At 63.8% G+C, this 57,671-nt stretch carries 48 protein-coding genes (1 of these 48 running past the window's edge); 15 read left to right on the top strand and 33 right to left on the bottom strand.

The window, feature by feature from the left end; genetic code table 11:
• The 13 genes from ASN89_RS25750 to ASN89_RS25690 form a co-directional block, all read right to left on the bottom strand.
• Positions 1 to 591 carry the 5' portion of a type VI secretion system Vgr family protein gene (locus ASN89_RS25750; protein WP_235502083.1) on the bottom strand. Its footprint begins 2,103 nt before the window's first position, so 591 of the gene's 2,694 nt are visible here — the first part of the coding sequence; its start codon is at positions 589 to 591; its stop codon lies off the left edge, out of view.
• A gap of 225 nt (positions 592 to 816) precedes the next feature.
• Positions 817 to 2,964, bottom strand: coding sequence for a S46 family peptidase (locus ASN89_RS25745; protein ID WP_414842527.1), 2,148 nt, complete (start codon positions 2,962 to 2,964; stop codon positions 817 to 819).
• An 87-nt stretch (positions 2,965 to 3,051) separates the two neighbouring features.
• The gene (locus ASN89_RS25740) at positions 3,052 to 5,181 is read right to left on the bottom strand and encodes a PAS domain S-box protein (RefSeq protein WP_235502082.1); all 2,130 of its coding nucleotides are present in this window, start codon (positions 5,179 to 5,181) and stop codon (positions 3,052 to 3,054) included.
• Entirely contained in the window at positions 5,178 to 7,784 is a 2,607-nt protein-coding gene (locus ASN89_RS25735; protein ID WP_058051236.1) for a chemotaxis protein CheB, read from the bottom strand. Before ASN89_RS25735 ends, ASN89_RS25740 begins: the two co-directional genes overlap by 4 nt.
• 130 nt (positions 7,785 to 7,914) lie before the next feature.
• The gene (locus ASN89_RS25730) at positions 7,915 to 9,345 is read right to left on the bottom strand and encodes an efflux transporter outer membrane subunit (protein ID WP_058051235.1); all 1,431 of its coding nucleotides are present in this window, start codon (positions 9,343 to 9,345) and stop codon (positions 7,915 to 7,917) included.
• Entirely contained in the window at positions 9,342 to 12,590 is a 3,249-nt protein-coding gene (locus tag ASN89_RS25725; protein ID WP_058051234.1) for an efflux RND transporter permease subunit, read from the bottom strand. The genes ASN89_RS25730 and ASN89_RS25725 overlap by 4 nt, the downstream gene beginning before the upstream one ends.
• Positions 12,587 to 15,706: an efflux RND transporter permease subunit gene (locus ASN89_RS25720; protein WP_058051233.1), complete on the bottom strand. Its 3,120-nt coding sequence runs from the start codon at positions 15,704 to 15,706 to the stop codon at positions 12,587 to 12,589. Before ASN89_RS25720 ends, ASN89_RS25725 begins: the two co-directional genes overlap by 4 nt.
• Positions 15,703 to 17,064 (bottom strand): efflux RND transporter periplasmic adaptor subunit, encoded by a 1,362-nt coding sequence (locus tag ASN89_RS25715; RefSeq protein ID WP_058051232.1) that lies wholly within the window; start codon positions 17,062 to 17,064, stop codon positions 15,703 to 15,705. The genes ASN89_RS25720 and ASN89_RS25715 overlap by 4 nt, the downstream gene beginning before the upstream one ends.
• A gap of 403 nt (positions 17,065 to 17,467) precedes the next feature.
• Positions 17,468 to 18,019, bottom strand: a complete 552-nt coding sequence (locus ASN89_RS25710; protein ID WP_235502081.1) for a GNAT family N-acetyltransferase — start codon at positions 18,017 to 18,019, stop codon at positions 17,468 to 17,470.
• A gap of 63 nt (positions 18,020 to 18,082) precedes the next feature.
• Positions 18,083 to 19,957, bottom strand: a complete 1,875-nt coding sequence (gene sppA, locus ASN89_RS25705) for a signal peptide peptidase SppA (RefSeq protein ID WP_058051231.1) — start codon at positions 19,955 to 19,957, stop codon at positions 18,083 to 18,085.
• A 63-nt stretch (positions 19,958 to 20,020) separates the two neighbouring features.
• Positions 20,021 to 21,499: a sodium:solute symporter gene (locus tag ASN89_RS25700; protein ID WP_058051230.1), complete on the bottom strand. Its 1,479-nt coding sequence runs from the start codon at positions 21,497 to 21,499 to the stop codon at positions 20,021 to 20,023.
• A gap of 68 nt (positions 21,500 to 21,567) precedes the next feature.
• Positions 21,568 to 22,785, bottom strand: a complete 1,218-nt coding sequence (locus ASN89_RS25695) for a YeeE/YedE family protein (RefSeq protein ID WP_058051229.1) — start codon at positions 22,783 to 22,785, stop codon at positions 21,568 to 21,570.
• A gap of 84 nt (positions 22,786 to 22,869) precedes the next feature.
• Positions 22,870 to 24,081, bottom strand: a complete 1,212-nt coding sequence (locus ASN89_RS25690) for an MFS transporter (protein WP_058051228.1) — start codon at positions 24,079 to 24,081, stop codon at positions 22,870 to 22,872.
• 144 nt (positions 24,082 to 24,225) lie between these two features.
• Between ASN89_RS25690 and ASN89_RS25685 the strand changes: the two genes are divergently transcribed.
• A complete protein-coding gene (locus ASN89_RS25685; protein WP_046683889.1) occupies positions 24,226 to 24,456 on the top strand; it encodes a DUF3820 family protein in 231 nt (76 codons plus the stop codon).
• Here ASN89_RS25685 and ASN89_RS25680 read toward each other — a convergent pair.
• Entirely contained in the window at positions 24,451 to 25,368 is a 918-nt protein-coding gene (locus ASN89_RS25680; RefSeq protein WP_058051227.1) for a LysR family transcriptional regulator, read from the bottom strand. The genes ASN89_RS25685 and ASN89_RS25680 overlap by 6 nt on opposite strands.
• A 140-nt stretch (positions 25,369 to 25,508) precedes the next feature.
• Between ASN89_RS25680 and ASN89_RS25675 the strand changes: the two genes are divergently transcribed.
• Positions 25,509 to 26,876, top strand: a complete 1,368-nt coding sequence (locus ASN89_RS25675; protein WP_058051226.1) for an MFS transporter — start codon at positions 25,509 to 25,511, stop codon at positions 26,874 to 26,876.
• Between the two features lie 18 nt (positions 26,877 to 26,894).
• On the opposite strand, the gene ASN89_RS25670 is transcribed toward ASN89_RS25675, so the two are convergent.
• Complete coding sequence (locus ASN89_RS25670) at positions 26,895 to 27,278, bottom strand: glutaredoxin domain-containing protein (RefSeq protein WP_046683886.1); 384 nt, start codon at positions 27,276 to 27,278, stop codon at positions 26,895 to 26,897.
• Positions 27,279 to 27,413: 135 nt separating this feature from the next.
• Here ASN89_RS25670 and ASN89_RS25665 point away from each other — a divergent pair, with 135 nt between their 5' ends.
• Positions 27,414 to 27,923: a hypothetical protein gene (locus tag ASN89_RS25665; protein ID WP_058051225.1), complete on the top strand. Its 510-nt coding sequence runs from the start codon at positions 27,414 to 27,416 to the stop codon at positions 27,921 to 27,923.
• On the opposite strand, the gene ASN89_RS25660 is transcribed toward ASN89_RS25665, so the two are convergent.
• The gene (locus tag ASN89_RS25660; protein ID WP_058051224.1) at positions 27,920 to 28,597 is read right to left on the bottom strand and encodes a GNAT family N-acetyltransferase; all 678 of its coding nucleotides are present in this window, start codon (positions 28,595 to 28,597) and stop codon (positions 27,920 to 27,922) included. The genes ASN89_RS25665 and ASN89_RS25660 overlap by 4 nt on opposite strands.
• A 32-nt stretch (positions 28,598 to 28,629) precedes the next feature.
• Complete coding sequence (locus tag ASN89_RS25655) at positions 28,630 to 29,142, bottom strand: Lrp/AsnC family transcriptional regulator (protein ID WP_058051322.1); 513 nt, start codon at positions 29,140 to 29,142, stop codon at positions 28,630 to 28,632.
• A gap of 77 nt (positions 29,143 to 29,219) precedes the next feature.
• On the opposite strand from ASN89_RS25655, the gene ASN89_RS25650 reads away from it, so the two are divergent.
• The gene (locus tag ASN89_RS25650; RefSeq protein WP_046683885.1) at positions 29,220 to 30,116 is read left to right on the top strand and encodes an EamA family transporter; all 897 of its coding nucleotides are present in this window, start codon (positions 29,220 to 29,222) and stop codon (positions 30,114 to 30,116) included.
• Positions 30,117 to 30,128: 12 nt separating this feature from the next.
• Here the strand turns inward: ASN89_RS25650 and ASN89_RS25645 are convergent, their stop codons facing one another.
• Positions 30,129 to 31,256 carry an MFS transporter gene (locus ASN89_RS25645; RefSeq protein ID WP_058051321.1) on the bottom strand — a complete coding sequence of 376 codons (1,128 nt, stop codon included), beginning with the start codon at positions 31,254 to 31,256 and terminating at the stop codon, positions 30,129 to 30,131.
• Between the two features lie 188 nt (positions 31,257 to 31,444).
• Between ASN89_RS25645 and ASN89_RS25640 the strand changes: the two genes are divergently transcribed.
• Positions 31,445 to 32,338, top strand: a complete 894-nt coding sequence (locus ASN89_RS25640) for a LysR family transcriptional regulator (protein WP_058051223.1) — start codon at positions 31,445 to 31,447, stop codon at positions 32,336 to 32,338.
• Here ASN89_RS25640 and ASN89_RS25635 read toward each other — a convergent pair.
• On the bottom strand, positions 32,303 to 33,535 hold the full coding sequence (locus ASN89_RS25635) for an MFS transporter (RefSeq protein ID WP_058051222.1): 1,233 nt from the start codon (positions 33,533 to 33,535) through the stop codon (positions 32,303 to 32,305). The genes ASN89_RS25640 and ASN89_RS25635 overlap by 36 nt on opposite strands.
• Before the next feature lie 97 nt (positions 33,536 to 33,632).
• On the opposite strand from ASN89_RS25635, the gene ASN89_RS25630 reads away from it, so the two are divergent.
• Entirely contained in the window at positions 33,633 to 34,541 is a 909-nt protein-coding gene (locus tag ASN89_RS25630; protein ID WP_058051221.1) for a LysR family transcriptional regulator, read from the top strand.
• A 55-nt stretch (positions 34,542 to 34,596) separates the two neighbouring features.
• Entirely contained in the window at positions 34,597 to 35,130 is a 534-nt protein-coding gene (locus ASN89_RS25625; RefSeq protein WP_058051220.1) for a DUF4256 domain-containing protein, read from the top strand.
• Positions 35,131 to 35,141: 11 nt separating this feature from the next.
• On the opposite strand, the gene ASN89_RS25620 is transcribed toward ASN89_RS25625, so the two are convergent.
• The gene (locus tag ASN89_RS25620; protein ID WP_058051219.1) at positions 35,142 to 37,298 is read right to left on the bottom strand and encodes a putative bifunctional diguanylate cyclase/phosphodiesterase; all 2,157 of its coding nucleotides are present in this window, start codon (positions 37,296 to 37,298) and stop codon (positions 35,142 to 35,144) included.
• 165 nt (positions 37,299 to 37,463) lie between these two features.
• A complete protein-coding gene (locus tag ASN89_RS25615) occupies positions 37,464 to 38,390 on the bottom strand; it encodes a LysR family transcriptional regulator (RefSeq protein ID WP_046683873.1) in 927 nt (308 codons plus the stop codon).
• 167 nt (positions 38,391 to 38,557) lie between these two features.
• Between ASN89_RS25615 and ASN89_RS25610 the strand changes: the two genes are divergently transcribed.
• The 6 genes from ASN89_RS25610 (at position 38,558) to ASN89_RS25585 (ending at position 45,414) form a co-directional block, all read left to right on the top strand.
• A complete protein-coding gene (locus ASN89_RS25610; RefSeq protein ID WP_058051218.1) occupies positions 38,558 to 39,259 on the top strand; it encodes a pirin family protein in 702 nt (233 codons plus the stop codon).
• A 27-nt stretch (positions 39,260 to 39,286) separates the two neighbouring features.
• Positions 39,287 to 39,673 (top strand): DoxX family protein, encoded by a 387-nt coding sequence (locus tag ASN89_RS25605; RefSeq protein ID WP_046683871.1) that lies wholly within the window; start codon positions 39,287 to 39,289, stop codon positions 39,671 to 39,673.
• Between the two features lie 156 nt (positions 39,674 to 39,829).
• On the top strand, positions 39,830 to 42,073 hold the full coding sequence (locus tag ASN89_RS25600) for a PhoX family protein (RefSeq protein ID WP_058051217.1): 2,244 nt from the start codon (positions 39,830 to 39,832) through the stop codon (positions 42,071 to 42,073).
• Between the two features lie 220 nt (positions 42,074 to 42,293).
• Positions 42,294 to 42,947, top strand: a complete 654-nt coding sequence (gene ribA, locus ASN89_RS25595; protein WP_034749940.1) for a GTP cyclohydrolase II — start codon at positions 42,294 to 42,296, stop codon at positions 42,945 to 42,947.
• Positions 42,948 to 43,021: 74 nt separating this feature from the next.
• Entirely contained in the window at positions 43,022 to 44,437 is a 1,416-nt protein-coding gene (locus ASN89_RS25590; protein ID WP_046683869.1) for a S1 family peptidase, read from the top strand.
• Positions 44,434 to 45,414, top strand: coding sequence for an FHA domain-containing protein (locus ASN89_RS25585; RefSeq protein ID WP_046683868.1), 981 nt, complete (start codon positions 44,434 to 44,436; stop codon positions 45,412 to 45,414). The genes ASN89_RS25590 and ASN89_RS25585 overlap by 4 nt, the downstream gene beginning before the upstream one ends.
• A 73-nt stretch (positions 45,415 to 45,487) precedes the next feature.
• On the opposite strand, the gene ASN89_RS25580 is transcribed toward ASN89_RS25585, so the two are convergent.
• On the bottom strand, positions 45,488 to 46,144 hold the full coding sequence (locus tag ASN89_RS25580; RefSeq protein WP_046684568.1) for a CCXG family PEP-CTERM protein: 657 nt from the start codon (positions 46,142 to 46,144) through the stop codon (positions 45,488 to 45,490).
• Between the two features lie 513 nt (positions 46,145 to 46,657).
• On the opposite strand from ASN89_RS25580, the gene ASN89_RS25575 reads away from it, so the two are divergent.
• Entirely contained in the window at positions 46,658 to 46,996 is a 339-nt protein-coding gene (locus ASN89_RS25575; RefSeq protein WP_046683867.1) for an MmcQ/YjbR family DNA-binding protein, read from the top strand.
• Here ASN89_RS25575 and ASN89_RS25570 read toward each other — a convergent pair whose 3' ends face one another.
• Entirely contained in the window at positions 46,997 to 47,617 is a 621-nt protein-coding gene (locus ASN89_RS25570) for a TetR/AcrR family transcriptional regulator (RefSeq protein WP_046684567.1), read from the bottom strand.
• A gap of 90 nt (positions 47,618 to 47,707) precedes the next feature.
• On the opposite strand from ASN89_RS25570, the gene ASN89_RS25565 reads away from it, so the two are divergent.
• Positions 47,708 to 48,922 (top strand): MFS transporter, encoded by a 1,215-nt coding sequence (locus ASN89_RS25565; RefSeq protein WP_058051216.1) that lies wholly within the window; start codon positions 47,708 to 47,710, stop codon positions 48,920 to 48,922.
• Between the two features lie 3 nt (positions 48,923 to 48,925).
• Here the strand turns inward: ASN89_RS25565 and ASN89_RS25560 are convergent, their stop codons facing one another.
• The 10 genes from ASN89_RS25560 to ASN89_RS25515 all read right to left on the bottom strand — a co-directional run.
• Positions 48,926 to 49,228, bottom strand: a complete 303-nt coding sequence (locus ASN89_RS25560; protein WP_046683866.1) for a hypothetical protein — start codon at positions 49,226 to 49,228, stop codon at positions 48,926 to 48,928.
• A gap of 57 nt (positions 49,229 to 49,285) precedes the next feature.
• Positions 49,286 to 50,461, bottom strand: coding sequence for a PQQ-dependent sugar dehydrogenase (locus ASN89_RS25555; protein ID WP_058051215.1), 1,176 nt, complete (start codon positions 50,459 to 50,461; stop codon positions 49,286 to 49,288).
• Between the two features lie 115 nt (positions 50,462 to 50,576).
• Complete coding sequence (locus ASN89_RS25550; protein WP_152988696.1) at positions 50,577 to 52,616, bottom strand: YncE family protein; 2,040 nt, start codon at positions 52,614 to 52,616, stop codon at positions 50,577 to 50,579.
• Positions 52,617 to 52,775: 159 nt separating this feature from the next.
• Positions 52,776 to 53,279, bottom strand: a complete 504-nt coding sequence (ispF, locus tag ASN89_RS25545) for a 2-C-methyl-D-erythritol 2,4-cyclodiphosphate synthase (protein ID WP_058051213.1) — start codon at positions 53,277 to 53,279, stop codon at positions 52,776 to 52,778.
• A 20-nt stretch (positions 53,280 to 53,299) separates the two neighbouring features.
• Entirely contained in the window at positions 53,300 to 54,001 is a 702-nt protein-coding gene (gene ispD, locus ASN89_RS25540; RefSeq protein ID WP_058051212.1) for a 2-C-methyl-D-erythritol 4-phosphate cytidylyltransferase, read from the bottom strand.
• A gap of 12 nt (positions 54,002 to 54,013) precedes the next feature.
• A complete protein-coding gene (locus tag ASN89_RS25535) occupies positions 54,014 to 54,709 on the bottom strand; it encodes a membrane protein (RefSeq protein WP_046684566.1) in 696 nt (231 codons plus the stop codon).
• An 8-nt stretch (positions 54,710 to 54,717) separates the two neighbouring features.
• Positions 54,718 to 55,275, bottom strand: coding sequence for an NUDIX domain-containing protein (locus ASN89_RS25530; RefSeq protein WP_046683861.1), 558 nt, complete (start codon positions 55,273 to 55,275; stop codon positions 54,718 to 54,720).
• A gap of 57 nt (positions 55,276 to 55,332) precedes the next feature.
• Positions 55,333 to 55,656: a DUF2818 family protein gene (locus ASN89_RS25525; protein WP_058051211.1), complete on the bottom strand. Its 324-nt coding sequence runs from the start codon at positions 55,654 to 55,656 to the stop codon at positions 55,333 to 55,335.
• A gap of 3 nt (positions 55,657 to 55,659) precedes the next feature.
• Complete coding sequence (gene nuoN, locus ASN89_RS25520; protein WP_046683859.1) at positions 55,660 to 57,162, bottom strand: NADH-quinone oxidoreductase subunit NuoN; 1,503 nt, start codon at positions 57,160 to 57,162, stop codon at positions 55,660 to 55,662.
• A gap of 16 nt (positions 57,163 to 57,178) precedes the next feature.
• A partial coding sequence (locus ASN89_RS25515) for a proton-conducting transporter membrane subunit (RefSeq protein ID WP_268766407.1) occupies positions 57,179 to 57,671 on the bottom strand: 493 nt, incomplete at its 5' end.

Here is a 57,671-nt window from a genome sequence, read left to right as displayed (position 1 = left end):
CTCGTCGGCTTCGCTGGCATCGTGGTCGCCTGGGTCGATGCTGTCGCTCAGCCAGGTATTGTCGCCCAAACAGAGCGTATGACCGTCGGCGCGATGTTCATACCAGTAATGAAGTCCCTGGTCTTCCCAGCGCCGGTGCAGATGGTTGTAATCGGTTTCATTATGCTGGTTGGCGCAGCTTAATATCGCTTTTTCCTCATGCAGCCGGTTTTGCCAGTCGCGCTGCACATAATGATCGAAAGTCGTTTCGCTGATGTCGATGACCGTGCGTTCGTGGAACGAAACATTGTCCATGCGCAGCCTGGACAACGCCAGCCAGGGTTGCAGCACCATCTGGTAAAACGCGAAACCGCCATCGCTGCGCAACAAGCGAAATTCGCCGACATAACCATTAAAATAGCGCAAGCTGCCGTCATCGCGCACCATCGAAATCGTGACCATCCGGCCCATCATCGCTGCCAGGGGAACGTGGAGATTGTCGGACAGCAGTTCGGCCTCGAACCGGAAGTCGCGTGACATTTCCTCGTGTGCCCGCAAGCTGTTGACCAGCAGCGCGGTATCAGGCGGACCATCGTTGCGCGGAAAATCCATGCGCAGCAAACGACTGTCCTGGACTCGCCAGCTCGCTCCGAAAAGGCGCGCCAGATCGGCTGCCAGCTCGCCATCATCCATCGTACCCCCTTCAAACTTGTTTCCCTGGCTTATGCTAACCATGGTGAACGCTGGCATATTGATGGGACTCAAACTAGTTGCCCATACGCAAAAAAGCCGCATCAGCCCTGCGGCGGATGCGGCTTTTATTTCAACCAAGAAAGATTATTTCTTGGCAGCCTTCGGATACTTGATGGTCATTTCCTGCAGCAGGTTATCCGCATGGTCCACTTCCTTCATCACCCACAGCATGTAGCGGATGTCGAGGTGGATGGCGCGCGTGATGGCCGTGTCGAAGTACCAGTCCTTGGTGATCGATTCATACGTCGAATCGAAGTTCAAGCCGATCAGTTCGCCGCGCTTGTTCATCACGGCCGAGCCTGAATTGCCGCCCGTGGTGTCGGCGCTGGTGAGGAAGTTGACGGGAACCGTGCCCAGTACCGGGTCGCGGAACTGGCCATAGCGTTTTTGCTTGACGGCGTCGATCAGTCCTTGCGGCGCTTCGAACGGGGCCTTGCCAGTGACTTTCTCGACGATGCCTTCCACGGTCGTGAACGGACCCTTGGTCAAGCCATCGCGCGGCGAGTATGACGAGACGGTGCCATAGGTCACGCGCAAGGTCGAGTTGGCGTCAGGGTAGACAGGCTTGCCTTGCGACTTCTTCCATGCGATCACGGCTTGCATGTATTGCGGAATCACGCGTTCCAGGTTGCCGTCGATTTCCTTGCGGCGCTCTTCCAGCGCCACGTCCACCGGATGCAGCTTGACAGCCAGTTGCATGAAGGCGTCGTCGGACTGGGTAACGGCAGCCTGGTCCTTTTCCAGCCAGGCCAGACGCTTGGCCGTGTCAGCCAGTTGCGTCTGCTGGTACAGGGCGGCCACGGCGCCTGGCGCCGGCAGCAGCGCGTCCAGGCCTTGCGGATGGCTCTTCGCCGCCAGTTGCGCGTAACGCTTCAGGCCGGCTTCAAAACGCGCCTGGTCGACCTTGTTGACGTACGACTGTTCCAGTCGGGCCAGACGGGCCTTGATGAAGGCCAGGTCGCGCTGCTGGAAGCCCGATTCGCGCTCGGCGTCCGCTTTCTGGCGCTCCAGCGACAAACGGTAGATGGTGCGCGCGCTTTTCAGCAAATCGCTGTTGGTGGCCACGCTCCAGGCGAACTCTTCTTCGCTCAAGGCCATGTCGCTGGCAATCGCCGCGTCCAGTTCGGCCAGCAGGGTCGGCGATACGTTCGGCTGCTTGGCGTACCAGGCGCGGAACTCGGCATCCTGCACGTCTTTGATGGCGGCGATATCCTTGCGGGCGAAACCGTCGAGCAAGCCCTGGGTTTTCTTCAGCACGTTGTTGATGCTTTTCACCACGCTGGCATAGCGCACGGCGGCTGCCGCGTCGCCATTCGTCGCGTCGGCCATCACGGCCAGGTCGGCTTGCAGTTCGGATACTTTCAGCGGGAAAGCCGTATCGCGCGCAAAACGGATTTCCGCCGGCAGCTTGTAGCGGCTGGTGCGGCCGGGGTAGCCCGCCAGCAAGATGCCGTCACCGGCTTTCAAGCCTTCGGCCGAGACCACCAGGAAATCCTTCGATTTGTACGGCACGTTGTCGGGCGACGGATCGGCCGGACGGCCATCCTTGCCCACGTAGGCGCGCAGGAACGAGTAGTCGCCCGTATGGCGCGGCCATTCGTAGTTGTCGATGTCGCCTCCGAAGTTGCCGATCTTGTCCGATGGCGCGTAGACCAGGCGCACGTCGCGTATCATCATCTGGCGGATGCGGTAGTACTCGAGGCCGCGGTGGAAGGCGGGCACGGAGCAGCGGTACATCTTGTCCGTTTCGCATTCGGCGATCAGGTCCTTGACGCGCTTTTCCACGGCTTCGTGGCGCGCGCGGCCGCTCATGTCGGCCGTCAAGCCTTTCAGCACGCGGTCGCTGACATTCTCCACCTTGTCCGTCACATACACGAGGCTGTTCGGACCGCCCGGCAGCTCGCTAGCACGCGTCTTGGCCAGGAAGCCGTTGGTGATGTAATTGTGTTCCGGCGTGGAATTGCGCTGCACGGCGCCATACGCGCAATGGTGATTCGTCACCACCAGGCCGGCGTCGGAAACGAAAGCGGCCGAGCAGCCACCGAGCGACACGATGGCGCTCATCGGGTGCTTGCTCAGGTCGGCCAGTTTTTCTGCAGGAATTTCGATGCCGACCCGTTTCAGTTCGGCTTTCAGCTGTGGCAATTGGTGTGGTTGCCACTGCCCTTCGTCGGCGTGTGCGCCGGCGAACGCGCCCAACAAGGCGACTGGTAAAACGATTGTTTTGAACAAGATATGCCCCTCCATAAATAGCAGGCGAAAGTATAGCCTGTCCAGGGGGCATGAGTCGGCAAAAATTAGCCCATTGCAATTTCCGTATCAGGCGGCCGGGCGCCCCACTCCCTGCAAGGGAATCTGCAGGGCCAGGCGGCAGCCGGTGCCCGACGCCGGCAAGCCCACCTCGAAGTGGCCACCCAGCGCCGTCACCCGCTCGGCGATGCCGATCAGGCCAAAACACTGTTTCTTGCGCTGCTGCTGCGGCGTGATGCCGATGCCGTTGTCGCTGATGGCCACGTACACGGCGCAGGCATCCGAACTGAGTTCGATCTCGACCTGGCTGGCCTGGGCGTGCCGCATGACGTTGCTGAGCGCTTCCTGCACGATGCGGAACAGCACGATCTCGGCCTGGCTACCGATGGCGGCAAACAGCGCCTCGTCGCGGATCAGCAGGCGGCAAGCGACGCCGCTGCGCTTGCGGAAGTCGCCCACCTGCCATTCGATGGCGGCCTGCAAGCCCAGGTCCAGCGCCATCGGGCGCAGCTCGTTGATGATGCCGCGCACGCTCTTGATGGTCGTGTCGACATTGCTGAGCACGGCGCCGACCCGGCGGTGCAGGCGCGGATGGGAACCCTCGGTGCGGGCGCTGAGCATGGAGATATCGATGCGCAGCGCCAGCAGGTTTTGTCCCAGTTCATCGTGGATATCGCGCGAAATGCGCTTGCGTTCGTCTTCCTTGGCCGTTTCCAGGTGCAAGGCCAACTGGCGCAGCTGCGCGTACGACTGGCGCAGGGCGCCATCCATCAACTTGCGTTCGGTGATGTCCGTGTGCGCCACCACGACGCGCAGCGGCCCTTCGCCGAGAAAACGGCTGACCCTGGCCTGCGACCAGCGGGGGCCTGAGCGCGTGGCAAATTCATACTCGAGCGCAAACGCATCGGCGCGGCCGGCAATCACGGAGCGGATGCCGGCGGCCAGCTCACGCCCGGCGCTGCGCTGCCAGCGCGCGTCCGTCTCGCAAAACTCCAGGTAATGCAGCGGTTTTCCCATCTGCCCCACAAAATCCACGCACGCCTGGTTGGCATGCAAGACGCTGCCCGTCTGGTCCAGCACCAGCACCCGGTCCGTCAGCGAATCGATGGTGGCGTGAAAGAAACGCTCGGCATCGCGCAAGGCTTCCTGCGCCAGTTCGCGCTGCTGCACTTCCTGCTGCAGATGCTGGTTGGCGTGCAGCAATTCGGCCGTGCGGTCGATGACCCGCTGGTCCAGCTCGCGGTGCAGTTCGCGCAAGTCCGCTTCGGCCAGCTTGCGCTCGGTGATATCGGAAAACACGCCGACAAAATGGCTGATGCTGCCGTCCGCCGTGCGCATGGGCGTGATCGACAGAGATTCGACGAAGCGCTCGCCATTCTTGCGCCGGTTCACCAGTTCGCCATACCAGCTGCCATCCTGGTGCAGGCTGCGCCACATGGTTTCATAGAAATGCGGCAAATGCGTGCCGCCGCCGAGGAAGGACGGATCGCGCCCGATGGCTTCCTCGGCCTGGTAGCCGGTGATGGTGGTGAAGGCGGGGTTAACGGAAATGATGCGGTTGCCGCTGTCCGTCACCAGCACGCCTTCACGGATACTATCGAGGATGACGAAGGCGCGCCGCAAGGCCGATTCGCGCGCGTGCTCGTCGCCCAGGTCCGTCACCAGCATGCGCGCCGTGGCGCTGGCCGCGTCGAAATTGGCCTCGATGCGCACCATGCCGCCCATGCCGCCCGCTTCGCCTTCGAACAGTTGCGCTTCGAGCACCTGGCGCGTGCCGCTGGCAAAGACGGCGTCGAGGAAGCGGCGGAAGCCGACCTGCGCCTGGGGCGCGACGAATTGCTCGAAACGTCGTCCCAGCAGCTGGTTCCTGTCGCGCTGCAACAAGCCGCAGGCTGCCACGTTGACGCGCGTGATCACGCCTTCGCGCGCCAGCGAAAAGTAGCTGACGGGCGCCTGTTCATACAGCTGCGCGTAACGGTCGCGGCTGCTTTCATATTCATTCTTCAGCTGCTCCAGCTCGGCCAGGGCCGCGCTCTGCATTTCCAGCTCGATCTGGCTGACCTGCAGCTCATGCAGCTGGCGCATCACGTCTTCATTCGACTGCGGCGGCGCTGCGGGCTGGCGCTGCTGCGCCGCCAATTGCTCGGCCTGCTCTCGCAACCTGGCCGGCGCGCTGCCGTCGTCGAATGGTTCGCTCATGACGCGCTCTCTCCTGCTTTCCCGTCTGCCGCGGCGCCGGACTGGATCTGGCGCAGCTGGGCCTCCAGTACCTTGGACTCGGTAATGTTAATAAAGGTCACCACCACGCCATCGATGACATTTTCCACCGTGCGGTAAGGCATGATGCGCACGTTGTACCAGCGCCCGTTCTTGGTCTGCACCTGCCGTTCGCAAAACACGAGGCTGCGGATCACTTCCAGCGCATCCGCCTCCAGATTCGGGTAGGCGAGATCGTTGACGATGTCGCTGAGCGGGCGGCGCAAGTCCGTCTGGATCAGCTTATAGATTTGCGTGGCCGGCGCCGTGAAGCGGCGGATGCGCAGCTCGCTGTCGAGGAAAATGGTGGCGATATCGGTGCTGTTGAGCAGGTTCTTCATGTCGCTGTTGACCAGCGACAAATCGTCGACCTTCGATTGCAGCTCCGCATTGACCGTGTACAGTTCTTCGTTGAGCGACTGCATTTCTTCCTTCGAGGTGGTCAGCTCCTCGTTCGCCGATTGCAGTTCTTCATTGGTCGACTGCAATTCCTCGTTGGCCGACTTGAGTTCTTCGCGCGAGGTCTGCATTTCATCGCGCACGGCCTGGATTTCATTGCGTGCCTGGATCAGCTGCTGCTCCAGTTCCAGCACCTTGGGATTCGGCGAGCGGCCCCGGCGCGCGGTAGCCGCCAGCGGCACGCTGGCAAACGTGACGAAGACCATGCCGCGCAACGCTTCGGGCTGAAGCAAGGCTTCCGCCGTCAAATCCACGCCCTGCGCCTGCCCAACGTGATCCTTGAACACCAGGCCCTTCAGGCGTACCAGGCTGTCGCTTTGCAGCGCCTGCTTGATCAGGCCCGCCAGCTCGTAGCGCAAGCCTTCGCGCGCCATGGCGTGGATATTCCAGTTGGCCTTGCCTGCCGCCGGCTCCAGGAAGGCGCCCGTGCGGCCATTGATGTACAGGATGTCCCCATCCTGGTTCAGCAGCACGGCCGCAGGCGAATATTTCTGGAGCAATAATTGCTCGACATGGGATTGGATTTTTCCGGGCATGCTGACTTCTCTCGTGTCGCTGGAGGTAGGAGGAGTGGCCGACGATACCTTCGTGGGAAAGTACGTCAGCAAGCGCTGGCGCGCCAGGTTGTCGAGCCGGCGGTACATCCGGCTCGACGTCGTCAATGGCGCGAACAGCTCGGAAAAATGTCCGGGCGTGTCGGCGCTGCCCAACAGCAATATCCCGTCGCGGTTCAAGGCATAATGAAACAGGGGGATCAAACGCTGCTGCAACTTGGCATTGAGGTAAATCAACAGGTTGCGGCAGCACAGGATATCGAGCTTGGTAAACGGCGGATCGGAAATGATGTTTTGCTGGGCAAAGATGATCATGTTGCGGATCTCTTTCCTGACCAGGTAATCGCTCTTGTCCTGCAAGAAAAACCGTTCCAGGCGCTCGGCCGACACATCGCTGCTGATCGTTGGCGGAAAACGGCCCTGGCGCGCGCGGTCGATGGCGTCGGCCGACAGGTCGGTGGCAAAGATCTGCAGGCTGTACTTCGCCCGTGGGTTGCTGCTGGCGACCACTTCATGGAACACCATGGCCAGCGAATACGCTTCCTCTCCCGTGGAACAGGCAGGAATCCAGGCCTTGAAGGCACGCCCTTCCGGGTGGGTTGCCAGCATTTGCGGCAAGACCACCATCTTCAGGTATTCCCACACTTTCGGGTCGCGGAAAAAATTCGTCACGCCGATCAGCAACTCCTTGAACAGCAAGTCGATTTCCGCGGGATTGTTGCGCAGATAGGAAATGTACTCTTCCATCGACGTCATCTGGTACAAGCTCATGCGGCGCTCGATGCGGCGCAGCACCGTGTTGATCTTGTAGTCGGAAAAGCTGTTGCCCGTATGTTCGGTCAGCAAGGCGACAATTTCCTGCAAGGAATTGCGTCCGCTCGCCTGCTTGCCCGGCAACTCCAGGAAGCTGCTGCGAAACAGGTAACTGACGATCTTTTCCGGCATCTTGTCGGGAAAATCGACGAGGTCCACCGCGTCGGCGGCGATGGCGCTTTGCGGCATCATGTCGAACTTGGCCGTATCGGGATGCTGGGCCAGGGTCAGGCCGCCCGCCTGCTTGATGGCCTGCAAGCCGCGTGTGCCATCGCTGCCCATGCCCGACAGGATCACGCCCACGGCCAGTTCACCCAGCTCGGCCGCCAGGCTTTCAAAGAAAGCATTGATGGGCAAGCGATGTCCGCGCAGTTGCAGCGGCTCGCTGAGCACGAAATGACCCTTCGACAGGCCCAGGTCGGCGTTAGACGGAATCACATAGATATGGTTGGGCTGCAAAACCGCCTGTTGCGTGATTTCCGTGACGGGAATGCTGGTGGCCCGCTGCAGCAGTTCCGGCAACAAGGCTTTTTGCGTGGGATCCAGATGCTGGATCACCACATAGGCGATACCGCTCTCCTGCGGCACATGGGTCAGAAAAGCGACAATAGGGTCGAGTCCGCCAGCGGAAGCGCCGATGGCCACCACGGGAAAACCGATGGTGGGCGCTTCAGCAGGCTGGCTGGCCGGACTGGTTTTGCTGCGTTTGCGGGTTATCATCGTCTGCAAGAAACCGGCCTAGGCAAACCTTACCATGGCCAGCAATTGATAATCTTGCATTCTAGCACTCAAGACACGCGTGAAAACGCGAACTTGGCGCGGTTTTTTTCACCCCGCGTCAGCCTGCCTTTTACTGCGCCGGCGGCACGTGCCAGCCGCCGCCCAGCGACTGGATCAGGGCCACGGCCGTCGTCTGGCGGTCCGCCTGCGCCTGCACCAGCGAACGGCGCGCCGACAGGGCCGTCACCTGCGCCGTCACCACGTCCGTGTAGCCGACCTGGCCCGCGTTATAGCGGTTCAGCATCTGCTGCTCGACCTGGTCGGCGGCAGACGACGCCTGCTGGCGCAAGGCCAGCTGTTCGGCCAGCGCGCGCGTGGCCGACAGCTGGTCTTCCACGGCGCCGAAGGCACTCAATACCGTCTGGCGGTAGCGCGCAACGGCCGCTTCATGGCCCGCCTTGGCCGCATCCACGCTGGCCGTGGTGGCGCCCGCGTTGAACAGCGTCTGCGCGGCCGACACGCCCAAGGACCACAGGCTCGACGATGCATTGAACAAATCGCCCACCTTGCTGGCGCCGGAGCCGTAGGAACCCGTCAGGTTCAGGCTCGGATAGTAGGCCGAGCGGGCGATGCCGATCTGCTCATTGGCCACGGCCACCCTACGCTCGGCGGCGGCGATATCGGGACGGCGCTGCAGCAGGGTTGACGGCACGCCCAGCGGCACCTCGGGCACGATCAGGGTCCACGGCGCCACAGCCAGGCTGAAGTCGGACGGCGCGCGGCCCAAAAGTATCGCGATCGCATGTTCGAGCTGCGCGCGTGAACGCGTCTGGCCCGACAGGTCGATCTGCGCATTGGCCAGCTGCGTCTGCGCCTGCAGCAGGTCGGACTTGGCGGCGATGCCGGAATTGAAGCGGTTGCCGGTGATGTCGAGCACGCGCTTGTAGCCATCGATGGTGGCGTTCAGCAGCGCGATCTGCGCATCGCTCTGCCGCAGCGAAAAATAATTGGTGGCCAGTTCGCCCTGCGCCGACAGGCGCGCCGCGGCCAGGTCGGCCGCGCTGGCGGCGGCGCTGGCGTCGGCGCCCGTCACGCCGGCGCGCAGCTTGCCCCACACGTCCGGTTCCCACGACGCGCCGATGGCGGCCTTGAAGTTGTTGTTCGTCTGCTGCTCGCCCCCGCCGCCCGAACGGGCGCCGCTGCCCGTCAGGTTCACGCTGGGGAACAGCGAGGCGCGCTGTTCGCGCACCAGCGCGCGCGCCTGCTCGTAGGAAGCGATGGCGGCCGCCACGTTCTGGTTCGAGATGTCGATGCCTTCGGCCAGCTGGTTCAGCTGCGCGTCGCCGAACAGGGTCCACCACGGTCCCCGCTCCAGGGTGTCGGCCGGCGCGGCAGGCTGCCAGCCGGCCGCCTCCTTGAACGTCTGCGGCGCGGCGGCCGTCGGCGTTTCATACGCGGGGCTGACGGCGCAGCCGGCCAGCAGCAGGAAAGCGGTGGCCGCGCCCAGCGCCAGCAGGTGGCGCGCGGGGACGGTCGATACGATAGGTTTTACTTGCTTCATGATTGTGTGCTCGGGTTATCTGGCCCAGGAATGCGGCTCAATTGCTGCTCGTCGGCGCTGCGCGTGCGCAGCTTGTCGAGCAGGATGTAGACCACCGGGGTGGTCAGCAATGTGAGTAACTGGCTGGCAATCAGGCCGCCGATGATGGCGACCCCCAAGGGCTGGCGTAGCTCCGACCCCTCGCCGAAACCGATCGCCAGCGGCAAGGCGCCAAGCGCCGCCGCCAGGGTGGTCATCAGAATGGGGCGGAAACGCAGCAGACAAGCCTCGCGCACCGCCTCCACTGCACTCAAGCCGCGCGAACGCTCGGCCTCCAGCGCGAAGTCGATGATCAATATAGCATTTTTCTTGACGATACCGATCAACAGGAACACGCCGATCAGGGCGATGATGGAAAATTCCATGCGGAACAGCAGCAAGGCCAGCACGGCGCCCACCCCCGCCGACGGCAAGGTCGACAGCACGGTGACGGGGTGGATCAGGCTTTCGTACAGGATGCCCAGCACGATGTAGATCACCACGATGGCCGCCAGGATCAGCAGCGGCTGCTCCTTGTTGCTGTCCTGCGCGCTCTTCGCCGAACCCTGGAAGCTGCCGCGCACGTTGACGGGCATGCCGATTTCCGACTCCGCCTGGGCCACGGCCGCCTGGCCGTCGCTGAGCGGATAGCCGTCGGCCAGGTTGAACGACACGGTGGTGGCCAGTTCGCCGCCCTGGTGATTGATGGAAGTGGCCGTCGAGCTTTCGGCAAAGCTGCTGAACGAAGACAGCGGCACCATGTGCGCAAGGGTCGTGGACAGGGCCGAGCCGCTGGACGGGTCGCGCGCGGCCGTCGTGTTGGACGGCGCCGCGCTGGTGGTGGTACTGGTGGTGGCCGTGGCTGTCGTGCCGGTGGCGGCGACAGCCGCCGCATTCGACGCCGGCACGTACACGGAGCGCAGCGCTTCCGGGCTTTGCGCATAGCGCGGCGCCACTTCCATGATCACGTGGTACTGGTTCAGTTCATCGTAGATGGTCGCCACCTGACGCTGGCCGAAGCTGTTGTACAGCGCATTGTCGATATCCTTGACTTGCACGCCCAGCTGGGTGGCGCGGTCCTTGTCGATGCTGACAAAGGTTTCCACGCCGTTTTCCGCCTGGTCCGTGTCCACGTCGATCAGGGCCGGCTGCAGCTTCATCTGGTCGGCCAGTTTCGCCGCCCATTTCTTCAGGTCCGCCTGGTTGTCGCTGATCAGGGTGTACTGGTACGTGGAATTGCTGGAGCGCCCGCCCATGCGCAAATCCTGCACGGGATTGAGGAACAGCGAAATGCCCGTCACCTTGGCCAGCTGCGGGCGCAAGCGGGCGATCACGGCCTGCCCCTTGTCCGTGCGCTGCGACGCGGGTTTCAGGTCGATGAACATGAAACCGCCCCCCGCTCGTCCGCCGCCCGTGAATCCCACGACGGTGGCGACGGCCGGATCGTCCTTGATGATGTCGACCAGCTGGCGCAGCTTACTTTGCATGGCCTGGAACGAGATGCTCTGGTCGGCCCGCATGCCGCCATTGATCTGGCCCGTATCCTGCTGCGGGAAAAATCCCTTGGGCGCGGCCGCGAACAGGTACACGTTCAAGCCGACGACAAACACGAGGATGGTCATCACGAGCGCGGCGCTGGACAAGGCCCAGTCCAGGCAATGTTCGTAGACTGTCAGCATGCGCTCGAAACCGCGTTCGAACCAGCGCGCGACTCTGCCTGGCGGCTTGTGCTGCTGACCGCTTTTCAGCAGCCAGGCGCACATCATCGGCGTGGTCGTGAGCGAAATGACCAGCGAAATCATCACGGCGGCCGACAAGGTCACGGCGAACTCGCGGAACAGCCGCCCCACCTGTCCGCCCATGAACAGCAGCGGGATGAAGACGGCCACCAGCGACAGGCTGATCGACAGCACCGTAAAGCCCACTTCGCGCGCGCCCAGCAGGGCCGCCTTGAAGCGGTCCATGCCCGCCTCGATGTGGCGCTGCGTGTTTTCCAGCACCACGATGGCGTCGTCGACGACAAAGCCCGTGGCCACCGTCAGCGCCATCAGCGACAGGTTGTTCAGGGAAAAACCCAGCATATACATTACGCCGAAGGTGCCCAGCAGCGAGACGATGGTGGCGACAGCGGGGATGATGGTGGCGCGCACGCTGCGCAAAAAGGCGCTGACCACCAGCACGACGAGCACGATGGACAGGATCAAGGTGAACTCGATTTCATGCAGCGAGGAGCGGATGGAATTGGTGCTGTCGGACGCCACCTGCAGCTTGATGTCGCCCGGCAGCTGCGCCTGCAGTTGCGGCAGCAGCGCGCGTACGCCGTCCACCGTGGCGATGACGTTGGCGCCCGGCTGGCGCGTGATCAGCACGATGACGGCCGGGTCGCCGTTGAACAGGCCCAGGGTATTGTTGTTCTCCACGCCGTCGACCACTTCGGCCACGTCGTCGAGGCGGATGGCGGCGCCGTCGCGCCAGGCCACGACCAGGCTGCGGTAGTCGGCCGCGCTGCGCCCGCCCGACGCCGTCGCCGCGCCCGAATAGATCTGCAGGCTGCGCTCGTCGCCGGAAATGGCGCCCTTGGGCCGGTTGGCGTTGCTGGCCTGGATGGCCGCGCGCACGTCTTCCATCGACACGCTGTAGTGATTGAGCTGGTACGGCAGCAGTTCCACGCGCACGGCCGGCAGCGAGCCGCCGCCCAGTTCCACGTCGCCCACGCCTTTGACTTGCGCCACTTTCTGCTGCACCAGGTTCGACACGGCGTCGTAGATCTGCCCCGGCGTGCGCGTCTTCGACGTCAGCGCCAGGATGATCACGGGCGCGTCCGACGGATTGGCCTTGCGGTAAGTGGGGTTGCTGCGCAGGGTGGCAGGCAAGTCCACGCGTGCGGCGGCGATCGCGGCCTGCACTTCGCGCGCTGCCGAATCGATCTTGCGGTTCAAGTCGAACTGCAGGTTGATGCGCGCCGAGCCCGTGCCCGACGACGACGTCATCTCGTTCACGCCCGAGATGACGCCCAGGCGCCGTTCCAGCGGCGTGGCCACCGACGTGGCCATGGTCGCGGGGCTGGCGCCGGGCAGGCTGGCGCTGACGGAAATGGTCGGATAATCGACTTGCGGCAGCGGCGAGACGGGCAGCACGAAGAAGGCGCCGATGCCCGCCAGCGCGATGCCGATGGTCAGCAGCACGGTGGCGATGGGACGCTTGACGAACGGTTCGGACAGGTTCACGCGGCGCTCCCCGCGTTATCGGCCGGCTTGTCCAGGTTCACCCCGGGTGTCTTGCGCGCGAAGCGCTGGCCCAGGCGGTCGAAGCCCAGGTAGATGACGGGCGTGGTAAACAGGGTCAGCACCTGGCTGACGATCAGGCCACCGAAGATGGCCAGGCCCAGCGGACGGCGCAATTCGGCGCCCTCGCCCCAGCCCAGCATCAGCGGCACGGCCGCGAACAGGGCCGCCAGGGTCGTCATCAGGATGGGACGGAAGCGCAGCAGCGCCGCCTGGTGGATGGCTTCCTGCGGGCTCTTGCCTTCGTCACGTTCGGCTTCGATGGCGAAGTCGATCATCATGATGGCGTTCTTCTTGACGATGCCGATCAGGAGGATGATGCCGATGATGCCGATCACGCCCAGGTCCTGCCCGGAGATCATCAGCGCCAGCAAGGCGCCCACGCCGGCCGACGGCAGGGTCGACAAAATCGTCAGCGGGTGGATGTAGCTTTCATACAGCACGCCGAGCACAATATACACGCAGACGACGGCGGCCAGAATGAGCCACAGCTGATTCGACAGCGAGTTTTCATACGCGCCTGCCGCGCCCAGGAAGGTCAGGGTCACCGATGGCGGCAAGGCGATGTCTTTCGCGGCCTGGCGGATGGCGTCGACGGCGCTGCCCAGCGCCACGCCCTGCGTCGTGTCGAAGCCGAGGGTGGTGGCCGGATATTGCGCCACGTGCGTGATTTGCAGCGGCGCCTGTTTTTCGCTGACGCTGGCAAAGGCGGATAGCGGCGTCGACTTGCCGGAACCCGTGCGCACCTGCAGGTCCGACAGGTCGGACGGCGTGGTGACGATGCCCGGTTGCGCTTCGAGAATCACGCGGTACTGGTTGGTTTCCGTGAAAATCGTCGAAATGATGCGCTGGCCGAAAGCGTTGTACAGCGCGTCGTCGACGGTGGCCGTGGTGACGGACATGCGCGCGGCGCTGTCGCGGTCGATCGCCACGGTGACGGCGGCGCCCGTGGCCCCCGCATCCGTGACGACGTTGCGCAGCTGCGATTTCTCGCGCATGCGGGCGGCCAGCTTGCCGGCCCATTCGGTGACGGTGGCCGTGTCGGCCCCTTCGAGCGAGACGCGGTACTGCGTCGGGCCCGATTCCGCATCGATGGTCAGATCCTGCGTCGGCTGCAGATACAGGGTCACGCCGGCCACCTTGGCCACGCGGTCGCGCAGGCGCTCCATGATCTCGTCCTGGCTGGCGCTGCGCGGACGCTTCAGGTTGATCAGCATGCTGCCCGTGTGCAGCATGGTATTGTTGGCCGCGTCGACGCCGACGAGGGAACTCAGGGTGTCGACAGCGGGGTCTTCCAGCAGCGCGCTGGCGGCGGCCTGCTGCAAGGTGGCCATGCGTTCGTACGACACGGCTTGCGACGTTTCGATGCGCGCCTGCAGCTGCCCCGTGTCCTGCGTGGGGAACAGGCCTTTCGGGATGGTGATATACAGGATGACGGTCAACACGAGGGTGGCCAGGGCCACCAGCAGGGTCAGTCCCTGGCGTTTCAGCACCCACACGAGCGCATGGTCGTACTGCACGATCACACGGTCGAGGAAAGCCTGGATGCGCTGGCCCGTGGCGCTGATCTTTTCATCGGCGTGGCTTTTCAGCCAGCGCGCCGACATCATCGGCACCAGGGTCAGCGAGACCACGGCGGAAATCAGGATCGTGATGGCCAGGGTCATGGCAAACTCGCGGAACAGCCGGCCCACGACGTCGCCCATGAACAGCAGGGGAATCAGCACGGCGATCAATGACACCGTCAGCGAGATGATGGTAAAGCCGATCTGCGACGCGCCCTTCAGTGCGGCGGCCATCGGCGTTTCGCCCTCTTCGATGTAGCGGGCGATATTCTCGATCATGACGATGGCGTCGTCGACGACAAAGCCCGTGGCGATCGTCAGCGCCATCAACGACAGGTTGTTCAGGCTGTAGCCGAGCAGATACATGACGCCGCAGGCGCCGATCAGCGAGATCGGCACGGACAGGCTGGCGATCACCGTGGCGCGCATGCTGTGCAAAAAGGCGAAGATCACCAGCACCACCAGCAGCACGGACAACAGCAGTTCCATTTCCACGTGTTCGACCGAAGCGCGGATGCCTGTCGTGCGGTCGCTCAGCACATCAAGCTTCATGGCCGCCGGCAGGCTGGCCTGCAGGTCCGGCAGCAGGGCCTTGATGGCGTCGACCGTCTTGATGACGTTGGCGCCGGGCTGGCGCTGCACGTTCAAAATGATGGCCGGCTGCTTGCCCGACCATGCGCCCAGGCGCGTGTTTTCCGCGCTGTCGACGACGTTGGCCACATCGGACAGGCGCACGGGCGCGCCGTTTTTATAAGTGATGATCAGGCGCTTGTAGTCTTCCGCCGTGACCAGTTGATCGTTGGCGTTGATGGTGAATGAACGCGTGGGGCCGTCGAAACTGCCCTTGGCGCTGTTGACGTTGGCCGCCGCGATGGCTGTGCGCAGGCTGTCGAGGCCCAGGCCGTACGACGCCAGCAATTTCGTGTCGCCCTGGATGCGCACGGCGGGACGCTGGCCGCCCGACAGCGACACGAGGCCCACGCCGTTGACCTGGCTGATCTTGAGCGCCAGACGCGTGTTGACGATGTTCTGCACCTGCGTCAGCGGCATCGTGTCCGACGTGATGGCCAGGGTCAGCACGGGTGCGTCGGCCGGGTTGATCTTCGCGTACACGGGCGGCGCCGGCAAGTCCGTCGGCAGCAGGGAGCCGCCCGCATTGATGGCCGCCTGCACTTCCTGCTCGGCCACGTCCAGGGTCTGGCCCAGCGTGAATTGCAGGGTGATGATGGACACGCCGGCCGCGCTGGTGGAACTCATGCGCTGCAAACCCGACATCTGCCCGAACTGGCGCTCCAGCGGCGCCGTGACGGTCTGCCCCATGACTTCCGGGCTGGCGCCCGGGTACAAGGTCTGCACCTGGATGGTGGGGAAGTCCACCTGCGGCAAGGCGGCCAGCGGCAGGAACTTGAAGCCGACCAGCCCCGCCAGCACGATGGCCAGCATCAGCAGCGCCGTGGCGACGGGGCGCTTGATGAATGGCGTCGATGGACTCATTGCGCTGCGCCCTTCGCTGGCGCGGATGCCGATGCGGCAGCCGATGCGGCCGGTGCGCTGGCCGCGCCTTCAGCGTGCTGGCGGCGGTGGCGGCGTTCGCCGTTGCCTGCCCCCGCGCCACCGGCACCGCCCATGGCCGGCTTGTCGCCCGCCAAGGTGACTTTCGCGCCTTCCTTCAGGCGGTCGGCGCCTTCCGTGATGACTTGCTCGCCCGCTTCCAGGCCGGCGCGGATTTCCACCATGTCGGTGGTAGCCTGGCCCCGCGTGACCATGCGCACGGTGACGGTTTTATCCGCTTTCAGCACATACACGAAATCGCCGTTATTGCTGTGACGCAGGGCCGTGACGGGCACCAGCACGGCGCCCGTGATATTGCCCAGCTCCAGGCGCACGTTGACGAACTGGCTGGGGAACAGCACCATCTTGTCATTCGTGTAGCGGGCCTTGGCGCGCACGGTGCCCGTCTGCACGTCGACCTGGTTGTCCAGCGCCGTCAAGCTGCCCTTGTCCAGGGTATGCGTGCGCGTGCGGTCCAGCGCCAGCGCCGCCAGCGCCGTACCGCCGTTCAGGCGTTCCTGGATGGTCTGCACCTTATCCTGCGGCACTGAGAATTCGACGTCGATGGGCGAGAGCTGCGTCACCACCACCACGCCGCCCGTATCGCTGGTGCTCACCAGGTTGCCGATGTCGACCACTTTCAGGCCCGCGCGGCCGCTGATCGGCGACACCACCTTGGTGTAGCCGAGGTTCAGCCTGGCCGTGCCTTCGGATGCGCGATCCGTCATCACCGTGCCTTCCAGCTGCTTGACCAAGGCGGCCTGCGTGTCGACGTCCTGGCGCGCGATGGAATCCTGGCCCAGCAAAGTCTGATAGCGTTTCAGCGTCAGGCGCGCGTTTTCCAGTTGCGCTTCGTCGCGCTGGCGCTGGCCCGTGGCCTGCATCAGCGCCATCTCGAACTGGGCCGGGTCGATCTGCGCCACCACCTGGCCCGCCTTGACCATGCCGCCTTCCTTGAATTTCAACTCCTTCAAGATGCCCGACACTTGCGGGCGCACCGTCACGGTGGACGCGGCCGTCACCGTGCCCAGCGCATCGAGCACCACGGGCAGGTCGGACTTGACGGCCGTGGCCACGCCCACGGTGGTCGAAGGGCCGCCGCGACGCCCGCCGGGGCCACTTGGCCCGCCCGCGCCGCCAGGGCCACCCATGCCGGGGCCGCCCTGGGCGCTGGTGCCGGAGTGGGTCAAATACCAGGCACCGCCCCCCAGCGCAGCCATCACGGCCAGCGCGATGACCGTGCCGACGATTTTCGAACGGCGGCTGCGCCGCGGGGTATTGGGTGTTGTCTGCGAATCCATCGCTTATCCTTGTATAGGCCGCTGGCACGGCGAGTCTGTGGCGCCGGCCGAGGTGGAACACACTCAGGCCGGACGACCGTTTTTCGGGGTTGTTTCGGTACAAAGCCGGGGGAGTCAAGAGCTGAAAGTCAGCTGAAAAAACATCGCTCCCTAGCGTGAAACGACTCTAGCATAGTCATGTAACTGTTTCATTTCTGCTTGAAACAATTCCACACAGCCAGGCAGGCATGGGAGGATCAGGCGGACCGGCAGGCAGGCCGCCACTGCGGGGGAATGGTGGAAAAATCAGGCTTGCGGGGCGTCGCGCCACCGCGAGCAGGTGGCGCGGGCGACTCGCATGCAGATACAAACTCGCTACAAATCTCCCGCCAGCCAGCTTGACCTGGGGCCAGGCCGGCCGTTACTACAGGGTCATGCCGAGGATGACGTCCTGGTAGTCGGTGCGGCCCACGCGGAAAGTGCGCCGGCCCAGCTGCGCAAAGCCGCAGCGCGTGTAAAACGCCAGCGCATCGTGGTTTTCCGCATATACGCCCAGCAGCACGCGCCCTGCCCCGCTGGCGCGCGCCTGCTCCAGGGCCGCCTGCATCAAGCGCTGGCCCACGCGCTGGCCCTGGAAGCGGTGCAGCAGGTAGATGCGCTTGATTTCCAGGTCATTCGGGCGCGGGTCCGCCACCGGCAAGCCGGCGGGGCTGAGCACCAGGTAGCCGACGGGCGCGCCGCCAGGCGTGGCTTCGGCCAGCCACAGCCGCATGGCCGGCAGCGCCAGCCAGTCGCGGTACAGCTGCGCGTCGTGCTGGCGCTGGCAATGGGCGATGACGTCGGCGCCATCGAGGATGCCGGCGAACGCTTCAAGAAAAGTCGCCTGCCCCACCAGCGCCAGCGCGTGTTCGTCGCCCTTGGCGCATGGGCGGATGGTGATTGTGTTGTCGGTGTCTGCATTCATATCGCTTGGCATATTGGGCTCCTCAAGGAAAACAAGCCGGGCGAAGCCGGCTTGAGAGTCATATCACTACTGCGATTACTTGCCGCCTAACGGCACTTCGCACAGGCAGTGTGTGAGGGCCATGAACGGTTTATGTTCGCGCGTGATGCCGGACAGCCAGGAGAGGTCCTGCGCCATGCCCAGCGCCGCGTCGGCCGGCAAGCCAGTCGTGGCCAGGCCCAGCTTCACGTGCTCGCCCAGGCCCAGCGAAGCCATGGCCTTGGAGCCGAACATGCCGAGCAGACGGTCCACATTCGACGTTTCCTGTTCCAGGTAGGTGACGCGGTAGTCGGTGCCCAGCTTGGCGCGCTTGGCGGCCGAGGCCAGCGCATCACCATAGCTGCCGATGCGATCGACCAGGTTGCGCTCTTTTGCCTGCAAGCCCGTCCAGACGCGGCCCTGCGCCACTTCATTGATCTTTTCCGGCGTCGTCTTGCGCGCCTTGGCGGCCAGGCTCAGGAAGTCGCCATACACGTGGTTGATCGAACCCTGGATCACTTCGGCGAAGCGGGGGTCGAGCGGACGCAATGGGTTGCCCGCGTCGGCCAGCCAGGTGGTCGGCGAGCCCGCCGTGTGGATGCCCAGCTTTTCCACCACCTTGTCGGCCGTCGGCAGAATCGCGAACACGCCGATGGAACCGGTGATGGTGGCCGCGTCGGCGATCACTTCATCGGACGAGGTGCTGATCCAGTAGCCGCCCGAAGCGGCCACATTGCCCATCGAGACGACCACGGGCTTGCCGGCGGCGCGCGTCAGTTCCAGTTCGCGGCGTATCAGTTCCGAGCCGAAGGCGCTGCCGCCCGGCGAATCGACGCGCAGCACGACGGCCTTGATCGATTTGTCTTCGCGTGCCTGGCGGATCAGTCGCGAGGTGGACAAGCCGCCGATGGCGCCCGGTGGCGCGATGCCGTCGCCGATTTCACCGGAGGCGATGATCACGCCGACGGCGTCGCCGACGTGCACGGGGCGCAGGCGCGCCAGGTAATCGGTGTAGTTCACCTGGCGGAAATTCGTGCCTTCCGTGTTTTTCGCGCCGCGCGCCATCATGAACTGGCGCAGTTCATCGCGCGTTTTCAGGCCGTCTACCAATTTGGCGTCCAGCGACAGCTTGCCCAAGTCGCCGCCGGCCGCCGTCATCAGGGCGGGCAGCGCATCGATCGATTGCATGATGGCGCCGGCCGGCAGCTTGCGCGATTTTTCCACGTCCGTCGTGTAGGTGGTCCACAGGCCATTGTTCAGGTAGCGGTCCGCTTCGGCCGCCGCTTCGGACGGGCCGTTGGCGATGAAAGGCTCGGCCGCGCTTTTATACGTGCCCACTTTCAGCAGGTTCACCGTCACGCCCACCTTGTCGAGCGCGTCGCGGTAGTAATTGCGGTAGCGGCCAAAGCCTTCCAGCATGACGCCGCCCATCGGGTGCAGGAATACCTCGTCGGCCTTGGCCGCCACCAGGTACTGGCGCTGGTTGTAGCTCGAACCCCAGGCCGTCACTTTCTTGCCCGTGGCGCGGAAGCGTTCCACGCCGGCCGCCACTTCGCGCAGCGAAGCGAGGCCGCCGCCCTGCAATTCGTCGAGCAGGATCACCATGGAGCCGATGTCCTTGTCCTTGGACGCCGTGTCGAGCACCGCCAGCACGTCGCGCAGCTGCACGCTTTTCTTGACTTCGCCGCTGACATTGGCCAGCACGGCTTCGCGCACACCGCCCGGGGTTTCCTCGACCAGCGGGCCTTGCAAGTCCAGCACCAGGGTGGTCTTTTCCGCCAGGGGCTTGGCGCCGCCGCCGAAGATGGCGATCAGGATGGCGATGACGATCAGCAGGAAAATCAGGTTGATGACCGCGCGGCGGGTGGCGTCCAGCGCGCGCCAGAATGCGCCAAAACCGCGGCGCAGCGGCGGGAAGGGGTTGAGTGACATTGATGCTCCGTGAGGTTGTGTACCTAAAGGAAATCAATATAACTGAAAACGGGCTGAATCGTCTTATTTTGACAAGTGTGTCGCGCCTTTGATGACCTGCCCTGCCGGCGTCGAAATGAGGAACAGGCCGGCCAGCACCAAGGCGCCGTTCAGGATCAGCAATTCCAGCCCGATGCGGTAATGTGCGAACAGCAGCGCCTGCTCCTGCTCGATCAGCGCGCACAGCAGCGGCCCCGCCACGGCCACCAGCGGCACCCAGCGGTCGCGCACGCCGCGCCGGCTCAGCAAGCCGAAGGCGAACAGGCCCAGCAGCGGACCATAGGTATAACTGGCCAGCTTCAGGATCACGCCTATCATGCTGGGGTCGTCCAGCCACTTGAAGGCCATGATCAGGACCAGGAACAGCGCGGCAAACCCCAGGTGCACGCGGCGGCGCCAGCGCATCTGCGCGGCCGGGCTCAGGTCCGTCCTGCGCTGCAGGCCGAGGATATCGATGCAGAAGGTGGACGTGAGCGCCGTCAGCGCTCCATCCACGCTGGGAAACAGGGCGGAAATGAGCGCAATGAAGAAGATCAGCTGCACCACGGCCGGGAAATGTCCGAGCACGACGGCGGGAAACAGTTTGTCGCCCGTGGCCGTCACGCCGGCCAGCGGCGCATACAGGTGCAGCAAGCCACCGAGGAACAGGAACAGCAGCAGCACGCCCGTCAGCACGACGGTCAGGCTGAGCATGTTCTTTTGCGAGTCGCGCAAGGTCCGCACGGAGATATTCTTTTGCATCATTTCCTGGTCCATGCCCGTCATGGCGATCGTGATGAACATGCCGGCCACGATGTGCTTCCAGACATAGGCGGGGCTGTCCGGGTCGACATTAAAAATGCGCGTGAGGCCTTGCGCGCGCATGCGTTCGAGGCTGTCGACGAGGGACAGGTCCATTGCGCGCAATAAAAACACGCTGCAGATGACGAGACCGGCCAGCATGCATGCCGTTTGCAGGGTATCGGTCCAGACGATGGTTTTCACGCCGCCCTCATACGTGTAGAGCAGGATCAGCAGCAGCACGGCGCAGGCCGTCAGCCAGAACGGCACGCCCAGGCTGTCGAGAATCGTGGCTTGCAGGATATTGACCACCAAATACAGCCGCGCCGTGGCGCCCAGCAGCCGCGACACGATGAAAAACGCCGCCCCGCTCTGGTAGGAGCGCCGTCCCAGGCGCAATTCCAGGTAGCGGTAAATGGAGGTCAGCTGCAGCCGGTAGTACAGCGGCAGCAAGATGAAGGTGATGGCCAGGTAGCCGAGCACATAGCCGATCATCAGCTGGATGTAGCCGAAACCGTTGCTCCCCACGGCGCCGGGCACGCTGATGAAGGTCACGCCCGTGAGCGTCGTGCCCACCATGCCGAAGGCCACCAGCATCCAGTTGCTGTCCTTGTTGCCAATGAAAAAACTGTCGTTGGTGGCGTGGCGCGAGGTGCGCCATGCCACCCCCAGCAGAATCAGGAAATACGCGAGGACGACGGTAAACAGGATGAGGGGGGACATGGGCGATACGCTGGCGGCAAGGTGAACAGGGGCAGAAATATACAGCAAAGCCCCTGCTTACGCCGGCATCAGCAGCCAGTCGGTTTGACTTTCTCCACTTCCAGGCCGAACCACGGACGCAAGCGCGTGCCGATGACGTTGCCCAAAAAAGCGCAGACCAGCCACAGCCAGCCGTGCAGGCTGCCCGAGATGATGCCGCTGAAGTACGCGCCGATATTGCAGCCGTAGGCCAGGCGCGCGCCGTAGCCGAGCAGCAAGCCGCCGACGATGGCGGCGATCACCGAACGGCGCGGGATGCGCCACACGGGCGCATAGCGGCCGGCCAGCGCCGCCGCCAGCATGGCTCCGAGCACGATGCCGATGTCCATCACGGACGTCTTGTCTTGCGTCAGCGGCGCGGCCAGCGCGGCCGCATTGGCCTTGGTGGACCAGTAGGCCCAGCTGGCCGTGTCGATGCCGACCACGGACGCCGCTTTCGCGCCCCACAAGGCAAACGCGGACGTCACGCCCCACGGACGACCCGACAGCGCCAGGGTGGCGAAGTTCAGCACGACGAGGGCGACGGCGCCCGCCACCAGCGGCCACGGGCCGTGCAGCCAGGGCGAGGCCTGTGCCGGGCGCAATGACGTGGCGACAAGCTTGCCATGGCGGCGCTTTTCAACGAAGACCGTGATGCCGGCGATCAGCGCGAAGACGATCCAGTTCAGCGCCAGCGCGGGCACCAGGCCCAGGGTCGTCACGAGGGAAATGGGCTGGAGTTGCGGCAGCGCCGTCCAGAACGGCATGTGCGCCGTGCCGATCACCGAGCCGATAATAAAAGCGGCCAGGGTGATGAGCATGCGCGTGCTGCCCCCGCCCACCGTGTACAGGGTGCCGGACGCGCAACCGCCGCCCAGCTGCATGCCGATGCCGAAGATGAAGGCGCCAAAGATGACCGAGGTGCCAGCGGGAGACACGAGGCCCGCCACAGGCGTGCCAAACAGGGTGCCGGCCGACAGCGCGGGGAAGAACAGCGCCACGCCGACGGCCAGCATCAGCATTTGCGCGCGCAAGCCGTCGCCGCGGCCATCGGCAATGAAGACGCGCCAGGCGGACGTAAAACCGAAGGCCGCGTGATACAGGGTGATGCCGAGCAAGGCGCCCACCACGTACAGCGCGGACAGCGTGGCGCCAACGGTTTGCGCCAAATACCACGCGCCGAGCACGATGAGCAACAGGGCGACGCCCAGCGGCTTCGGATTGATGGCGGCGCGCAGGCGCAGCGGTGACGTTGCTGTATCGGACATGGGGAGTATGGGCGAGAAAAAGGTAAGCACATTGTAAACCCTACTCTCGCCCGTGCCAGAAACTTGCTTGCAGATCAAGCCAGCTTAGTGCCCCACCGCATGGATCGACTTTTCACCGCCGGCACGCACAGGTATGGGACTCAAACGGTCCATCCGGCCGCTCAACGCTGTCAAGCCGAAGGCACCGAGCACGACCAGCGCACCGATCCAGCCCGTGTGCACGAGACCCAGGTGTTCCACGATCAGGCCGCCGCCCCAGGCGCCGCCAGCAATGCCCAGATTAAAAGCGGCGATGTTCAGGCCCGACGCCACGTCGACGGCGCGGGGCGTGAAGTGCTCCGCCTGCTGCACCACATACACTTGCAAACCGGCCACGTTACCGAAGGCCACGGCGCCCCACAGCAGCACGGTGATGACGACGAGCACGGGATACGGCGCCGTGAAGGTCAACAGCAGCAAAACAAAGGCCAGCAGCAGGAAGATCAGTTTCAAGGCGCTGACGGGGCCCTTCTTGTCGGCCAGCTTGCCGCCCCAGATATTGCCGAACGCCACGGATACGCCATACACGAGCATCACCACGCCCACGGCGCCGGCGCTGAAGCCCGACACTTGCTGCAAAATCGGCGCCAGATAGGTAAAAGCGATGAAGGAGCCGCCGTAGCCGACGGCCGTCATCGCATACACGAGCAACAGGCGCGGCTGGGCCAGTACCTGCACTTGCTGCAGCAGGGACGCCGGTTTGCTGTGGGCGATGGTCGATGGCACGTACAGCAGGCTGCCGATGAACGCCACCAAGCCCAGCGCCGAGACGGCAAGGAAGGTTTCGCGCCAGCCGAAATGCTGGCCGATGAAGGTGCCCAGCGGCACGCCCGTCACCAGGGCCACGGTCAAACCCGTAAACATGATGGCAATGGCGCTGGCCGCCTTGTCTTTTGGCACCAATGACGTGGCGATGGTCGAGCCGATCGAGAAGAACACGCCATGCGCCAGCCCCGTCAGGATGCGGGCGACGACGAGGGTTTCATAGCCCGGCGACTTCCACGCCAGCAAGTTACCCAGGGTGAACAAGACCATCAGCGACAGCAGCAGGGTCTTGCGGGGGATCTTGCCCGTCAGGGCCGTCAGCACGGGTGCGCCGACGGCGACACCCAGCGCATACAGGCTGACCAGCAGGCCGGCCGACGGCAGGTTCACGCCCAGGTCGGCGGCGATGGTGGGCAACAGCCCGACGATGACAAACTCGGTGGTTCCGATGGCAAATGCGCTGAGGGTCAGCGCGAGCAAGGCAATGGGCATGGCAAACTCCGATCAATGATGTTGGCATGCAGTATCGGGGTTTTCTTTATTCCGAAAAATACTTCATCAGGCAGAAGATACTTGCGCACAGCTCAACAATTCGATGCTCTGCTACACTGGCAGCATCAACACGAGGTCACCACCATGAATTCAGAAAAACTGGCGCTGCTGCTCACGCGCGAAATGCCATACGGGAAATATCAGGGACGCTTGCTGGCCGACTTGCCGGGCCACTACCTCGGCTGGTTCGCGCGCGAAGGCTTTCCCTCGGGCGAACTGGGCAGTTTAATCGCGCTGATGTACGAGCTCGACCACAACGATCTGCGCAGCTTGCTCGACCCGCTGCGCACGCATCAAAACGGGCCGCGTTCATAAGGCCGCGCTAAAACGCTCCACCACGAAATCGACGAAGCTGCGCAGCTTGGACGACATGCGCCGGTCGCGCAGATAGATGAGATGCAAGGGCCGGCTGGGCGGCGTGTAGCCGTGCAGCAAGCGTACCAGATGGCCATCGGCGATATCCTGTGACAGCATAATCTCGGGCAACATGACGATCCCCATGCCGGCCAGCGCCGCCCGCCGCAAGCCTTGCGCGCTGTCGACCCGCATCCTCCCGGCAATCGGCACGCTGATGTCGCCCTCCGGCCCCGTCATGCGCCAGGATGGCTGTGCCGAACGCCACTCGGAGCGCGAGGAATAGGCATAGGCCAGGCAATTGTGCTGCGCCAGATCCTCGGGCCGCCGCAGCTCACCGTGCTGCGCCAGATACGCCGGTGCGGCGCACAGCATCAATTGATACGGCGCCAGCGGGCGGGCCACCAGGTCGGCCCCGTGCTGGTCGCCAAGGTTGCCAAGGCGGATAGCCGCCTCGAAGCCATCCTCGGCTAGGTCCACCACGGTGTCGGTAATGACCACGTCGATATCCACCTTGGGATAGCGCGCCGTATAGTCGGCAAGCGCGGGGATCAGCCGTTCCGTGCCGAATGTCGCGGAGGCGGTCACGCGCAGCCGCCCCTTGGGGCTGCTTTGCGTTTCCAGCGCCAGCGCCTCGGCATCGCCGACGAGGCCGAGGATCTCCATGCAGCGTTCGTAATACGCCTTGCCGAATTCCGTCAGGTGCTGGCGCCGCGTGGTGCGGTTGATGAGGCGCGTGCCCAGATGCTCCTCCAGCGCCTGCAAATGATTGCCCACCATCGTGGGCGACAGGTCGCATTGCGCCGCCGCAGCTGTCAAGCTGCCCGTATCGACGACACGGATGAAGATGGTCATCGCCTTGAAGATATCCATTACCAATATTTTCTAGGTAGTCAAACAATAAAAAACCAGTTTATCTAATTTTTCAAGGCAATACAATGAGAGCGGAACCAGTCGGCGTTTTTCGCGACGACTCCTTTCAACCAGAACACCCTCTTCGGGACTTCCTTCTCATGCCTACCCTGACACTGCGGCACGCCGTATCGCCACGCCTGACCCTGTTCGCCACCAGCCTGGGCTTCGTGCTCGTCATCCTCGACGTTACGGTCGTCAACGTGGCGCTGGAACGCATCCAGGCATCGCTGGGCACCGACGTGACCGGATTGCAATGGATCATCAACGCCTACACCCTGGTCTTTGCCAGCCTGCTGCTGACGGCCGGCGCCATCGGCGACCGTTACGGCGCCAGACGCATCTTCGTCATGGGCTTTGCCCTGTTTACCGTGGCATCGCTGGCCTGCGGCATGGCACACACCATCGGCGCCCTGATTGCCGGCCGTGTCGCCCAGGGCGTGGGGGCGGCGCTGTGCGTGCCGGCCTCGCTGGCCTTGCTGAGCGCCAGCTTCCCGGAAGCGGCCGCGCGTGCGCGCGCCGTGAGCATCTGGGCGGGCGTGGGCGGACTTGCGCTGGCGGCCGGGCCCGTGGTGGGCGGCATCATGGTCGACCGTTTCGACTGGCCCAGCATTTTCCTGCTCAACCTGCCACTGGGGCTCGTGGGCATCTGCCTGACCCTGGCCTACGCGCCATCGGGCTCAAAGTCATCCGGACGGGGCCTGGACCTGGGCGGACAAGTGCTGGCGATTCTCGCGCTGGGCGGACTCACTCTCGGTTTTATCGAAAGCGGCGCACTGGGCTGGACGCACCCGCTGGTGCTGTCCGGTTTTGCCTGCTTCGTCGTGGCGGGGGGCCTGTTCATCCTGGTCGAAGCGCGGGGCGCCGACCCGATGCTGCCGCTTGCCTTGTTCCGCTCGCCAGTGATGAGCGCTTCCTGTGCCGTCGGACTGCTCACCAACTTCGCCTACTACGGCCTGATGTTCGTGCTCAGCCTGTTTTTCCAGACGACCAAGGGGTATACGCCATTGATGACTGGGCTGGCTTTCCTGCCGATGACGGCGCTGGTCACGCTTGCCAATCTGCTGTCTGGCCGGCTGACGGCGCGCTACGGCCCCCGGCTGCCCATGGTGATGGGGCAAGCGCTGGCCGCCTGCGGCTATCTGGCGCTGGCCGGCATTGGCGCGTCCACGCCGTATGGCGTCATCGTCGGCCCGCTGCTGGCGGCCGGGGTCGGTGTCGCGCTGACGGTTCCCGCCATGACGACGGCCGTACTCGCCACTGCCGACAAGCAACGCACGGGGATCGCCTCTGGCGCGCTGAACGCCGCGCGCCAGACGGGCGGGGTGATCGGCGTCGGAGTATTCGGCTCACTGGTCGCTGGCGGCGCGACACACCTGCTGGCCGGCATGCATGTCGCGCTGCTACTGGCCGGTATCGCACTCGGCATCGGCGCCCTCATCAGTTTTGGCCAGATCAAGGCACGCTAGCTGCCTGCCCTGCCACGCTTAAAACTCGCGCACCTTCTTTGCCAGCATGGCGCTGAACTCGCCATTTTCCACGAGCTTGTGCAGCTCGCTGGCGCCGCCGATGAGCACGCCGTTGACAAAGACCATGGGAAACGTCGGCCAGCCCGTCCACATTTTCAGCGCATTGCGGCGGTGCCACTGGCTCAAATAGCTGCCGTATTGCAGGTACTGGTAAGGCGTGCCCAGCACATCGAGTATCTTGCGCGCCTTGCGCGGAAACGGATTGAGCGCCATGCCGACGACGACTACCTGGTGCGCGGCGATGGCCGCCTGCACCTCGCGCACGATGTCCTTGTGCTTGCTGCCGATCAGGGGGCGGGCGGCGGGATGAATCTGGGCTTGGTCAAGGATGGCGCGGGTCATGAAAGTCCTGGGGTCAGTGGCACGTGGCGTGCGGATCACGCATTGTGCCACGCACACAAGCCAGCGTGGGCTACACTGCGCCCCACCTCCCCTTCTCGTCAAATTCGCGTCAAATATATGCAAGCAATCCACCCCATGCCTGAATGCCGCACCCGCCGCCTGCTGGGCGCTCTTCTGCTCGCGACCTGCTGTGCCAGCGCCGCTGCCGATCCCGGACTTGAAAGCGACCTGATCCACGCGCTGTACCTGAAAAAAGGCACGACGGAACGAGCCGGCACTTCCGGCAAGGCGATCCAGGCTTACGTACGCGAAGGCTATATCGGCAAACGCCCCGACCAGCGCTTCGACTACACCGATTACTACCTGCTGAAGAAGCCGGCCAGCTTCATGGGGCATGAACTGGTGCTCATCGAAGAGGAATACATCACGCAATACATAGGCTGCTGCGTCAGCCCCGGCGCCGGCGTGACGGTGAAGGTAAGCGGCAGCACGCAGAAGCTGCAAGCGTTCGCCAGCGCCCAGCGCTGCACCCTGACCGACCCCGTCGATGTGCAACATGCCCTGAGCGAGGTTGCCATCAAGGCCCGGCTGCCCAAGGGCCATTACGCGTCATTGAGCTGCCGCGAACGCGATGCGCAGCCCTAGCTGCCCGATAGGGAGCACGGTATGCCAGCCTGAACGATCGTTGCCGTCGAATAGGGGGATGCGATATGCCAGCCCAGGCTCGCATACAATTTCGCCCCATCGTCCGTTGCCACCAGCACCCGGCGCGCGCTGGCCGATCGTTGCCTGGCCGCCAGCGCGGCCATCAGCGCTCGCCCCAGACCCCGGCGCCGGTGGCCGGCCTCGGTGACGATGCGGTCAAAGACAAAGACACCGGCATATTCCACGGCATGGCCGCTGGCGGCAGTGCCCCCATCTTCGGCCAGAATATGCGCCGTCGTGATTTCCTGTGATGTTGCCACGTCCAGGCGGTAGCCGGCAGGCAGGTCCGGCGCCTGCAGACTGCCTTCATGGGTCATGAAAAAACCGCCGGGACAAAGTTGCCACTGCGGCGGCAACAGTCCCAGTAATTGCTCCCCGTCGCCACACATCTTGATGAAGATATGCGGACCGTGGATCGAAGCTGCCAGCGCGCTGATGCCTGGAACAGGTCCCGCAAAAACGTGACGCCGGATTTCGCCCGGCAAGTCCGTATCGACGCGCCACCCGCCATGATCGGGCACGGGCAGCGCCAGGCCGCGCGCAATGGAACGCGCCGCCAGCCAGGCGGCAAGCAGGCCGGGATCGGCCAGATGCGACTTTCCTTGTTCTTCCAATCTTCATGCTCCTACATTCGCCCCTGTCCCGCTTATGCCAGGGTAAAATCTTCCGCCTGCCCCAGCGGCACGTGCAAGCCCATCTTCAGGCAAGTCAATGCCACCGACGTGCGGTAGCGGCGGATATTGTCGTCGCCGCCGAACAGGCGCTCCGTCAGCGCCTCGTATTCTGCCATGCTGCTGGCGGTAATGATCAGCAGGTAATCGGCCTCGCCAGTAATTCCGTAGCACTGCTGGATGGCAGGCTCGGCCATGATGCGCGCGCGCATGCCGGCCGTGCGCTGCGGGTGTTCGTCGTGCAGATGCACTTCCACCGTCAGGATCAGGGGTCGGCCCACGCGGCTCGCGTCGAGCACGGCCACTTCATGACGGATCACGCCGCTCTCGCGCAGGCGGCGGATGCGCCGCTGCACGGCCGGTGCAGACAAGTGCACGGCCTGGGCGATTTCGCGCTGCGAGGTGGTGTTATCGCGCTGCAGGATGTCGAGGATGGCCAGGTCGAAAGTATCGAGGGCGAGGGAAGGCGTGAGCGAAAGTTGCGTCATGAAGGTCAAAATGCAGTGCAAAACTCGGAGCAGACACAATAAACTTTCGCTATTCCGATATCAAGCCTTTTATCTCCATGCCATTACGCCGCTATTCCTCGTTGATTCCCTTGCTGGCCATCCTCGGCTCCGTCACCTGCCTGGGACTGGGCACCTCATGGGCCAAGCACAGCCTGTTTCCGCTCGTGGGCGCACAGGGCACGACGGCCGTGCGCGTGGGCTTTTCCGCCTTGCTACTGTTGCTGTTCTGGCGCCCCTGGCGCTGGCAGCTGAGCCGCGCCGACCTGCGCACCGTGGCCCTGTACGGTGGGGCGCTGGGCTTGACCAACCTGTGCTTCTACATGGCCTTGCGCACCATACCGTTCGGCATCGCCGTGGCGATCGAGTTTTCCGGCCCGCTGGCCGTGGCCCTGCTGGCTTCGCGCCGCCCGCTCGACTTCGTCTGGGTGGCCCTGGCCGTGGCGGGGCTGGCGCTGCTGCTGCCGCTCGGCCACGACGTCAGCAAGCTCGATCCCACGGGCGTGCTGTTCGCCCTGGGCGCCGCCGTCTGCTGGGCTTCGTACATCGTCTTCGGCAAGCGCGCCAGCCATCTGCATGCGGGACACTCCGTATCGCTGGGCCTGGCCATGGCCGCGCTGGTGGTCGTGCCCGTCGGCGTGCTGCACAGCGGCGCCGCCCTGCTCTCGCCCGTCGTGCTGGGCGTGGGCCTGGGCGTGGCCCTCATTTCCAGCGCCATCCCGATTTCGCTGGAAATGGTGGCCCTGAAACGGCTGACGCCGCAAGCGTTCGGCATCATGAGCAGCATGGAACCGGCCGTGGCCGCCATGCTCGCGTACATCCTGCTCGACGAGCGCCTGGGCGCCGGGCAATGGCTGGCGATTGCCATGATCATGGCCGCGTCGATGGGCAGTTCGTACATGGCGCAGCGCCAGAGACGCGCTGCGCCGGTGCTCAGGCCCGAATATAAGTCGTGAAGCGAAGATAGATCATGACGATGCCCCCTGCAGCCTGGCCGTGCGCCAGGCCAGCAGCGCGGCCAGCACGAGCAGCGCGGCGCTGGCCGTGAAGGTGGCGCGAAAGCCGTGGCCATCGAGCAGGATGCCGCCCACGGTGGAACCAAAGCCTATGCACAGCTGGACGACGGCCACCATCAGGCCGCCGCCGGCTTCGGCATCATCAGGCAAGGCCTGCGCCAGCCACGACCACCAGCCCGTGGGCGCGGCCGTCGCCAGCAATCCCCACAAGCCCAGCAGCACGAAGACGGACGCCAGTTCGTCACCGAACGCCAGCAGGGCCAGCGCGATGACGGCCATCAGCAAGGGAATGGCGACCAGCGTGCGGTACAGGCCACGCTGCAGCACTACGCCGATCAGCGCCGTGCCGATGAAGCCGGCCACGCCGATCGTCAGCAACAACATCGACAAGGTGGACACGCCGACGTGCGTGACGTTTTCCAGGAACGGCCGCACATAGGTAAACAGCACGAACTGCCCCATGAAAAACGCGCCGACGGCCAACATGCCCAGCGCTACCTGGCGGCGTTCGAGCAGGCGCAGGAGCTGGCCGAAGCGGGCCGACCGCGGCGCCGCCGGCATCGATGGCAGGCTGCGCCACTGCCAGGCCAGCGCCAGCAGCGCGACGGGCGCCAGGCACAGGAAGGCGCCGCGCCAGCCGATGCTGGCGCCCAGATAGCTGCCCAGCGGCGCGGCCACCACGGTCGCCAGCGCGTTGCCGCCGTTGAAGATGGCCAGCGCCCTGGGCACGCTGTGGCTGGGTACGAGGCGCATCGCCACGGCGACCGACATCGACCAGAATCCCCCTACCACGACGCCGATCAGCGCGCGTCCCGCCATATACATCGCGTAGCTGGTGGCCAGCCCCACCACCAGCGCGGACACGCACATCAGGCCCGTCAACAGCAGCAGCAAGGTCTTGCGGTTCATCGATGCCGCCAGGGTAGCGATGGACAGGCTGGCCAGCACGGCAAAGGCGCCCGAGATGGCGATGCCATAGCCGGCCAGGCCTTCGCTGACGCGCAAGTCCGCCGCCATGGGCGTGAGCAGGCTGACGGGCATGAATTCGGAAGCGATCAGGGTGAACACGCACAGGGTCATGGCAAAGATGCCGCCCCAGAACGCGGGCTGTTCGCCAGCCTGCCGCACCTGCACCTGCACCTGCATCGGCATGCCTGTTTCTAGCGTCATATTGATGCTCCATTCAAAGTCAGGGCACCATCTTGACGCAGACAAGCTCTTTTGATTAGCGGGTACAATCTTGATGTAGTTATGAAAAAAATTCAGTAATGAGCCAAAACAAAGTCAACGATCTGCAAGCCTTCCTCGCCGTGGCGCGGGAACGCAGCTTTACCAGGGCGGCCGCCAGGCTGGGCATCACCGCGTCCGCGCTCAGCCATACCATCCGCACCCTGGAAGAACGGCTGGGCGTGCGCCTGCTGGCGCGCACCACGCGTAACGTGGCGCCCACCGACGCGGGCGAAAAGCTCATGCTGGCCATCGCGCCCCTGTTCGAGCAGATCGCCGCCGAGGTCGAGGCGCTGGGCGCGCTGCGCGACAAGCCCAGGGGCACCATCCGCGTCACCTGCACGGACGACCATATCGAACTGCTGCTGCGCCCCATGCTGGCCGGCTTCCTGCGCGACTATCCCGACATCAGCCTGGAACTGGTGGTCGACTACGGTTTCACGAACGTCGTCGAGCAGCGTTTCGACGCGGGCATCCGCCTGGGCGAAGCGATCAGCAAGGACATGATCGCCGTGCGCATCGGTCCCGACTGGCGCCTGGCCGTGGTGGGCTCGCCCGCGTATTTCGCGCGCCACGGGGCGCCCGCCACGCCGCATGCGCTGACCGAATATGCTTGCGTGAATATCCGCCACCGGCCCGCTGGCGCCATCTACGCCTGGGAATTCGAAAAGGATGGCCATGCTTTTGCCGTCAAGGCCGAGGGCCAGCTGGTGTTCAACAGCATCATGCACGTGCTCAATGCGGCGCTCGACGGCATCGGCCTGGCCTATGTGCCCGAGCCGCTGCTGGCGCCCTATCTGGCCGATGGCCGCCTGGTCGAAATCCTCGCCGACTGGTGTCCCACCTTCCAGGGCTACCACCTGTACTATCCGAACCGACGCCAGGCCACGCCCGCGTTTTCAGCCTTCGTGGAGGCGCTGCGCTACCGCGCCTGATTTCGCCACGCTCTTGCGCGCCAGCCAGGCCAGCGGCAGCAAGGCGAGCAATGCCCCCGCCACGCCGGCCCATGGCGACAAGGCCATCATGTGGCGCGAGACCATCAGCGCACCGAGCATGGAACCGAAGGAAATGCCCAGGTTAAACGCGGAAATGTTCAGGCCCGAAGCGAAATCGACGGCTTGCGGCGTGTAGCGCTCGGCCGTGGCCAGCATGCCTGCCTGCAGGGCGGGCGACAGGCCGAAGGCGAATACGCCCCAGATGAACAGCATCACCGTCATCATCCATGGCGAAGCGATGCTGAGCGCCACGCCCGCTTGCGTGACAGCCAGCAACAGCAGCATCACACGCAAGGCCTTTTGCCAGCCCAGGTGGCTGGTCAGGTAGCCGCCCGCCAGGTTGCCGGCAAAGGTGGCGACGCCGAACACGATCAGCAAGGCACTGGCCATGGTGGCGGAAAAACCCGTCACGTCCGTCAGGATGGGCGTAATGAACGTGAACGCGGCAAAGCTGCTGCCAAAGCCGAACGTCGTCACGGCCATCATGGTGATAATGGGTCCGCTGCCCAGGGCCGCCAGCTGCGTCATGGCCTTGCCGCCCTTGCCTTGCGCTAAACCGGCCGGCAGCCAGCGCGCCATCGCGGCCAGGCCCAGCGCAGCCAGCACGACGACGGCAAAAAAGGGCAAGCGCCAGCCCATCAAATTGCCAAGGAAGCTGCCGAACGGCACGCCGATCACCATGGCCAGGGTCAAGCCCGCAAACATGACGGAAATCGCCCTGCCCGCCTGCGCCTTGTCCACCAGGCTGGCCGCCACGGTGGCGCCGATGGCAAAGAAGGTGCCGTGCGCCACGGCCGTGATGACCCGTCCCAGCAGCAACAACTCAAACGTGTGAGAAAAGGCGGCCAGCAGGTTGCCGGCCAGGAACACGCTCATCAGCCCCAGCAGGGCCGCCTTGCGCGGCAGGCGCGACATCAGCAGCACCAGCAGCGGCGTGCCGATGGCCAGCGCCAGCGCATACAGGCTGACCAGCGAGCCGGCCGATTCAATGGAAATGTGCAAATCCTTGGCAATCGTGGGCAGGATGCCGACGACGATGAATTCGGTCACGCCGATGGCAAAGGCGCCGACGGCCAACGCCAGCACGCCGGGCGGCATCTTGCTGGATTGAGGGGAAACAGGGCTTGCGGTGATCATGGCATTCTCCGGCTGAGTTCAAGCTGGCCAGTGTATCGATACAAATGCTTTTGATATAGACTCTAATAATGGAAACACCTGTGAAATGGATTCAATAATGGCCAGGCAAGACATCAACCGCGCGTTCGAGATGGCCGTGTTTGTGGCCGTGGTGGAAACGGGCGCCTTTTCCGCCGCCGCGCGCCGCCTGGCCTTGACGCCGTCGGCCGTCAGCAAGCTCGTCAACCGCCTGGAAGCGCGGCTCGGCGCACGTTTGCTCCAGCGCAGCACGCGCCAGTTGCACACGACGCCGGAGGGCGACGCCTTCTTCGTGCAGTGCAAGCGCATCCTCGACGATATCGATGGCGCCGAGCGCGAAGCGGCGCAGGGTGCGGCGCCGCGCGGGCGCTTGCGCATCAACTGCTTCGTGCCGTTCGGCGTGCGCCATCTGCTGCCCATCCTGCCCGAGTTCGCGCAGCGCTATCCCGACATCGTGCTCGACGTCGTCGTCAGCGACGCCATCGTCGACTTGCTGGAAGACCGCACCGACATCGCCATCCGCACGGGCAAGCTGAAGGAATCGAACCTGGTGGCGCGCAAATTGGGCGAAGACGCGATGGTCGTCGTGGCGTCGCCCGCCTACGCGGCGCGGCACGGCTTGCCCCGCACGCCGCAGGAATTGTCCTCACATAATCTGCTGGCCTTCAATTTCCGCTGCCAGAACGAAACCTGGCCTTTCCTCGATGGCGCGGGCGGAACGTTGCAGGTGGCGCCGCAGGGCAATACCTGCGTCAGCGATGGCGAAAGCATGCGCCAGCTGGTGCTGGCAGGCATGGGACTGGGACGCTTTTCCCGTCAGCACGTGCTGCGCGATATCGAGCGGGGCGATTTGGTCCCCGTGCTGCAGGATTACAATCCCGGCGACAGGGAACTCGTGCACGCCGTCTTCGTGGGACCTGGCCTGCAAGTGCCGGCCAGGGTACGCGTGATGCTCGATTACCTGCTGGAAAACGTCAAGCTGGGGTGAGCACGCATCGCGTCTTATAATCGGCTGTCTCGTTGAAACTCCACGGAGCCGCGCCATGCATGATGACTTGATCCACACCTTGCAAACCCGCTTCAGCCAGCACATGCACCGCCATCCGCGATGGACGTGGGACAAGGTGCTGGCGCGGCTGGATGCCGCTCCCGCCAGCCTGGCGATATTGCAGCAAATGGAAGACACGGGCGGCGAGCCAGATGTCATCGGGTACGCCGGCGACACGGGCGCCGTCACGTTTTGCGATTGCTCGGCAGAAAGCCCGCTCGGCCGGCGCAGCCTGTGTTTCGATGCTGATGCCCTGGCCGCGCGCAAGGCCAACAAGCCGGCCGGCAGCGCCTTGGCCATGGCGCAAACGATGGGCGTCGCATTGCTGACGGAAACGCAGTACCGCCAGTTGCAGGAACTGGAACCGTTCGACCGCAAGACCTCGAGCTGGATCGCGACGCCGGACAGCATCCGTGCGCTGGGCGGCGCCCTGTTTTGCGACCGCCGCTATGAGCAGGTTTTCGTCTATCACAATGGCGCCGACTCGTATTATGCGAGCCGGGGTTTCCGTGGCTTGCTGCGCGTCTGATCGCTACGGCTTCAGACTGCCTCTTCCAGGCGCAACTGCCGGCCTTCATCGAGCATCAGCTCGAATTCCGCCGCCGGCACGGCCGGGCTGAACAGATAGCCTTGCAGCTGGTCGCAGCCGAGTTCGCGCAGGAAGCGCATCTGCTCGGCCGTTTCCACCCCTTCGGCGACGATTTCCTGGCGCAGCTGCTGCGCCATGGTGACGATGGCGCGGGCGATGGCGCAATCGTTTTCCTCGAACGGCAAGCCGATGACAAACGAGCGGTCGATCTTCAAGGTACTGATGGGGAATTTCTTCAGGTAGGCGAGGCTGGAATAGCCGGTGCCGAAGTCGTCCAGCGCCAGCGCCAGGCCCATGGCCACCAGCTGGTTCATGATGTCGATGACCTTGTCGGCGCCGCGCATCAGCAGGCTTTCCGTGATTTCCAGCATGATCTGGTCGGGCCGCACGCCGTAGCGCTCGAGCACGGCCGCTATGCGCGCAGGCAACTGCTCATCGAACTGGCGCGCCGACAGGTTGACGGCGATGGCCGGCATGTGCAGGCCCCGGTCTTCCCAGTTGCGGATCTGGCGGCAGGCCTCGTCCAGCACCCAGGTGCCCAGTTCCAGAATCAAGCTGGTTTCCTCGGCGACGGGGATGAAGACGCCGGGCGAGACCATGCCGCGCATCGGATGCTTCCAGCGCAGCAAGGCTTCCGCGCCCACGATGCGCCCGCTGGCCAGGCTCACTTTCGGCTGGTAATGCAATTCCAGTTCCTTGTCGCCCAGCGCCAGACGCATTTCGCTTTCCAGGCGCAAATGTTCCTTGGCCCTGCGGTTCATGTCTTCGCGGTAAAACAGGAAGGTCGATTCGATCGTCTGCACCGCCTTGGACACGGCCACGTCGGCAAAGCGGAACAGGGCCGGCGCTTCCAGGCCGTCTTCCGGATACACGGTGATGCCGATGCTGGCGCCCACGTGCAGCGCGTGCGCATCGATATTGATCGGCGCCTCCAACAGGTTGAGCAGTTTTTGCGCCACATTCGCCGCGTGTTCGCGCTTTTCGATATGCAGCAGGGCCACGACGAATTTGCTGTTGTCGACGCGCGCCAGGATGTCCGCGTCGCGCAGGGCGCCACGGAACAGCTGGCCGATGGCGATCACCAGCTGGTCGCCCACTTCATGGCCCAAGGTGTCGCTGATGGAACCGATGCGACTGATGTCGATGACCATCAGTGCGCCATGCGTCCCCTGCCGTTTCGCTTCGGCCAGGCCCTGGTCGACCAATTGATTGAGCAGGCAGCGGTTGGGCAAGCCCGTCAGGCTGTCGTAGTTGGCCATGCGCTGCATGCGCGCTTCCGCATCCTTGTGCACCGAGATATCGGAAAACAGGGAAAACACGTGGCTGATTTCGCCAAATTCGTCGCGCACGACGCTGATGGTGACGTCTTGCGGAAACAGTTCGCCATTCTTGCGCTTGCCGATGATTTCGCCGCGCCAGGAGCCGTGTCCGCGCATGGCGGCGCGCACCTTGGCGCGGAAATCGGGGTCGTGCACGCCCGAGCGCAGCAAGTCCGGCGTGCGGCCGATGGCTTCGGCCGGCGAGTAGCCGGTGATGCGGCTAAAGGAACTGTTGATGGAGACGATGCGCTCTTCCGCATCCGTGATCAGCACGGCCTGCTCGCTGTCTTCGATGATGCGCGCGTGCAACCGCACCTTGTCCACGTCGGACAGCGGCTCGCTCATGGCCGACAGGCGCACGGCCATGCCGCACGCCTTGCCCGCCTGGTCGTGGATCACGTGGCGGTGCATGCGCAGCCACGTCACCATGCCCGACTTCTTGCGCCGGCGCACATCGGTGGCCACGTCGCCCTGCATGAAATGCAGCTCCAGAACGCTCGCTTCCGCGTCGTCTTCCGGATACAAAAACAGGATGTGCTGGCCCAGCGCCTCGATTTCGGAATAGCCGAACATCTGTTCGGCGCCATGGTTCCAGCCGATCAAAAAACCGTCGGGATCGATTTCCAGCAAGGCGTCAGGGGGCGCCACGCGCACCACGGGCCGGCTGGCGCCGCGCAGGCGCTCCAGCTCTTCCTCCAGCCGCGCCAAGGTGGCGGCCTGCTGCGGCCCCGCCTGTTCACGGGCATCCTGGGCCAGGCGCAGGCACAGCGCGACCTTCGCCTCAAGCATGGCAACCCCACGCTTGGGCCAGGTCAAGGGAAGGTATCGGGGGCGCTGCGGTGTGTGTAATCATCAAAATCCCACTGTGGGGCATGGAGGTCGGGCAAGAAATACAATTGCAATACTGCGAATATGGTAACTTAAAAATGTTGGCGTATGTCAACATTTTAAGGCCTACGCCGAATGGCCCGGCAGATGCTGCGCCAGGCGGGCAAACACATCCGGCTCGCGCATGCGCGCCATCCACCAGCGCAATGCCGCGCCATCCTCGCCTACGCGCCAGGCCAGGTAAAACGTTTCCGACGGTTTCGGCTCTTCCACGGCCTTTTCCACCAGCAAGCCACGGGCGATGGCGGCGCGAGCGCATGGCCCCGGCAGGAAGCCAAAGCCCAGGCCCAGCACCTGGTAATCGAACTTGACCTGCATGTTCGGCACGCTCAAGGCATCCTGGCCCAGCAGCAGTCCCACCGTGCGCGGCGCCATCTGGCGCGCCGAATCGGCCACCACCACGGCCCGGTGCTGCTGCAGGTGGCCGCGCGACAAGGGTTCCTGCACCTGGGCCAGCGGGTGCGTGGGCGCCACCGTAAACACGAAGTCGAGCATGCCGATCGGCTGCGCGATATAGCCGCCGCCCGCCGGCCCGTCGCCGGGCGCGCCCACCAGCAAGTCGGCGCGCCGGTCCAGCAGCGCTTCCCACGTGCCCGACAGGGTGTCTTGCGACAGGCGCAGGCGCGTCTGCTGCGCCACGTCGTAAAAGGCGCGCACGTCGTCGGCCAGGGCCACGGCGGAAAACATGGAATCGATGCCGATGGACAATTCCGTTTCCCAGCCGGACGCCACCCTGCGCACGCGGTGCTCGAGGTCTTGCGCCGCCTTCAATAGATAGCGGCCCTCTTTCAGCAATTCCTGGCCGGCCGCCGTCAGCATGACTTTCGGGCCATTGCGCTGGAACACTTGCACGCCCAGGTCGTCTTCCAGCTTGGCCACCGTATAGGAAATGGTGGACGGGACTTTATGCAACTCCTTGCCGGCCGACGAGAACGATCCGCGGCGGTCGATGGCGTCAACAATTTGCAGGGCTTCCAGGCTCAGTCTTAACATTCGATTTTTTCGATCATAGGTCGCAAGATTTTCCGTTTTTCTTTCTCCGCTGGGGGGCCTATACTTTGTTCATCGTACAGCGAAGGGCAGAAAAGAAGCCACGGCGTAGCGCCAGGCAACGGTCATTCGAAATTATCGCACATTAACCTTTAGAAACGGAGTCCACCATGTTACAGATTCGTCATAGCGAAGAACGCGGCGCAGCCAACCACGGCTGGCTCAATTCCCATCACAGCTTTTCCTTCGGCAGCTACCACGATCCGCTGCACATGGGCTTTGGCCCATTGCTGGTGATCAATGAAGACCGGGTCACGCCTGGCCAGGGTTTCGGCACGCACGGCCACCGCGACATGGAAATCATTTCGTATGTGCTTGACGGCGCGCTGGAACACAAGGACAGCATGGGCACGGGTTCCGTCCTGCACTACGGCGATGTGCAGCGCATGAGCGCCGGCAGCGGCGTGCGCCACAGCGAGTTCAACCACTCGGCAACGGATGGCTTGCACTTCCTGCAGATCTGGATCCAGCCGAACGTGACGGGCATTCCACCCAGCTATGAAGAGAAACACTTCACGCCGGAAAGCAAACGGGGCAAGCTGCGTTTGATCGCCTCCTCCGACGGCCGCCAGGGTTCCGTGCTGATCCACCAGGATGCGGCCATCTACGCCAGCATCCTGCAGGAAGGCGAACAGGCCGAACATGCGCTGGAAGAAGGCCGCCTCGCCTATGTGCACCTGATCCGCGGCAGCCTGGTCGTCAACGGCACGCCGTTGAAAGCGGGCGATGCGCTGAAACTGACGCAAGAGGCTAGCGTGATCATCACTCAGCCGGAAGATGCGGAATTCCTGCTCTTCGACCTGCCTAAATAATTGATAAATACAAAGAAAGAGAAAATCATGGAAAACAGAAGCAACGTATTGTTCCCCCTCGGCCGTGCCGCCCTTGGCGTGCTGTTCTTTGTCTCGGGCTTGCTGAAAATCGGCGGCTTTGCGGGAGTGGCCGGCTACATGGCCAGCCAGGGCTTGCCGATCGCCAATATCTTGCTGGTGGGCGTGATCGTGCTGGAAGTGGGCGGCGGACTGCTGCTGATCACGGGCTGGCAGGCGCGCTGGGCGGCGCTGGCCCTGGCGCTGTTCCTGATTCCGACGACGCTCATCTTCCACGCCTTCTGGAGCGCCGATGCGGCCCACTTCCAGGACCAGCTGACGAACTTCCTGAAGAACCTGTCCATCTTCGGCGGCATGCTCTTGCTGGTGGAGCGCGGCTTTCGCCAGGCCAAGTAAGACCGAGGCTGCCTGACCGGACGGGCCCGTCATCGACGCGGCCCGCCCGGCCGGCAGCCTGTCACCGTTTTGTCATCAGGCTGACATGGCGCTGTCACATTCGACAACTATCATGCGGTTGCCTTTAAATCACGCAACCACAGGACACCGCAGCCCATGAACAAGCCCAACGATCTGGCCATCAGCGCCACCGATCTGAACGACATTGACAGCAACGCGTCCCACGACAACCATTTCAACAGCATCCTGAACGCCCGCCTGAGCCGCCGCAACTGGCTGCGCGGCAGCGCCGTCACGGCCGCTACCGCCGTCATGGGTTCGATGGGCCTGTCCGCTTGCGGCGGCGGCAGCGATGCGGTCGCCGTCACGCCGACGCCGACGCCAACACCCGAAAAACTGCTGGCCTTCACGGCCGTGCCGAAAAGCCTGGCCGACGTCGTGTCGGTGCCGGCCGGCTACACGGCCACGGCCCTGTATGCGCTGGGCGACTCGCTGCGCGCGGCCACGCCAGCCTACAAGAACGACGGCAGCGATACCGATTTCGACAACCGCGCCGGCGACCACCACGACGGCATGGAATACTACGGTCTGTCCGCCGCCGGCGCACCGCTGGCATCCGGCGCCGAACGGGGCTTGCTGGCGATGAACCACGAAGCGACCACGGACGAAAAACTGTCTTCGCACTTCCTGCACGTGAATGGCGGCACCACGACGCTGCCGCGCCCTGCGGCCGAAGTCGACAAGGAAGTGGCCGTCCACGGCCTCAGCGTGGTGGAAGTCAAGAAGACGGGCAGCGCCTGGGCCACCGTCAACGATTCCGCTTTCAACCGCCGCGTCACGCCGCTGACGGACATCGAGATCGCCGGCCCCGTGCGCGGCAACGCCCTTGTCGTCACCAAATATTCGCCGACCGGCACCAAGACGCGCGGCACCATCAACAATTGCGGCACGGGCAAGTCGCCTTGGGGCAGCTACCTGTCCGGCGAAGAAAACTGGGCCGGCTACTTCACGCGCTCGTCCACCGACAATGCGGCGCGCGGCGACAAGTCCGTCGTGTCGCTGAACCGCTATGGCCGCAGCCAGGGCGGCGCCTCGCGTCACGGCTGGGAAACGGGCGGCAGCGACGACAAGTACGCGCGCTGGAACCTGAGCAAGATCGGCGCCTCGACCAACGGCAGCGACGACTACCGCAATGAGCTGAACGGCATGGGCTACATCGTCGAAATGGATCCGTACGACAAGACCAAAGCCATCCGCAAGCGCACGGCGCTAGGCCGCTATGCACACGAAAGCGCCGCGTTCAGCGTGCCGACCGTGGGCCAGCAACTGGCCGTCTACATGGGCGACGATTCGCGTAACGAATACATCTACAAATTCGTCACGACGGCCGCCTGGGCCGCCGCCGATGCCAATCCGGCTGACCGTATCGCCACCGGCGACAAATACCTCGATTCGGGCAAGCTGTACGTGGCCAAGCTGGCCGCCGACGGCACCGGCCAGTGGATCGAGCTGGCCATGTCGAACGCGCTGATCCAGGCCTACAGCGCCTACAAGTTCGCCGACCTGGCCGACGTGCTGGTCAACGCCCGCCTGGCGGCCGACGCCGTGGGCGCAACGAAGATGGACCGTCCGGAATGGTGCTCGGTCAACCCGGCCAATGGCGAGATCTACTACACGCTGACCAACAACTCGAACCGCACCGTCAATCCGAGCGGCTCGTCGCAGCTGGCGCCGGACAGCGCCAACCCGCGCGCCTACACGGACATGAAGGGCAGCAGCGCGCAGAACGGCAATCCGAACGGCCACATCATCCGTTTCAAGGAAGGCACGGGCGCAGCCGCGGCCACCAGCTTTACGTGGGACGTCTACCTGTTTGGCGCCGAGAGCGGCGCCGACGCCAGCAAGATCAACCTGTCGAACCTGACGGCCGACCAGGATTTCTCGAGCCCTGACGGCCTGGCGTTCAGCCCGTACACGGGCATCTGCTGGATCCAGACAGACGATGGCGCGTACACGGATGTGACCAATTGCATGATGCTGGCGGCCATTCCCGGCAAGGTCGGCGACGGCGCCAAGTCCACCCTGAACTACGCGACGGCGGCCGGCGGCAACCTGGCCGTCGACACCTTCATCGGCAAGAAACCCACGGCCGACACGCTCAAGCGCTTCCTGGTGGGCCCGGTCGGCTCGGAAATCACGGGCATCAGCGAAACGCCCGATGGCAAGACCATGTTCATCAACATCCAGCATCCGGGCGAAAACACGGCGCTGGCGAATATCGGCGATCCGTCCAAGTACACGAGCCAGTGGCCGGCCAACGCCGGTTATGGCGCCGGCAAGCGTCCCCGCTCGGCCACCATCGTGATCACCAAGAACGACGGCGGACGCATCGGCAGCTGATGTCGCGTGCCTGGCGGCGGCATCCGCCAGGCAAAGCCGGCAATTCACCTTGTAAAAGGAGGAAGTGCCCCTAAGTAAGGCTTATCACCAGACATTGCGACGACCAAATGGCAGCCAGGGAAAACGTTTCCCTGCTTTTTGGTATGATGGCAAGGCGCGCCGGCACCGGAGTGGTGTCGCGCGCCTTTTATTTTTGATAATTACTTATATGAGCACAACCATGCAAAGCGGCGCAGACATCCTGGCGACAGGCGAATTGGATTACACGACTTCCTGCGCACTGCCGACGCCGTGGGCCCAGTTCACCTTGCACGCCTTTGTCGAACATGCCACGGGCAAGGAACACCTGGCCATGGTGCTGGGCGATATCGGCAACGGCGAACCGGTGCTGGCGCGCGTGCATTCCGAGTGCCTGACGGGCGACGTACTGTTTTCCCAGCGCTGCGACTGCGGCGCCCAGCTCGAGGGCGCCCTGAAACGCATCGCCGAAGAAGGCCGCGGCATCTTGCTGTACCTGCGCCAGGAAGGGCGCGGCATCGGCCTGATCAACAAGATCCGCGCCTACCGCCTGCAGGAAGCGGGCGCCGACACGGTGCAGGCGAATGAACAGCTGGGCTTCAAGGCCGACGCGCGCAACTACACCTTGTGCAAGCCGATGTTCGCGCAATTCGGCATCCACAGCCTGCGTTTGATGACGAACAACCCGCGCAAGATCGCGGCAATGGAAGCGCTGGGCATCACGGTGGCCGAACGGGTACCGCTGCTGGTCAACCGCAACGCCTTCAACCAGCACTACCTGAATACCAAGCAAAGCAAGCTGGGTCACATGATGACGCCGGAAACGGCGCCGGCGCTGGAAGACGGCGCCCTGTAATTGCTGCCCCGGCTTGCCGGGCCGGCGCATGCCGGCCCTCGCCCGCCGCGCTCCTGCTCACGCACAAAGGATGCATGAAATTATCTGACTACGCCTTCCTGCTGGCCAGCCTGTGCGCTGCAGCGGGCGCACACGCGGCCCCGGCGCCTGCGCCAGCCGCTGCGCCAGCCACTGCCCCCGCCGCTTCGACTCCTCCCGCCAAACCGCCGCCGGCCACCGCCGCGCCCGCCGCCACCGAACATGCGGCCCTGCCGCCACCCTCGTCGGCCGCGCAAAAACTGTACACGGCCGCACGTGCCGACATCCTGCAAGTGCGCGTGCTGCTGAAAAACGGCCGCACGCAATCGTCGGTCGGCTCGGGCTTCTTGATCGGCACGGGCGACCTGGTGGTGAGCAACTATCACGTGGTGTCCCAGTTCGCGCTCGACCCCGACACCTACGTGGGCGAATGGGTCGATACGAGCGGCCAGCGGGGCAATGTGGAATTGCTGGCCGTCGACGTGCTGCACGACCTGGCCGTATTGCGCGTCAACCGCCACGGCACGGGCTTTTTCAAGATGCCGGAAGCGCTGGCGCCGCTGACCCAGGGCCAGTACCTGTATTCGATGGGCAATCCGCTGGACCTGGGCTTCGCCATTTCGGAAGGCTCGTACAACGGCGTCGTCACGCGCAGTTTCTACGACCAGCTGATGTTTACGGGACCGATCAATTCCGGCATGAGCGGCGGCCCCAGCGTCACGGCAAATGGCGACGTGGCCGGCGTGAACGTATCGAAACGCCTCGACGGCGAACTCGTCAGTTTCCTCGTGCCCGCCCGCTATGCCCAGCAATTGCTGGCCAAGGTGGCGCAGCAAGGCAAGCCGCCGAAGGACTTCAAGCCGCTGGTGACGGCGCAACTGCTGGCGCACCAGGAAGTCATGCTGGCACGCCTGCTCGACACGCCCCTGAGCCTGAAAGCCATGGGCCCGTACCGCGTGCCCGTGCGCGAGTCCGACCAGATGCGCTGCTGGGGCCGCTCCAACGTGAAGTCCGACAAGCCCTACATGCTCGACAACACCAGCTGCGCCATGGAATCGGCCATCTTCATTTCCGGCGCCCTGCAGACGGGGCAAGTATCGATGCGCCACGAATTCTTGCGCAGCAGCGAACTGGGCGCGCTGCGCTTTTCCGAACTGGCCAGCGCCTCGTTCAAAAATGAAAGTTTCGGCAGCTACAAGAGCGCGAATCTGACCGGCCCGCAATGCACCGAACAGTTCGTCAAGAACACTACCCTGCCCCTGCGCGCCGTGCTGTGCGTGCGCGCCTACCGCAAGTTTACGGGACTGTACGACTTTGCCCTGCTGGCCGCCAGCACAGATGAGCCACTGATGAGCCTGCAAAGCCGCATCGACGCGCGCGGCGTGTCCTACGCCAACGGCATGCGCGTCACGCGCACCTTCCTCGAAGCGCTGTCGCGCGCGCCCTCCACCACCAGCAGCCGCAAGCCATGAAGCCGCCCTATTACCTTGAAATCCTCGCCGAGAATGGCGAAGTGCAGCGGCGCCAGCGGATCGAATCGCTGCCGATCCGCCTCGGCCGCGGCTACGGCAACGACTTCATCCTCGACGACCCGCATACGGCGGCCGAGCACGCCATTGTCGAAGACGATGGCGCAGGCGGTCTGCTGCTGCGCGACCTGGGCAGCCAGAATGGCGTGATCCACCGGGGACAGCGGCAACTGCAAGTGGCCCTGAGCGGCAACAGCATCGTGCGCCTGGGCCACACACGCCTGCGCGTGCGCGCCAGCGATCATCCTGTGGCGCCCGAACTGGGCGACACGACCCGGCACGACTGGGAAGGCTTGCGCCCCGCCGTCGCCGGCCTGGCCATGATCGGCGCCACGGCCGCCTTCAGCAACTGGCTCAGCGATGCGGACGCCTTCGAGCCGATTTCCTACCTGATGATCGTCGCCACCGCGCTGGCCGGCGGCCTCGTGTGGGCCTCGATCTGGGCCGTGGCAAACCGATTGTTCGGCCATGTGGCGCGCTTTGGCCGCCACGTGTTCATCATCGGCTGCGGCTTGCTGGCCATGGAAGTGTGGGAATTGGGCAGCAGTGTGGCGGCGTATGCGCTGTCGCTGGAAGCGCTGACGCGCTACGGACGGCATATGTTCATCGTCATCGTCTGCGCCATGATCTACTACCATTTGTGCACGATCAAGCCGCAGCATCCGCGCCGCTTCGGCCTCGTTGCCGTCGTGCTGGCCATCCTTGGCTCGACCCTGATTTTGCTGAGCAACCTGCAGATCAGCGGCCGTCTGGCCGATGAGTCGTACATGTCCGTGATCTACCCGCCGGCCTTGCGCCTGAGCCCGAATCACACGACGGACGCCTTCTTCCGCGACGCGGCCAGCCTGCGGCGCGCCGTCGATGCCGAACGGGGCAAGGCGGCCAAGGGCGCTGACGAAGACGAAGACAGCGGCGATTAAGAGGCCGACATGCAAAAAGCCCGCCGTGTCCTGACAGACCGGCGGGCTTTTTATTATTGCTTGGAACTTCTGCTTAGAACTTAGCTTCCTGCTTGCGGCGCGCCGTAAAGCCCAGCAAGCCCAGGCCGATCAGCAGCATGGCGTAGGTGCTTGGCTCAGGAACGGCCGAGATCAAGCCGTCATTGGCGCCGAAGCTGACGAAATTGTTGTTGCCCGCCTTGAATTGCGCTTGCTGGCCGCCATCGCAGCAGCCTTCCAGGCCGTAGATACTCAGGGTATGGTTGCCGGCCGCCAGGGTGCTCGAGCCGCTGAAGAACTGGCTGCCATTGTTGTAGTTGCCTGCCCACCACATGTCATTGCTCTTGAAGTCCAGCGCCACGCCGTCGAGGAACAGGGCGCCGCCCTTGCCGAAATCGACGCCGCTGCGGAAGCTCCAGGCGCCCGCATCAGCCGCGCTGACGCCAAAATTGATCACCGACTTGAAGGCGATATTCGAGCCGCTGCCGAACAGGCCGCTGTTGTTGACGTTGTTGTAGCTGGCAATCGTCGTCGAACCATAGCCGGCGCCTGGCGTGGCCACGGCGGCATTCACGACGGACTGGTAGTCGGCGGCGGAGCTTTGCGCGCTGGCGCCCGAATAGCCGGTGGACAGGGTGATGGTGCTGGCGTTCGCGTGGGCAAACACACCGACAGCGATCAGGGACAGGGCGATTTTAGGCAAGTTTTTCATGATGGTATCCATTAAGTAAGTATTCAGTGGGCGCAGCAAGGGGCGCTGGAGCTGAATACACGCTGCATTGAGGCGTGTCGGCGTAGCGCTAGGGATTGCAGGAATGAGCGGTCGGGGACGTGGCTTCCGCGAAACAGCGCGGACTTGCGGCGTGCCATGGCGGCACTGCAAGCGTCCTGGAAAGGGTTCGGGTTCCCGGGACAAGGCCAGACAATTGACGGGTCAGGTAAGACGTTGAAGCTATTCTAGCTTAAATTCCCTGGAAGAAAAGTATTTTTCTTTTAACCATGAAAGATATTTTTCTGGCAAGCAGCTATCCAGCGGCAGAAAAACGCCATCCCCACTCTGTCGCGATGACCATGCGCGGTGCGCGGCGTGTCGCGGCGGCACCACAGACCAGTCCGTTAGTGTCGCATCTTGCGCATTTCTTTTCGCATGCCGCTGCACCACGGTGCGAAACAGCATGGCAAAATGTAGTCACGCTGCTATCTGTCCGATGAGGGGGAAAGAGGAATGGTCGACCTGGAAGAACTACGCTATCTGGCACTGTCGTTTCCCGACACGAGCGAGGAAGAACACCACGACCGTCCGGCCTTCCGCGTGGGCGGGAAGATCTTTGCCACCCTGCCCGACGACGAGCACATCAACGTGCTGCTCGATGCGGAAGCGGCGCATATCGCCACGGTCATCACGCCATCGGGTTGCGAGAAGCTCTGGTGGGGCGAACGCCTGGCCGGCATCACGGTGTGCCTGGCGGACGCGGAACTGGACATGCTGGCCGCCGCCCTGACGGCCGCCTGGCGGCGCAAGGCACCTAGCGACCTGGCCAAGACCATCGCCCCGACGGGCTAGTTACATCGGCCAATTGCGCAGCAGCAAGCCCACCATCTGCTGCAATTGCTCGCGCGAAACGCCGGCCGCCGCCTGGATAGCCATGCCCTGCGACAGGGTCACGACAAAGCGCGCCTGCTGCTCCGGGCAGGAATCGGGCGGCAAATCCCCCTCTTCCTTGGCGCGCCGCAAGCGGTCGCGCAACTTGATTTCACCGCGCAGCCGGCGCGCGAACAATTCATCGCGGATCGGCAAGGCATCGTCGCTGCAGGCCAGCGCCGCATTGACGCCCATGCAGCCGTGCGGACCGTCCGGCATCGTTTGCGCATCGACATACTGCGTCAGCAAGGCTTCCACCACCTGGCGCGCCGTCGGCTGCTCCAGCGCCGCATCGAAAAACCGCATGCGCGTATCGCTGTAGCGCTCGAGCGCCTTGTGGAACAGCTGCTCCTTGTTGCCGAAGACGGCATACAGGCTGGGCCGGTTCATGCCCATGGCTTTCGTCAATTCCGGCAGGGAACTGCCCTCATAACCCTTTTCCCAGAACACTTTCATGGCGCAATCGAGCGCCTCGTCCGCGTCAAACGTGCGTGGCCGTCCCGTTTTCGCCTTGGGCGCTTGCTCTTTTTTATCTTGTTTCATACCGTTCGGTAAAAAATTATTGACAACGATGTCCACCTGCCCTGATTATATACCGACCGGTTAAAAACCTCCCGCTTTTCAGGAACCCACATGCACACTCCTTCCAACACTTCCGGCGACGATACCACCGTGGCGCCGTGGCTGGCCGTCCTGTCGGTCGGCATCGGCGCTTTCGCCCTCGTCACCTCCGAATTCCTGCCCGTCGGCCTGCTGCCGGCCATGGCGGCCGAGCTGGCCATTAGCAAGGGCCAGGCGGGGCTGATGATCACCACACCTGGCATCGTTGCCGCGTTTGCCGCCATCTTCGTCACCGTCGGCTCGGGCCGCCTGGACCGCCGCATCGTGCTGCTGGCCCTCACCGCCCTGCTGGTCGCGTCGAACCTGCTGGTGGCGCTGGCGCCCTCGTATGCGTGGATACTGCTGGGCCGCGCCATGCTGGGCGTGGGCGTGGGCGGTTTCTGGGCCATCGGCAGCGCCATCGGCCCGCGCCTCGTGTCGCCGCAGCATGCGTCGCGCGCCATGTCCATCATCTTCGCCGGCGTCTCGCTGGGCACGGTGGCGGGCGTGCCGGCCGGCGCGCTGGTGGGCGAACTGGTGGGGTGGAGGGTCGCTTTCGGCGCGGCCAGCGCCATTGCCGTGCTGGTCTTCATCGGCCAGTTGCTGCTGCTGCCCAAGCTGCCGCCGACGCAGGCCATCCGCTTGCGCCAGCTGCCGATGATATTCGGCATCCCCAAGGCCAGGCTGGGCCTGATCGCCACGGCGATGATCTTCACGGGCCAGTTCGCCGCCTACACGTATATCGCGCCCTTCCTCACGCAAGTGTCGCACCTGGCGGCCGGCACGGTCAGCGCCATGCTGCTCGTGTACGGCGCGGCCGGCTTCATCGGCAACCTGGCGGGCGGCTGGGCCGCCGGCCGCTACGAACGGGCCGCGCTGATGGTGACGGGCGCCGTGCTGGGCTTGTCCACCCTGGCCCTGGCCGCATTCGGCAGCCATTCGCTAACGGCCATGCTGCTGGTGGCCGTGTGGGGCTTCGGTTTCGGCGCCATGCCGATCGCCGTGCAGACGTGGATGTTCAAGGCGGCGCCCCACTTGATGGAAGGCAGCAGCGCGCTGTTTGTCGCCATCGTGCAAGTGTCGCTGGCGTCGGGAGCATTGCTGGGAGGCATGGCCGTCGACCGGCTGGGCGTATCGAGCGCGATGGTGATCGGTGGCCTGTTCGCCCTCGGCTGCGCCTTGACGATCGCCATCTTCGGCAAGCCGCAGGCCAGCGCCAAGGCTGGCGCGGCCTGCATCGCATCGTAGAAATCAGATACGGCCGCGGCGGAATTCGCCAAGGAATTTCGCCACGTCGGCCGGCGTCATCACGACGTCCGCGTCGCCGTGATACGCATACAGGAAGGGAATGCCGCCCAGGCGGTCCGTCAGCTTGGCAAACAGTAAAAAGCGGCTGCCCAGCGGATAGCGCTGCAGGTCGGCCAGGCGGCGCGAACACTGCACGGCCAGCTCGGGCGAAAAGGCCTGGCCCGGCACGGGGCGGATTTCCACGCGGCCGTTGACGGCGCGCGATTCGACGGCAACGTGCCGGTATGCATAAGTATCACGGGCCATGCCGCCACCTTGAATGAAGTAAAGGCGCCATCTTAAGCGAAGACCGCGCCTGCCGTGTTACTGCGGCACGATGCGCAGCAAGCGGCCATTGTCCTCATCGGTCAGCGCATACAGGTAGCCGTCCGGCCCCTGGCGCACGTCGCGCACGCGCGCGCCGATGTCCAGGCGGTCCTGTCCCGTCACCTTGCCGCTGGCATCGACGGCGATGCGGCGGATATCCTTGGCCGCCAGGCCGCCGCTGAAGATGCTGCCGCGCCAGGCGGCGATCTTGTCGCCCGTGTAGACGGCCAGTCCCGACGGCGCCGGCGACGGCACCCAGGCCACGCTTGGATTGAGCATGCCCGCCACTTCGTGCTTGCCGACGGGTTCATGCGTCTTGTAGTCGGCGCCATAGCTTTGCAAAGGCCAGCCATAGTTGCCGCCTGCCGTCACCAGGTTCAGCTCATCGCCACCATACGGCCCGTGTTCCGTGGCCCACACGCGGCCGGAAACAGGATCGAGCGCCAGGCCCTGCACGTTGCGGTGGCCATACGACCAGATTTCCGGCAAGGCCCCCTTGGCCGCCAGCGGATTGCCGGGCGCCGGTTTGCCGTCTTCCGTCAGGCGCAGGATGGAACCCTGGTGCGTGGCCAGGTTTTGCGCCTGCTCGCGCGCCAGGCGGTCGCCGATGCGCAGCGGCGGATTGCCGCCATCGGCCACGCTCATCAGCAAAGTACCATCCGGCAGCCACAGCAGGCGCGAACCGAAATGCTGGCCGCCGCTCTTGTCCGTGGCCACCTTGAACAGAGTCTGGATGCCCGTCACCTTCTTGCCATCGAACACGCCGCGCACGAGGGTCGTGCGGTTCGCGTCATTCGTGCCCGTCGACACCGTCATGTAGACGCGTGGATTCGGCTTGCTGACATCCTGCGGGTGAATCACGATATCGAGCAGGCCGCCCTGCCCGCCCGTAAACACCTTGGGCATGCCTTCCAGCGCAACGTCCTCGAACTTCTTGCCGTTAAGCAGATGCAAGGTGCCCTGCTTGCTGGTGACGAGCGCGCGCCCCTCGCCCAGCCAGGCGATGCCCCACGGCTGGCGCACGCCCTGCGCGACGGTCTCGGCCTTCCAGCCCTGTTTGGCGGCGGGGGGCTCGCCCGTGGCTTGCAGTTCGGCGTGGGCGGGCATGGCGCAGGCCGCGAAGGCTCCCAGCAGCAATGCGTTGGCAAGGCGTGTGCGCTTGATGATTGGCATCGGGAATTCTCCTGTGTCGTCAATGAAAAAAGGCGGCCGGGATGGTCTTTTGCCATCGCGCCGCCTTCTAAAATATCACATCTTGCACGGCGGATGCGCCGCCGTTTTCATGCGATCAGCGATACACCAGATAGTACTTGGCGCGCGTGGCGCCCTTCTGTGCACCGCCCGTCTGCACCACCGCCAGCGACTCGCCTGCCGACGTATGGAAGACGCCGATACCGTAACTAGTTTCTCCGCCAATCACTGGCAGGCTGACGCTGCCTGCAGGGAACAGCAATTCACCGCTATATTTCTTGTAGCTGGTCTTGTAGGTCGTATCGTAGGCCGAAGAAACGTAGTCAAGCGAGCTTTCCATCAGCAGCACTTCCGCCGTGGTGGGAGAATAGCTCATAGACAGCATGGCATTGGTCTGGCCGGTACTGCCCGTGCCAAAGGTAAAACGCCCTACATATTTCAGCGTATCGGTGTTGAAATACGAACCATTTGCAGAGAACAACAAGTCTTCCTTCGGCGACAGGAAGAACGGTGCCATCATGTAGTAATCGCCGTAAACACTGCCGCTATCAAGGATGGCATTCGTTTGCGGATCGATGGTGAAATACGAGAGGCTTGAACTGCCGCCCGACGAGAGAAAGGCCTTGTTCTTCGATACGGCAAACGCGCCGCGCAGAACGCCAAAGAAACCGCCGCCAGCACCAAAATCAAGCGGAGGCAATGCCTGTCCCGTACGGGCGTTGATCACGGCAACAGCCGGCCGCGCCGATGAAGCCAGCGCCTGGCCAGAAAGGAAGACCACGCCGTCATTGGTGACGAAGACTTCCGTTTGCGTGCCGCCGGTGCCCGTCGATTTCAGCACGGTACCCGTGACCAGGTCCACGAGGCTGACCACGCTATCGTGCAACACGCCTGCCAGCTTGCCATCCGGACTCAGATTGAAAGCCTTGACCGTCGTCGGCAGATCGATGCTGACGATCGCGCCATTGGTCGGATTGATGACTTTCATGGCATTAGGCTCGGCAGTCACGACGACCAGGCGGTCGACAGCCTGGCTATAGCGCATGTCAAGCGGCTTGAACGGCAACGCCACGACACTCGAGGTCGAGGTAACGGCATTGAGGTTCAGGTAAGCGACTGCCGTCTGGCGGCCATTGCCCACGGTCAGCGACAGCACATAGGCGCCCGCCACGTCCGGCGTGAACGATGGCACGGCAGCTGTGGCAGCGCCCAGCACCGCGACGGAGCCGGCAGGCCGGCTGTCGACCGCCCAGGCATAAATCAATTGCGCGCCACCCTCGTCATAGCTCAGGATGCCGCTTGTGACGACGGGCTGGCCCACGGGGACGGTTTGCTTGTCGCGGCTGACCACCGCCACCGTGCCCTGGATCACGCCCGTTGGAACGCTGTTGTTGACATCGAACTGGTACACGGTTTCGGCATACGCCCCCTTGCCGTCGGCGCCGCGGGCGCGCACTTTGTACAAGCCCAGCACATCCGGCGAGAAACGGGCCGTTTGACCTGCAGCAAACAACACCGAGGTGCTGCTGGCTGGCTTCTGGATCAATTCCCACGTCGTGGTCACCTTGTCGCCATCGGCATCGATGCTGCCCGTGGCATCGAGCACGATGCCGGAGCCAATCGATACAGCCACGGGCGTCTTGACGACCGGTTGCGCCGTGAACGTGGCGTTGACGACGATCACGGCGTTCGGTACGCGGTTATTCACCAGCACCGTCACATTTTTTTCCGCGAAACCACCCTTGCTATTGGTGACCCGCAACTTGAAGACGTAGCTGCCCAGCACGTCGGCCTGGAAGCCCAGCTTGGCAGCTGTGGCGCTCTGCAAACTCAGGCTGCTGTCGGTGGGCTTGGAAACAATGCTCCAGGCAAAGCTCAACGCATTGCCTTCGCTATCCTTGCTGCCGCCAGCATCGAGTTCGATCGGTGCGCCCATGCTGCCGATGGCATCTGCGCCTTCGGCAGCTGCGGAAACCGCACCAGCAAACACAACGACAGCTTGCGGCACGACAGCTGCGGGCGGCGTCACGACGCTGCCATCACTGCTGCTCCCGCCGCCACACCCGGCCAGCATAGCCATGGCCAACAGACTGGCGCCCAGCCAGCGCAATGCCGGCCCCTGCTTACGACTATTCATATGATTCCGTTCTCTCAATATTCCCATGGTTAAAGGTGACGTCTTGTCGCGTCCGAAAAAGCGGACAGATATTAGCATGACAATAACGTTAAATTTTCACCAAATTTCAATTTGGAAATATTAATTTCAGAAATCATTAAAAAGCGCCGCCGGGCACGCTCAGGCACGCAGCAGCAAGGCCACAGCCTCGGCCGCGATACCCTCTTCACGGCCCAAGTAGCCGAGCTTTTCATTCGTCTTGGCCTTGATGTTGACCTGTCCCACGGAAACGCCCAGGTCTTCGGCCACGTTGGCGCACATGGCGGCGATGTGCGGCGCCATTTTCGGGCGCTGGGCGATGATGGTGGCGTCGACGTTGCCGATCACATAGCCGGTGGCTTGCACGCGGCGCACGGCTTCGCGCAGCAGGGTGCGCGAATCGGCGCCCTTGAATTGCGCGTCCGTGTCGGGGAAATGGCGGCCGATGTCGCCCAGGGCGGCGGCGCCGAAGATGGCGTCCGTAATGGCGTGCAGCAGCACGTCCGCGTCGGAATGGCCGAGCAAGCCCAGGTGATGGGGGATTTTCACGCCGCCGATGATCAGGTCGCGGTTTTCCACCAGCGCGTGGCAGTCATAGCCCTGGCCGATGCGAAATGGCAATACGGGAGTGGTGATGGTCGTCATGCGGTCTTTCGATTCAGGATTCAAGGATGGGTCAAATACAGCTCGGCCGTGTGGATGTCGCGCGGCAAGGTTACCTTCAGGTTGCGCGGATGACCCTCGATCAATTTGGGCGCCAGGCCCAGCGCTTCGACAGCGCTGGCGTCGTCCGTGATTGCTTGCGGGTCGGGTGCTTCGGACAAGGCCCGGTGCAGCAGCGCATAGCTGAACATTTGCGGCGTCTGCGCCAGCCATAGATGGTCGCGCGGCACCGTCTGCGCTGACACATTGGCGGCCCCTGCCCGCTTGACGGTGTCGACCACGGGCAAGGCCAGCAAGCCGCCGGCCGGATGTTCACCGACTTCGGTAATGAGCTTTTCGATCAGCGCCGGCGTCAGGCCGGGCCGCGCCGCATCGTGCACCAGCACCTGGTCGTGGGCAGCGATGCTGCCGTGCATGGCGTGCAAGCCATTGAGGATGCTTTCCATGCGCGTGGCGCCGCCGCAGCGCAGCACAGTCACGCCCTGCTCCGGCACGACCGTGTCGATCACGCCATCGTCGGCGCTGACGACGACATAGGTGTGCGCGATGAGGGGGCTGGCAAGAAAGGCGTCGAGCGCATGGCGCAGCATGGGTTTGCCGGCGATGGCTAAATATTGCTTGGGACTGCCCGCTTCCATGCGCGCGCCCACGCCGGCGGCGGGGATCAGCGCAAAGTAACGGGCGGTGTTCGGTGCTGCTGTCATGCCATTCCTTGTCTAGTTGGCGGGCGCTGCCTTGCCCGCCAGGATGTTCTGGATTTCACCTTTGCACGCCTTGCCTAGGCGCGCATATTCCTGTGGAGAATCGATAGCCGCCTGCAAGGTTTCCACCTTGCGCATTTCGGCCTTGATGTAGGGCAGCCAGCCCGTGTCGATCTCGCGCGCCAGCGCCGCCTTGGCTGTGCCGCTGGGCGCGTACAGGGGCCGCGCTTCGAAGCGTTTGGCCAGCGCCGCGCGCACGGTCTTTTCCACGCGCGGCAAGTGTTCCATATAGGTTTTCATGTGCCGCAACTCGTGCGCGAGTATCTCATCATACGCGCAAGTGCCGGGGGCAAACTCGCGGCCGATATAGATCACCACGGGCGCATACGTGAGGGACACGGTAATCTGCGGCGCCACACATTCATAGCCGCTGGCCGGGTCTTGCAGCATGGGACCGGCCAGGGCGATGGCCACGCGCGAATCCGTCTTGGTCAAGCCCAACACCCAGGTGTTGGCGCGCGCCGTGCCCTTCATCACCGTCAGGGCCTTGTACGGCAGATGCGTGTCGATGCTGTAGCCATTCTGCTGCGCCGTCAGCACGGACACCGTCTTGCTGATCGTGTCTTCGCAGCGCACCTGAAACGGCGTGCGCGCGGCTCCGTGCGCGCCCAGGCTGGCGGCCGCCAGCAGCAGGAAGATTGCCGTGCGCATGCGCTGTATCAGGCCGGCTGCCACACGCCGCTGGTGATCTTGTCGAGCCAGAAGATACCGATAACGGTTTTCACGTCCGTGATCGTGCCATCCTTGACCCAGTCGAGCAGCTGCGGCACGGTGGCTGTAAATGTCTCGAGGAATTCGCCTTCATCGAGCTGGCGTTCGCCGGCGACCAGGCCGCGCGCCAGGAACAGTTCCAGGTGTTCATCTGAATACGCGATGGCGTTGTGGATGGTAGAGACGAATTGCCAGTCGCTGGCCGTGTAGCCCGTCTCTTCCAGCAACTCGCGCTGGGCGCACGCCAGGTGCGATTCGCCCGCGTCGATCTTGCCAGCCGGGAATTCAATGAAGACCCGGTCCAGCGGATAGCGGTACTGGCGCTCCATCAGCACCGTGCCATCGTCGAGCAGCGGCAGGATGACGACGGCGCCCGGATGCAGGACGAATTCGCGCGCCGTGATCTTGCCGTCCGGCAGAGACACACGGTCGCGCTGCACGCGCAGGAAGCCGCCCTGGTAGACGAGCTCGCCATCCACCTTGGTTTCAATCAGATTCGTATCCATGGAATTCCTTTATTCAATAAAAAACGGCGCCAGAGGCGCCGCTTTCGGTGGTTGCTGCTAACGGCATTTGCGCAGGTAGCGTCCGACAAAACCTGGGAAAGCCAGCACCAGGAACAGACAGCCGGTGATGGCATAGAACTCCCACGTCTGCGGGAAACCGTTGCCGATGCGCGCTTCGAGCGCGAACGCCACGGCGCCGACGATGAAGTACAGAATCACCATCTCCAGCAGGCGCAGCGCCAGCGGCTTGCGCCAGCCCTGCTCCGCTTGCGCCGCCTTTTTCAAGGGCACGGCGGCAAACAGTTTCTCGTTCAAGAAAGGCAGGTTGGCGCCCAGGATGCCCAAGGCAATCACCAGCCAGCTCGAGACGGTGACATCCATCGGTCAGGACGCCAGGGTCTTGGTGATGGCCGAAGCGCAGGCCGCCAGGATGCTCTCAGGCATCACGCCCAGCGCCAGAACGAACACGCCGTTCAGTGCCAGCACGACGCGCATGTCGCCATGCACGACCAGCGCGTTGCTATCGGTCGGCTCGTCGAACCACATCATTTTCACGACGCGCAGGTAGTAGAAGGCGCCGATCAGCGAGAACAGCACGGCGGCGATGGTCAGCCACAGCTGGCCCGTGGCCAGCACGGAAGCCAGCACCGAGTACTTGGCCATGAAGCCCATCAGCGGCGGCACGCCAGCCAGCGAGAACATGAACAGGGTCATCACCAGCGCGAAGATCGGGCTGCGTTTGCCCAGGCCCTTGAAATCGGCCAGTTCTTCCGCTTCGAAACCACTACGTGCCAGCAACATGATCACGCCAAAGGTACCCAGGGTGGTGAACACATAGGTGATAACGTAGTACATCGAGGCGCCGTAGGCGGTGGCTGCGCCAGCCGCGTTCAGGGTGTTGTTCGGTGCGTCAACGGTACCGGACAACAAGCCCAGCAGGACGAAGCCCATTTGCGCGATGGTCGAGTACGCCAACATGCGCTTCAGATTCGTTTGCGCGATGGCGGTGAAGTTACCGATGGCCAGCGACATCACGGCCAGCACCAGCAGCATTTGCTGCCAGTCATGCGCCATCGGCAGCAAGCCCTCGCCCAGCAAACGCAGGGTGATGGCAAACGCGGCCAGTTTCGGCGCGCCGCCCAGCAGCAGGGTTACGGCAGTCGGCGAACCTTGATACACGTCAGGCACCCACATGTGGAATGGCACGACGCCCAGTTTGAAGGCCAGGCCCGCAACGAGGAACACCAGACCGAAAACCATGATGGTGCCGTTGGTCTTGCCGTTTTCCAGCGCCACGCGCAGTTCGCCCAAGTCCAGGGTGCCGGACGCGCCGTACAGCATCGAGATACCGTACAACATGAAACCGGAAGCCAAGGCGCCCAGGATGAAGTATTTCATGGCCGCTTCCGTGGCCTTGGCATTGTCACGGCGCAAAGCGATCAGTGCGTACAGCGACAGCGACATCAGTTCCAGACCCAGGTAGATGATCAGGAAGTTGTTGGCCGAGATCATGATCATCTGGCCCAGCAGTGCAAACAGGGCCAGCACGTAGAACTCGCCACCCAGGTTGCCCGACAGCATATTGCGGTCGGTGGCGTAGGCACGCGAGTAGATCAGGGTCAGCGCCACGGCGCCGTACGAGAACAGTTTCAGCAGCTGCGACATCGGGTCCGACACGAACATGTTATGGAACGTGTAGACGGTGGTGCCCGCGTTGAAGTCGCCCACGGTCAGCAAGGCGCAGCCGGCCAGGGTCAGCAAGGACAGCGCATAGGTGATCGAACGCTTCGCCGCAGGCAAGAACATATCGATCAGCAAGAGCGCCGACGTGGCGATCAGCAGAAAGATTTCCGCGTACAGCGGTACCAGATTAGGTGCATTAGTCATGTTATCGGTCTTCTATTTAAGGCAACTTGCTGGTGGCGACATGCTGCAGCAGGTCAGCAACCGAAGTTTGCATCGTGTCGGTGAACGGGGCTGGGTACAGACCCATCACGAGCACGGCGATGGCCAGCAAAGCAAGCATGAAGAATTCACGTTTGTTAATGTCGGTCAATTCGGCCACGTGTTTGTTCTTGATCTTGCCGAACACCACGCGCTTGGCCATCCACAGCGAGTACGCTGCGCCCCAGATCAGTGCCGTTGCAGCCAGCAGACCGATCCAGAAGTTGTATTGCACCGCGCCCAGGATCACCATGAACTCGCCGACGAAGCCGGAAGTCGCTGGCAGACCGCAGTTGGCCATCGAGAACAGCACGAAGAAGGCGGCAAATTTCGGCATGCGGTTCACGACGCCGCCGTAGTCGGCGATGTTGCGGGTATGCATGCGGTCATACAGCACGCCGATGCACAGGAACATCGCGCCGGAGATGAAGCCGTGCGAGACCATCTGCACG

This window comes from Janthinobacterium sp. Ant5-2-1 (assembly GCF_001445815.1).
Lineage (GTDB): Bacteria > Pseudomonadota > Gammaproteobacteria > Burkholderiales > Burkholderiaceae_D > Janthinobacterium > Janthinobacterium lividum_E.
The sequence above is the reverse complement of the archived record's forward strand: the minus strand, read 5'-3'. Positions and strand labels throughout refer to the sequence as shown.

Excerpts from the sequence above, each read along its gene's own strand:
- ASN89_RS25740 (WP_235502082.1), bottom strand. The coding sequence starts at position 5,181 with ATGAGCGAACCATTCGACGACGGCAGCGCGCCGGCCAGGTTGCGAGAG.
- ASN89_RS25735 (WP_058051236.1), bottom strand. The coding sequence starts at position 7,784 with ATGATAACCCGCAAACGCAGCAAAACCAGTCCGGCCAGCCAGCCTGCT.
- ASN89_RS25730 (WP_058051235.1), bottom strand. The coding sequence starts at position 9,345 with ATGAAGCAAGTAAAACCTATCGTATCGACCGTCCCCGCGCGCCACCTG.
- ASN89_RS25720 (WP_058051233.1), bottom strand. The coding sequence starts at position 15,706 with ATGAGTCCATCGACGCCATTCATCAAGCGCCCCGTCGCCACGGCGCTG.
- ASN89_RS25715 (WP_058051232.1), bottom strand. The coding sequence starts at position 17,064 with ATGGATTCGCAGACAACACCCAATACCCCGCGGCGCAGCCGCCGTTCG.
- ASN89_RS25710 (WP_235502081.1), bottom strand. The coding sequence starts at position 18,019 with ATGCCAAGCGATATGAATGCAGACACCGACAACACAATCACCATCCGC.
- sppA (WP_058051231.1), bottom strand. The coding sequence starts at position 19,957 with ATGTCACTCAACCCCTTCCCGCCGCTGCGCCGCGGTTTTGGCGCATTC.
- ASN89_RS25700 (WP_058051230.1), bottom strand. The coding sequence starts at position 21,499 with ATGTCCCCCCTCATCCTGTTTACCGTCGTCCTCGCGTATTTCCTGATT.
- ASN89_RS25695 (WP_058051229.1), bottom strand. The coding sequence starts at position 22,785 with ATGTCCGATACAGCAACGTCACCGCTGCGCCTGCGCGCCGCCATCAAT.
- ASN89_RS25690 (WP_058051228.1), bottom strand. The coding sequence starts at position 24,081 with ATGCCCATTGCCTTGCTCGCGCTGACCCTCAGCGCATTTGCCATCGGA.
- ASN89_RS25685 (WP_046683889.1), top strand. The coding sequence starts at position 24,226 with ATGAATTCAGAAAAACTGGCGCTGCTGCTCACGCGCGAAATGCCATAC.
- ASN89_RS25680 (WP_058051227.1), bottom strand. The coding sequence starts at position 25,368 with ATGGATATCTTCAAGGCGATGACCATCTTCATCCGTGTCGTCGATACG.
- ASN89_RS25675 (WP_058051226.1), top strand. The coding sequence starts at position 25,509 with ATGCCTACCCTGACACTGCGGCACGCCGTATCGCCACGCCTGACCCTG.
- ASN89_RS25670 (WP_046683886.1), bottom strand. The coding sequence starts at position 27,278 with ATGACCCGCGCCATCCTTGACCAAGCCCAGATTCATCCCGCCGCCCGC.
- ASN89_RS25665 (WP_058051225.1), top strand. The coding sequence starts at position 27,414 with ATGCCTGAATGCCGCACCCGCCGCCTGCTGGGCGCTCTTCTGCTCGCG.
- ASN89_RS25655 (WP_058051322.1), bottom strand. The coding sequence starts at position 29,142 with ATGACGCAACTTTCGCTCACGCCTTCCCTCGCCCTCGATACTTTCGAC.
- ASN89_RS25650 (WP_046683885.1), top strand. The coding sequence starts at position 29,220 with ATGCCATTACGCCGCTATTCCTCGTTGATTCCCTTGCTGGCCATCCTC.
- ASN89_RS25645 (WP_058051321.1), bottom strand. The coding sequence starts at position 31,256 with ATGACCCTGTGCGTGTTCACCCTGATCGCTTCCGAATTCATGCCCGTC.
- ASN89_RS25640 (WP_058051223.1), top strand. The coding sequence starts at position 31,445 with ATGAGCCAAAACAAAGTCAACGATCTGCAAGCCTTCCTCGCCGTGGCG.
- ASN89_RS25635 (WP_058051222.1), bottom strand. The coding sequence starts at position 33,535 with ATGATCACCGCAAGCCCTGTTTCCCCTCAATCCAGCAAGATGCCGCCC.
- ASN89_RS25630 (WP_058051221.1), top strand. The coding sequence starts at position 33,633 with ATGGCCAGGCAAGACATCAACCGCGCGTTCGAGATGGCCGTGTTTGTG.
- ASN89_RS25625 (WP_058051220.1), top strand. The coding sequence starts at position 34,597 with ATGCATGATGACTTGATCCACACCTTGCAAACCCGCTTCAGCCAGCAC.
- ASN89_RS25620 (WP_058051219.1), bottom strand. The coding sequence starts at position 37,298 with ATGCTTGAGGCGAAGGTCGCGCTGTGCCTGCGCCTGGCCCAGGATGCC.
- ASN89_RS25615 (WP_046683873.1), bottom strand. The coding sequence starts at position 38,390 with ATGTTAAGACTGAGCCTGGAAGCCCTGCAAATTGTTGACGCCATCGAC.
- ASN89_RS25610 (WP_058051218.1), top strand. The coding sequence starts at position 38,558 with ATGTTACAGATTCGTCATAGCGAAGAACGCGGCGCAGCCAACCACGGC.
- ASN89_RS25605 (WP_046683871.1), top strand. The coding sequence starts at position 39,287 with ATGGAAAACAGAAGCAACGTATTGTTCCCCCTCGGCCGTGCCGCCCTT.
- ASN89_RS25600 (WP_058051217.1), top strand. The coding sequence starts at position 39,830 with ATGAACAAGCCCAACGATCTGGCCATCAGCGCCACCGATCTGAACGAC.
- ribA (WP_034749940.1), top strand. The coding sequence starts at position 42,294 with ATGCAAAGCGGCGCAGACATCCTGGCGACAGGCGAATTGGATTACACG.
- ASN89_RS25590 (WP_046683869.1), top strand. The coding sequence starts at position 43,022 with ATGAAATTATCTGACTACGCCTTCCTGCTGGCCAGCCTGTGCGCTGCA.
- ASN89_RS25585 (WP_046683868.1), top strand. The coding sequence starts at position 44,434 with ATGAAGCCGCCCTATTACCTTGAAATCCTCGCCGAGAATGGCGAAGTG.
- ASN89_RS25580 (WP_046684568.1), bottom strand. The coding sequence starts at position 46,144 with ATGAAAAACTTGCCTAAAATCGCCCTGTCCCTGATCGCTGTCGGTGTG.
- ASN89_RS25575 (WP_046683867.1), top strand. The coding sequence starts at position 46,658 with ATGGTCGACCTGGAAGAACTACGCTATCTGGCACTGTCGTTTCCCGAC.
- ASN89_RS25570 (WP_046684567.1), bottom strand. The coding sequence starts at position 47,617 with ATGAAACAAGATAAAAAAGAGCAAGCGCCCAAGGCGAAAACGGGACGG.
- ASN89_RS25565 (WP_058051216.1), top strand. The coding sequence starts at position 47,708 with ATGCACACTCCTTCCAACACTTCCGGCGACGATACCACCGTGGCGCCG.
- ASN89_RS25560 (WP_046683866.1), bottom strand. The coding sequence starts at position 49,228 with ATGGCCCGTGATACTTATGCATACCGGCACGTTGCCGTCGAATCGCGC.
- ASN89_RS25555 (WP_058051215.1), bottom strand. The coding sequence starts at position 50,461 with ATGCCAATCATCAAGCGCACACGCCTTGCCAACGCATTGCTGCTGGGA.
- ASN89_RS25550 (WP_152988696.1), bottom strand. The coding sequence starts at position 52,616 with ATGAATAGTCGTAAGCAGGGGCCGGCATTGCGCTGGCTGGGCGCCAGT.
- ispF (WP_058051213.1), bottom strand. The coding sequence starts at position 53,279 with ATGACGACCATCACCACTCCCGTATTGCCATTTCGCATCGGCCAGGGC.
- ispD (WP_058051212.1), bottom strand. The coding sequence starts at position 54,001 with ATGACAGCAGCACCGAACACCGCCCGTTACTTTGCGCTGATCCCCGCC.
- ASN89_RS25535 (WP_046684566.1), bottom strand. The coding sequence starts at position 54,709 with ATGCGCACGGCAATCTTCCTGCTGCTGGCGGCCGCCAGCCTGGGCGCG.
- ASN89_RS25530 (WP_046683861.1), bottom strand. The coding sequence starts at position 55,275 with ATGGATACGAATCTGATTGAAACCAAGGTGGATGGCGAGCTCGTCTAC.
- ASN89_RS25525 (WP_058051211.1), bottom strand. The coding sequence starts at position 55,656 with ATGGATGTCACCGTCTCGAGCTGGCTGGTGATTGCCTTGGGCATCCTG.
- nuoN (WP_046683859.1), bottom strand. The coding sequence starts at position 57,162 with ATGACTAATGCACCTAATCTGGTACCGCTGTACGCGGAAATCTTTCTG.